Origin of the sequence: Pyxidicoccus trucidator (genome assembly GCF_010894435.1) — a bacterium.
GTDB lineage: Bacteria > Myxococcota > Myxococcia > Myxococcales > Myxococcaceae > Myxococcus > Myxococcus trucidator.
Genome location: NZ_JAAIXZ010000031.1, coordinates 1 through 57,671, shown reverse-complemented (window position 1 = coordinate 57,671; position 57,671 = coordinate 1). Strand labels below are relative to the sequence as shown.

Sequence of the window (57,671 nt, the reverse complement as noted above, 5' to 3'; positions counted from 1 at the left end):
AGCAGGTGGACCCAGTAGCCCTCCGTCGAGCCCGCGGTCATCCCCAGCGCCCACAACACCAGCAGGATCATTCCCATCGTCCAGTACACGCCACACCTCCACGCCTCACACCCCTGGCGCGGGCAAAGCTAGGAACGGGTACCGGGTGGGTCAACCCAGTCCTTTTCACAGCCTCACGTTGGGAACCGCACTGCCCCATCCGGGCATTTTTTCCGACCCGCGGGGCCATCCTCCGCGCCTTGCGTGGAGATCTCTTAAGGAGAGCAGGGAGGAAAAGGGGCATGGCACGCCGCCTGCTTTGCCGCCATCGCGTTGGAGTTGGGTTGGAGTTGCAGGTTCAGCGGGCGCGGAAGCGTGGGCGCCGGGGAGGGCGGGATGCGGGGCTGGACGGTGGCGATGACGACGGCGGCGATGCTGGTGGGCTCGGGGGCCTTTGCGTTTCCGGTGCAGGTGCCGGAGGGGCCGCAGGGCGAGGCGCCGGAAGTGATGGAGCTGCGCGCACAGCTGTCCGCGCGTGAGGCCGAGCTGAAGTCGGCCCTGGCGAAGCTGCAGGCGTACGAGGACGAGGCGGACTACGGCGAGGCGGAGCGGCTGGGCGTGGCCGAGCTGGTGAAGGCCTCCGGCCTGCCGGAGCGTCAGCAGCGCCGGCTGGCGGTGACCATCGTCCGCGAGGCGCGGCGCAACAACGTGGACCCGCTGCTGGTGGTGGCGGTCATCAAGTGCGAGAGCAGCTTCAACAACTACGCGGTCTCCGGGGTGGGGGCCATGGGGCTGATGCAGGTGATGCCGGACACCGGCAAGTACCTGGCGGACAAGTCCGGCTACCGGCTGGGTCGCTCCAGCAACCTCTTCGACTCCGAGACGAACGTCATGCTGGGCACCGCGTACCTGGCGGACCTCATCCAGCGCTTCGGCACCGTGGAGAAGGCGCTCGTCGCGTACAACGCCGGCCCCGGGCTGGCCAGGCGCATCCTCGCCAAGCCCGAGGTCCGCAAGAAGTTCATGGCCGGCTATCCGACGAAGGTCGTGAAGGAGTTCCGGAAGCTGAAGGCCCACCAGGAGCGCCAGCTGACCCTTCTCGATCAGCAGACGACGGTTGATCGCAAGGGATGATGACCAGGCAACAGGCAGTAGGCCTGTTGCCTGACAGTCGCGTGAAAGTTGCCCAAGGGGGGGATGACCTTCCAGGGCGGCAGGTGCAGTGTGTGCGCCCGGTTGAGAGCACTCCACGGGTTGTCTGACGCGTGGAACCACCGGGCCACGGGGTGGCCCGGGGCGTGCTCTCAGCCCCAGTGCCCAGCTCAACGGCACATCGTGCACACAGCATCTATTTGGGAGAGCACAGCGATGGCGGGGCTACAGATCCACCGTGAGGAAGTCGCAGGTTGTGTCACCCTTCGTCTGGAAGGCATCCTGGACGGCAGGACGGCGCAGGAAGTGCGTACCTCCCTGGAAGGGCTGAGCGGTCGCGAGGTCGTGCTGGACTTCACGCACCTGCGGGAGTTCAAGGACAGCGCGGTCGGCGTGTTGACGAGGAACCTGGTGGAGCGGCCCGTGCAGCTGCGCGGACTCGCCACGCACCATGAGCGGATGTTCCGGTACTTCGGCGTGGGCGCGGCTCCGTCCCAGCGTCGCGCGTACTACACGCCCGAGGACATCCTCTCGGCGTGAGCAGTCCTCCCACCCGGTGGGCAGGCAGGCGTCCCCGGCGGGACGCCCGGCGATCGGGTGTGCCGGCCCCGGAGGGACTCGGCTAGAGTGGCGGCAGATGAATCAGCCTGCCCGCGTCCTGTCCCCCGTCCCCTCTCCTGCCTCCGCGCGCTCGGCGATGGAACGGATCGCCACCCAGCTGGGTCGCGCGGTCCAGGGCAAGGAGGCCCAGGCCCAGCTCGTCGTGACGTGCGTGGTTGCCGGAGGGCACCTCCTCCTGGAGGACGTGCCAGGTGTGGGCAAGACGACACTCGCCGAGGCCCTGGCCCGGGCCTGTGGCTTGAGCTTCTCGCGCGTCCAGTTCACCGCGGACCTGATGCCCGCCGACATCCTCGGCGCCCAGGTCTTCCACGCGCAGTCCGCCACCTTCCAGTTCCGCCCCGGTCCCCTCTTCCGTCAGCTGGTGCTGGCGGATGAGCTGAACCGCGCCCCGCCGCGCACCCAGTCCGCGCTGCTGGAGGCCATGGCCCAGGGCCAGGTGTCGCTGGACGGCGCGACGTACCCCCTGCCCCCGCCCTTCACGGTGGTGGCCACGCAGAACCCGGTGGACTTCTCCGGCACCTACCCGCTGCCGGACTCGCAGCTGGACCGCTTCATGGTGCGCATGTCGCTGGGCCACCCCGCCCCCGAGGTGGAGGCGCGCCTGCTGGCCACGCGCGGCGGCGCCCCGGCCCTGGACGCGGTGGAGGGGGTATCCGGCCCCGAGGAGGTCGCCTCCCTGCGCGCCCTGGCCGCGGAGCTGAAGCTGGACGCGGCGGTGGCGGAGTTCGTGGTGCGGCTGGCCACGGCCACCCGCCAGCACGGCGACATCGAGCGTGGCGCGTCCACCCGCGCGGTGCTGGCGCTGGGCGCCGCGGCGCGGGCGCAGGCGCTGTGGGAGGCCCGGGACTTCGTGACGCCGGGCGACGTGCGCGCGGTGCTGGTGCCCTGCTGGGCGCACCGCGTGCTGCTGCGCAGCGCCGTGCAGGGCGTGACGGCGCGGGACGAGGCGGCGCATCTTCTGGAGGAGATCGCCCGAAAGGTCCCGGCGCCCCGGTGAAGCTCCGCCGCAAGCCGTGGTGGGCCTGGCTCCGCGCCCGGCTCCGGCCACCGCGCACCCTCAAGGTGACGCGCATCGGCCGCACGTACCTGGTGGTGACGTTCGGCGTGGGCCTGGGCGCCCTCAACACCGGCAACAACCTGCTCTACCTGCTGCTGGGCCTGCTGCTCAGCATGGTGGTGGTGTCGGGCGTGCTGTCCGAGCGCTGCATCCGCGACTTGTCCGTGCGGCGCGTGGGCACCGACGCGGCCTTCGCGGCGGAGCCCTTCGCCTTCCGCTGGGCCCTCTCGAAGAAGCGGGGCCATGGCTTCGCCCTCACGCTGGCGGAGGCGGACTCGCCGCTGACGGGCGAGGGCGGCGTGGGCTACCTGCGCGCGGGCGTGGACCACGTGGTGCGGGCGGACCTCACCGCGCCCCAGCGGGGCCCGGTGCTGCTGACGGGCGTGCGCGTGACGACGACGTGGCCGCTGGGCCTGTTCGCCAAGACGCGCGTCTTCCCGCTGGAGGGCACGCTGCTCGTGTACCCGCGGCGCGGCTATGCCTGCCAGGACCCGGGCGAGGCGGAGCGCGGCCCGGTGGGTGACGCCGGCAACCCGCGCCGCAACGACGGCACCGGCGACGTGTCCGGCCTGCGCGAGCTGATGCAGGGCGAGGACGCGCGCCGCATCCACTGGAAGAAGAGCGCCGCCCTGGGGAAGCTGCTGCGCGTGGAGCGCGAGCGCGAGGAGCGGCGCACCTGGGTGCTGGCGGTGGCGGCCGGGCTCGAGGGCGACGCGCTGGAGCGCCGCTGCGAGGAGGTGGCCGCGCTGGCCCACCGCCTCATCGAGGAGGGCCACGAGGTGGGGCTGGACACGGCGGACGGCCGTCTGCGTCCGGCCGCGGGCAGCGCGCAGGAGCGCCGCGTCCTCCGGACCCTGGCGTGGCTGGGCCACGAGGGGCCCCGAGGCGAAGAGGAGGCGGCATGAGGCAGGGCTCGCGGCTGCGGCTGGTGCTGAGGGACCTGGGCTCCGGCGCCGCCTTCGCCTCCATGGCGGTGTCCGGGCAGTTGCCGGCGTGGACGCTCGCGCTGTACGGGCTGGCGCTGGTATGCGCGCTCGCCGGGTGGCGGCTGTTCGCGAGGAGGGCGAAGCTCACCGCGCTGCTGCTGCTGGTGGCGGCGGTGGTGCTGGGCATGAACGTCCTGGCCGGCGCGCTCAACCTCGTGGTGGCGGCGTGCGGCTTCGCGGGGCTCATCTCCGCGCACCGCCTGCTGTCCGCGCCCGAGCCGGCCACCGACGGACAGGTGCACCTGTCCGGGCTGCTGATGGTGGCGGGCGGCGCGGCCCTGTCCGGCGAGCTCGTCTACGGCTTCTTCCTGGTGGCCTTCAGCGTGCTGTCCAGCCTGTCGCTGGCGCTGGGCGTGGTGGAGGCGGCGGTGCCGGAGGGCGAGCCCATGCCGGTGCGCGAGGTGATGCGCCCGCTGGCGAAGGGGCTGCTCTTCGCGGTGGCCGGCGCGGTGGCCTTCTTCATCCTCTTCCCGCGTCTCAACTGGAACATGATGGGCCCCCGCACCTCGCCGGGCCTGGGCGCTGCCACCACCGGCTTCTCCGACACCGTGCGGCTGGGCGGCGCGGGCACCATCAAGGGCAACCCCCGCATCGTCCTGCGCTCCACCCTCTCCCCGGACCCCGGGAAGGAGTACCTGGACGCGTACTGGCTGGGCCGCACCTACGACATCTTCGATGGTCAGGAGTGGACGAGCGTGGGCCGCCCGCCTCGCGGAAGGCTCTTCATGGTGACGCTGCGCCCCGGCGCCGAGGGCCTCGTCCACCAGCGCATGGAGCTGCTGCCCGCCTACGGAGCCCGGACGGCGGTGGCGCTGGAGTCGCCCGCAAGGCTGGGCAACGCGGCGGCCCATACACAGACGGGAAGCCGGCGCATCACCCTGCAGGAGATGGGCGGCGGCGAGGTGCGCTTCCTGGACCCCGCCACCTCGTACACCTACGAGGCCTACAGCCTGCCGCCCGGCGGCAGCGGCGACAAGTTCGAGGACCTCCCTGCCGATGAGCAGGACGCGCTGCTGACGCTGCCGGAGGCGATAGATGCCCGCGTCGGGCAGACGGCCGCACGGGTGCTGAACGGCGAGCGCGAGCCGCTGGCCGCCGCGCGGAAGCTGGCCGACTGGCTGCAACGGGAGCACGCATACACGCTGGAGCTGAGCGGGGACGTGGAAGACCCGCTCGCCGACTTCCTCTTCGAGCGCAAGGCGGGGCACTGCGAGCACTTCGCCACCGCCCTCACGCTGATGCTGCGCACGCAGGGCATCCGCGCGCGGCTGGCCACCGGCTTCTTCGGCGGCGAGCGCGTGGCGGGTGGCTACATCGTCCGCGCGGGCGACGCGCATGCCTGGACGCACGTACTGGTGCCGGGGCGCGGCTTCGTCACCGTGGATGCGACTCCGCCCTCCCACCGCGCCAGCCAGTCCTCCGTCGTCCTCCAGCGGTTGCTTGCCCTCTACGAGGCGATGGAGGCGGGCTGGCGCAGCGCCGTCGTCGACTACTCCTTCCGGGACCAGATGGACGTGGCGCGGGCACTCGTCCGCCCGCCGCGCTCCCGGACCGGAGAGGAGAAGCCGAGCCGCCTGCCCCCGCTGCGCGCCTGGGCCGCCGCGCTGGTCGCCGGCATGGTGGCCTATGCGGCCTGGCGAGTGCTCGCCCGCTTCCTCGACCGCGAGCGCCCGCATGAGGCCACGCGCTTCGTGGACGCCGTGGAGGCCCAGCTCGCCTCCGCACGCCTCGAGCGCCCCGAGGGCGAGACGCTGGAGGACCTGGATGCGCGGCTCACGCGCGAGGGCCATCCGCTCTCCCCTGCCCTGAGCCCCATCACCCGCCGCTATCTGGAGGCCCGCTTCGGCGGCCGCCCCCTGCGGCAGGGCGAGGCGGCCGTGCTCCTCGCGACACTCAAGCGCGCCGTCGCCGACGAGGCCCGTCGCGCCGCCGACGAGAGCCGCACGCCGCGCGCACGCCGCGCCTCCTGAGTACCGAGGCCCCTCGGCCTCCTGCTCCCTCCCCGGGCGTCCCGTCGCGTTTTTCAAAACGCGCCTGTCATTGGCAGGCAGCGTCGTTACGCCTTTTCCGTCGCCCGGGCAGACAGGGCCGGGCCACACGCGGGAGGCCTCTTGCGGATTGCTCTGAACTTCCTACCGCTCGGTTTTCGAGGGCTCCCACCAGGGGAGATGTAACGGTTACAGCTTTCCCGCCTTGTACACGCGGTCAGGCATCGCCAACCCCCCGCAGACATTGGGGAAGACGGAAAACAGCCAGTTGGCACCGCCGTTGCTCAAGGCCCTTCTCGTCAAGTTGTCAGGCGGTCCGAACACTTTTTTCCAGGCCTCCCCAGAGTGAGGCCCCCGTCGGGAGACACCATCCATGCAGGCTTCCACCGAGCAGTCGTCCAACTCCGGCTCTCTCGCGATGTACCTCTCGGAGATCAACCACTACTCCCTCCTCACGGTGGAGGAGGAGCAGGAGCTGGCGCGGCGCTTCATCAAGGGGGACCTGGCCGCGGGCCACCGCCTGGTGACGTCCAACCTGCGCTTCGTCGTGAAGGTGGCGTACGAGTACCGCTCCTACGGCATCAAGATGTCCGACCTCATCCAGGAGGGGAACATCGGCCTGATGAAGGCCGTGCAGAAGTTCGACCCGGACAAGGGCATCCGCCTCATCTCCTACGCGGTGTGGTGGATTCGCGCGTACATCCAGAACTACATCCTCAAGAGCTGGAGCCTGGTGAAGCTCGGGACCACGCAGGCGCAGCGCAAGCTGTTCTTCAGCCTGGCCCGCACGCGCCGCGAGCTGGAGAAGTTCGGCAGCGGCGACGCCATCGTCAACGTGGATGACATCGCCCGCCGCCTGCACGTGAAGCCCGGCGAGGTGCGTGAGATGGAGCAGCGCATGGGCGGGCGTGACCTGTCCCTGGACGCGCCCATGGGCGAGGACGGCGGCAACAGCCACGTGGACTTCGTGGTGAGCGCCGCCGCGCCGCAGGACGACGAGTTCGCGGACAAGGAGGAGGCGGGCCTCATCAACGCCCGCGTCCGCACCGCGCTGATGCGGTTGGATCCTCGCGAGCGCTTCATCATCGAGCAGCGGGTCATGAACGAGCGGCCGATGACGCTCAAGGAGCTGGGTGAGCACTTCGGCTTCTCCCGCGAGCGCGCCCGCCAGCTGGAGATTCGCGCCAAGGACAAGCTCAAGTCCGAGCTGGCCGCGCTGATGGCCGAGGTGGACCCCGAGGCCGCCGCCGCCATGCAGCAGTAGGCCGCGCCTGACGCGGCGGGTCGGCAGCCCGGTCTTCCGGCCCCTTCTCCAGCGCCTCCGCCCCACCCGGGCGGAGGCGCTTGTCATTTGAGCGCGCTGTTTCACGAGGGCTCGGCTCCCTGCTAGAAGGGCGCCGTTCCCATCGTGAAGGAGCCGCACGCTTGGCCCACGGAAACCCGCCGGTCGTCGACGACCGCGTCCCTGTCGCGGAGACGCACTCCGCCCACACCCATCGCCCGTACATCCCCGCGGACAAGTCGCCCCTGGAGATGACCCTTCGCGGGCTGCTGCTCGGCTCGGTCCTGGGCATCGTGTTCGCGGCGTCTTCCGTGTACCTGGCCATCAAGGTCGGCCTCACGGTGTCCGCGTCCATTCCGGTGGCGGTGCTCTCCATCGCCTTCTTCCGGGCGCTGGGCAGCTCCAACATCCTGGAGAACACCATCGTCCAGACGACGGGCTCGGCCGGCGAGTCCCTCGCGTTCGGCGTGGCGGCGGCGCTCCCCGCGCTGCTCCTGCTGGGCTACGACATCAGCCTCACCCACGCCTTCCTCACGGCGGCGCTGGGCGGCGTGCTCGGCGTGCTGATGATGATTCCGCTGCGCCAGGGCCTCATCGTCCAGGAGCACGGCAGGCTCCCCTACCCGGAGGGCACCGCCAGCGCGGACGTGCTCATCGTCGGCGAGCAGGGCGGCACCAACGCGCGCACGGTCATCATCGGCTTCCTGGTGGGCGGCATCTACAAGTTCGCCTACTCGGGCATGAAGCTGTTCCGCGAGGTGCTGAGCACGCCCCTCAAGGGCCTGAAGAGCGCCACGCTGTCCACCGAGGTGAGCCCGGAGCTGCTGGGCGTGGGCTACATCATCGGCCCGCGCGTGGCGTCCATCACCTTCGCCGGTGGCGTGCTGAGCTACCTCATCCTCATCCCCGCCATCTCCTTCTTCGGCAGCGGGCTGGACACGCCGTTGCTGGTGCACAACGGGCAGCTCATCCGGGACATGTCGCCGGACCAGATTCGCAACGCGTACGTGCTCTACATCGGCGCGGGCGCGGTGGCCACGGGCGGCCTCATCAGCCTCATCCGCTCCATGCCCACCATCATCGGCGCCTTCCAGCGCAGCGTGGCGACGCTCCGGGCCTCGCGCAACCAGGGCGCCGCGCTGGTGCAGCTGCGCACCGAGCAGGACCTGCCCATCACCGTGGTGCTCGTGGGCAGCCTGCTGCTGGTGCTGGCCATCTGGCTGGCGCCGCCGCTGGAGGTCAACTTCATCTCCGCCATCCTCATCATCATCTTCGGCTTCTTCTTCGTGACGGTGAGCGCGCGAATCACGGGTGAGATTGGCAGCTCGTCCAACCCCATCTCCGGCATGGTGGTGGCCACGCTGCTCGTCACCTGCCTCGTGTACCTGCTGCTGGGGTGGACGTCCTCCGAGGACCGCTTCATGGCGCTCACCACGGCGGCCATCGTCGGCATCGCCGCGTCCAACGGCGGCACCACCGCGCAGGACCTCAAGACGGCCTTCCTCGTGGGCGGCACGCCCCGCAAGCAGCAGGTGGCCCTGTTCGTCGGCGTGCTGACCAGCGCCATGTTCATCGGCCTGGTGCTGGTGACGCTCAACCGCGGCGCCACCGTCACCATCCCCGAGCCGCACCCGGGCGTGCAGCTCTCCGAGATGACGCAGGAGACGCGCTCCCAGTACACCTTCCCCTGGCAGGTGTCCCGCGAGGCGCTGGCGTCGCGCGGCCTGGACGCGGCGGCGCTGCGCAAGGCCGTCTGGGCACAGGGCTACGAGCTGAACACGCAGCCGGACGGCGCGCTGGAGCTGCGCAGCTGGCGCGAGGTGACGGCGCAGGACGTGGCCGGCGTGACGCTGAGCCCGCAGAGCGGGGCGCAGGTGAAGGTGGCGGACCTGGGCGCCGTCACGGCGGGCCCCCAGCGCACGTACAAGGAAGGCTTCGTGCGCGGCGCGGACACGCCGGTGCCCGCGGGCAAGTACCTCGTCGACGAGGCCGGCACGATTCAATACGTGGTGGACCCGGGCATCGGCGGCCGCGTCAGCGTGTACGAGGGCCAGGCCCTCACCCGCTACTCCGCCCCCAAGGCGCAGCTCTTCGCGCTCATCATCGACGGCATCCTCACCCAGCGGCTGCCGTGGGACCTGGTGCTCCTGGGCGTCTTCATCGCGCTGATGCTGGAGCTGTGCGGCGTGTCCGCCCTGCCCTTCGCCGTCGGCGTGTACCTGCCCATCAGCAGCAGCGCCCCGCTCTTCGTGGGCGGCATGGTGCGCTACCTGGTGGACCGCGTGCGCGGCGGCTCGGCGGCCGAGTCCGAGTTCTCCCCGGGCACCCTGCTGTCCTCCGGCTACATCGCCGGTGGCTCCATCGCCGGCGTGCTCATCGCCTTCCTGGAGATTGCCACCGACGGCGCCGGCACCCGCGCCCTCAACCTGCCGGCCGCGCTGGGCCACCAGGGCGCCCTGGGCGGCTTCCTCAACACGGTGGGCGAGAGCGAGCTGGCACACCCCCTCTGGTCCAACCTCTGGGGCCTGCTCTTCTTCGGCGGCCTCACCTTCTTCCTGCTGCGCTCCGCCCTCCGGGGGCAGAGCGCCGCGGTGGCTCTGCCTCCGCAGAAGGGCGCCTGACGCCCGCCCCGGCGGCGGTGCCCGTCAGGCACCGCCACCCGGTGGCATGCGCATGAAGTGACTTCGAGGCGGCGTGGGAGCCCTCCCCGCCGCCTCGTCCTTTTTCACGGCGCCCGGCGGCTCAGAGCGGCGGATGGGACGGCGGCACGTCCCCGGCGGGCGTCTCCTCGGAGTACGGGGCCGCGCCGCCGCGGCCCTCCGCGCACACGTACTCGGCGCGCAGCGGCGCGACGATGCCGAAGGTGAAGAAGTACACGACGGGGCCCCAGACGGGCCAGTACACGTCCACCCGGGACAGGCCATTCGGGCACTCCGCCGCCGCCACGTTGGTCGTCGTCAGGCCGTACGCCAGGCTCACGCCGGTCTGCTCCTCCACGCCGCCCGCGCGCGGCGCGCCGGAGCGCACGCTCATCCGGAAACATCCCGTCAGTGACAGCAGCATCGCCCCGCAGGCCATCATCCGCTTCATGCCCAACGGCCCTCCTCGGTGCCTCTCGCGGCTCGTAACACACCCGGAAATCCCGGTCATCCTGGGCGGTGTTACGCAGCTGTCACCCCAAGTCCTTGAACTTCCACCGGGTGCCTTGCTGGGTGCCGGCAAGAAATCAGGGTAGGCTTGGGATACCGCCCGAGCGGAGAGTTGCAGACGCATCGCCATGGCCCAGCCCCAGAAAGCCGCACAGGAAGCAAGCGCCGAGCTCACCCCCGAGGCGCGGGAGAAGGTGGAGTTGGCGAAGACGTTCGCCTTCCACCTGCTCAAGGGCATCAAGCAGATTGGCATGTACCGCCACAACGAGTCGCGCTTCCCGGAGTTCCTGGCGAAGGCCGTCGAATCCATCAGCAGCTACAACGAGAAGTACGGCCCGCTGTCGCTGAAGGTGGAGCAGCAGAACCTGATGCTGCATGGAGAGTCGCTGTTCTCCGAGGACACGCCGCTTCCCTACAAGTTCTTCCGGGACGGCATCCGCCAGCTCATCTTCCGCCCGGGCCTGCTGGTGGAGGAGCTGGTCACCTTCACGCTCATCGCCCTGTCCGAGCCGGAGCGCGGCGCGGACGACGTGCTGGCGCAGCTGTGGCGCGCGAGCATGGAGCACGTCGAGTACGTGGTGGTGGAAGGCTTCTCCATGGAGAACGCCAACGAGGAGGAGGTCCAGGTCGAGGTGGACAAGGTCGTGGGCTACCTCTACTCGCGGCTGCAGACCAACTCGGATGACTACCTGCGCTTCGCGCGCGTGTCCGCGGAGGACCTGGACTCCAAGCTGGAGGGCGTGGAGCAGATTCGCGGCCTCGTGGTGGGCGGCCGGCACGCGACGGACGAGCTGAAGGCGAAGCTGCAGCGCGAGGTGATGGAGGAGGAGAGCGCGCGGCTGTTCCCCAAGCTGGTGAGCGCCGTGTTCCAGGTGGTGGAGGGCGGCGTGGAGGACGCCGCGCTGCTGGAGGAAATCTTCGTCCAGCTGCTGGACATGCTCCTCCTCCAGGACGACTTCGCCACGGTGAATCAAATCGTCCTCAAGCTGCGCGCGCTGGCCCAGCGGGAAGGGGGCGAGGCGCTGGGGCGGATGCTGGAGGGCTTCCTGCACAAGATGGGCGAGGAGCAGCGCCTGTCTCAGCTGGGCGAGTCACTCAAGTCGACGCGCGCGAAGCACCCGGCGGACGTGACGCGCTACATGCAGGCGCTCGGCCGGGACTCCATCGTCCCGCTGCTCAACGTGCTGGAGACCATCGAAGTGCCGGAGAACCGCGCGCTGCTGTGCGACGTGCTGGCGGGCTTCGCGCGCGAGCTGCCGGACCCCTTCGTCGTCCGCCTGATGTCGGACCGTCCGCAGACGGTGCGCGACATGGTCTACATCCTGGAGAAGAGCAACCACCCGGAGCGGGTGAAGATGTTCTCCCAGGTACTCAAGAGCCCCAACCTGGTGGTGAAGCTGGAGGTCCTCAACATCATCGGCCGCGGTCGCACCGGCGAGGCGCGGCGCATGGTGGCCGACGCGCTGAAGGACCCCATCTCCCAGGTGCGAATGCTGGCGGCGAAGCTCCTGCCGGAGTTCGACCGCGACGCGGCCTACGCGGACCTGATGCGGGTGGTGCGCGACGCCACCTTCGAGAAGAAGGTGCCGGAGGAGCGCGTGGCCATCTACACGGCCATCGGCGCCACCGGCACCCCCGGAGCGCTGTCGCTGTTCCAGCAGATGCTGGCGGTGAAGCCCTCGCTGCTCAACAAGAAGCGGGTGATGGAGGACAAGTTCCTGGCCATCCACGGGCTGGCCGGCGCGTGCTCCATCCAGGCGTACAAGATGTTGCAGGCGGTGGTCGAGGACAAGAGCCAGCCCCTCGAGGTGCTCACCGCCGCCCGCAAGGCGATGTACCAGACACGCAAGACGCTGTTCGGGGACTCGGCGCTCCCGGAGGAGGCATAGACCCATGGCCGACAATCTCAAGATCAGTCAGGCCCAGGAGGAGAACCTCAACGAGTACGGCCGCGAGCACAACGAGAAGCTCCAGTCGCTCGCGCGCTCCATGGTCGCCGGCCTCTACATGCTGGTGCGCTCGGTGAAGATGTATGACCCGGAGAACGCGGTCTTCCAGAAGCCGCTGCACCAGCTCCAGGACATCATCAACCAGATCATCGGCAAGGAAGGCCGGCTGGAGCTGAACGGCGTCAAGGAGTCCTTCTACCTCAACGGCATGCTCGTGAAGGTGGACCTCAACTCCATTGAAAACCAGCGCTACCTGCTGGCGGAGCTGCGCTCCAAGGACGTGGGCGGCTTCACGCTCACCAAGCCGGTGACGGTGCCGGACCTGAAGAACTTCATCTGGATCTTCGCCAAGGAGCAGTCGACCTCGGCGGAGGAGGACGGACTGGCGGGCCGCAAGCTGCTCAACATGCGCGTCGCCAAGTTCTCCAAGCTGAAGGAGAAGCTCAACAAGGACATGGACAACCCGGGCGACCTGAAGGTCGATCGCAAGAAGTACGCGATGACCATCTACGCCCGCGCGGTGTTCTTCCTGTCGAAGTACCTGGAGTCGGTGCGCGCCGGGAAGCCCATCAACGCGTCCAAGGCGCTGCGGCTGGTGCAGGACTTCGTGGACATCTCCTACGAGCAGCGCACCCACTTCCTGGGCATGACGACCATGCGGCGCGAGGACGACTACCTCGTGTACCACCAGGTCAACGTGTGCCTGATGTGCGTCGTCTTCGGCGCGGAGCTGGGGCTGACGAAGCCGCAGCTGCGCGATCTGGGCTACATCGCCCTCTTCCACGACGCGGGCATGGCGACGCTGTCGGAGGAGCTGTCCACCAAGCGCGGCGCGCTGACGCCCGAGGAGCGGGTGACGGTGCAGAAGGCGCCGCTCATCTCCGTGCGCAACATCCTGATGGAGAAGGGCTTCAGCCGCTCCACCCTGCTGCGCGTGGTGACGACGTTCGAGCACAAGACGGACTTCGGCACCGCGGTGCGCGACTCGCGCGGCAACATCCAGATGATCATCCCGAAGACGAACCTCGGGGTGTACGCGAAGATCATCGCCATCTGCGACGCGTACGACGCGCTCACGTCCAAGCGCCCGTACCGGGACGCCTACGGCCCGGAGGTGGCGCTGATGCTGATGTGGACGGAGATGCGCAACAAGTTCGACCCCGAGCTGCTCGAGGTCTTCATGCGCGTCATGGCGATTCAGCCGGTGAAGGTGCTGACGAAGCGCCAGCAGTCGCTCAGCGTGTCCGGCCTGTAGTCCGCTTCGCCGCCGGCTTCCTCGCGGCGGCCTTCTTCCGGGCCGCCCCGGGCTGCTTCGCCTCGTCGGGCGCCGCCGTGGGGCGCCCCTTCCCCACTGGCGTGCCTCGCAGCAGCGCCAGCGCGGCGGCGAGGTCCTCGGGGATGGGAGCCTCCAGCTTCAGCGCCTTGCCCGTGCGCGGGTGGGCGAAGGCCAGGCGCCAGGCATGGAGCGCCTGGCGGCCGAGCCGCTCCTGGGCCTCCCCCGCGGGCCCCTTCGCCGTCTTGCGGCCGGCGCCGTAGAGGGAGTCACAGAGCAGCGGATGGCCGGCCTCGGCCAGGTGCACGCGAATCTGGTGCGTGCGGCCGGTGAGCAGGTCCACCTCCACCAGCGCGGCGCCATCGAAGGACTCCAGGACGCGGAACAGGGTGATGGCCTGCTTGCCCTCCCTCACCTTGCCGGTGAACTTCTGGCGGTGGATGGGGTGGCGGCCGTAGAGCGTCTCGATGCGGCCTTCCGCGGGCGGCACGCCGTGGACGAGCGCGAGGTACGTCTTCTCCACCGCGCGCGTCTTGAAGGCCTTCTGCAGCGCCACGAGCGCCTGCTCGTTCTTCGCCACCACGAGACAGCCGGTGGTGTCCTTGTCCAGGCGGTGGACGATGCCGGGGCGCAGCTCGCCGCCCACGCCGGACAGGTCCTTCACGCGGTGGAGCAGCGCGTTGACCAGCGTGCCGGTGGCGTGCCCCGCGCCGGGATGCACCACCATGCCCGCGGCCTTGTCCACCACCACGAGGTCCTTGTCCTCGTGCAGCACGGCGACGGGCAGCTCCTCCGCCAGCGGGACGGCGGCCACGGGCGCGGGGATGTGGAGGACGAGCAGCTCTCCGCCCCGCAGGCGCTTGGCGGGCTTGGCGGGCTGGCCGTTGGCGAGCACGTGCCCGGCCTCGATGAGGCCGTGAATGCGCGAGCGGGTGAGGTCCGGGAAGGCCCGGGCGAGGTACTGGTCCACGCGCTCTCCGCGAGCTTCGGGCGGGGCGCGGTGCTCTCGCGTGTCGGGCGCTACCACGTGGGGAGGGGCTACCAGATCTTCGACTTCACGTGCGCCTTCGAGCGCAGGACGATGTCGTTGATGGCGCGTTCGAAGAAGTTCATCTTCGTGAAGATCTCCTGGCTGACGCGGCTCTTGTAGAGCTCGCGGCCCTCTTCCAGTTCCTCCTTGAGGACCTCGAAGAGGTTGTCCTGCTCGATGCCCTTGATGATCTTCTGCTCGTTGTAGAGCGAGATATCCGAGGCAATCGCACGGGCGAGCCGCATCGCCTTGACCTTTTCCTCGTCCGTCATCGTCCTACCTACTTAGGCACCGACATGGGGCGAGTCAACTTTCATCGCGCCCCTGGAGCGGTTGTCCGCACTCCAGGACGAAGTCACTTCTTCCCCGACTTCTCAGAAGCCAGGGCCAGATAGCTCCTGGAAACCCGGAGCGGGTCCAGGCCGAGCTCCCGGGCGAGGTTCATGAGGATTCCGCGCAGGTACACCGCGGGAGGGAGGGCGCCGTAGCGGTCCGCCTCCACGTTTTCCAGGTGACTTCGGGTGATGCGGGTGCGGTCGGCCACCTGCTGGAGGGACTGTCCCCGGGCCTCGCGCACCCGGCGGAGCAGCTCGCCGTTGAACTCCGCGTCCGCCGGGATGTCGGGGGTACGGGGGCGCGCCTGCGGCTCTCGCACCCGGGCCGCCACCTGCGCCAGCGCCGCCTCGGCGGTGGCAATGGCGGAGTCCTGGGAGAGGACCTGGGCGTCCCCGAGCTGACGCCCGGGCCCCGGACGCGGCGCCTGCTGGGACGGCTCGGTGGACACGGGCAACGGAGGCGGCTGGGCGCGGGACGCGGGGGCGGGCGCACTGGGAGCGACGGGCGGAGCGCTCGGAGCGGGCTCGGCTGGGAGGCTCGCGGCGGCTGGCCCCGGGGGGCTGGAGGCAGGCTCCGAGGCCACACCCACGGCGGCGGGCACGCTGGACGTGCTCACGGCGGCGGTGCTGGACGTGCTCGGGGGGCTGGCGGGAACCTCGGGCCCGGAAGCCGGGCTCGCGATGGACTCGGCCGGGGCCACGGAGACCGTCTCCGTGCGCGGGCTCGCGGAGGACGGGCCCGAAGCGGTCGCCACGTCGTTCGCCGGGAGTGGACGCGGCTCCGCGCTGGACGGAGACGACGGCACGTAGACAGCGCTGCCCAGCAGCTGCGTGTCCTGCAACGAGCTGGACACGTATGCGAAGGAGAACCCCCGGAAGAACGTGGCGCGGAAGTCCCCCGCCGGGCCCGTCGCGGGCTCTTCGGGCGGAGTCGTCGACGTCACGGCCGGTGCCGGCTTCGACTCCTCGCGCGCGGTGGCCACGGGAGCCTCCGTGGCACTCGCGGAAGCCGGGCCCGGGGCCACAGCCGCCTCGCTCGTGCTGACCGACGCCCTGCCCGTCTCCGACCCGCTGGCGGCCGCGGAGCTCGCAAGCGCCTCGGCGGCACGGGCCACCGTGCCCGTCCCGGGGGTGACCTCGCTCGAGGGCTTCCCCCCGGCCGCGACGGCTTCCACCATCCGCTGGGCGGGCAGGCCCAGGTCCTTGTCGTACTCGGCGCGCAGGTCCGAGTCGGTGAGGATCTCCATCGCCTCGGTCATCCGGGCGCGGAGGCCGTCCACCTGCTCCGGGTCGACCAGCGCGTACACGGCGATGGAGTCCGGCGCATACAGCTCCATCAGCCGCGAGTACGCCGCGCGGATGTCATCCACCGGGGCGGAGACGGGGACCTCCAGGAGCTCGTAATAGGTCTGCTGCTCGAAAGGCTTCATGGCGAAGACGGGTCGGGGGTGCTGTCGATTGCAAGAAGACGCGTGGCGATGCGTTGGATGGCCGTGGATGCCGGGGAATCGGGCCGTTCGATGAGGACGGGCCGGCGCTTGCGCACCGAGCGCCAGGCCTCATCGTCGTACCGGATGGCGCCCAGGTCATCCATCTCGATTCCGAAGAACTTCTTCCACGCGGAGGCCACGGCGGTCCCCACGTTGAGGTCCGCGTCCGTGCGCGCCTGGTTCACCACCAGCCGGATGCGGAAGGCGGCCAGCTCGCGCTCCAGCCGATCCGCGGCCGCCGGGTCCTTGCGCCGCGCCTGGGCGAGCACGTCGTGCAGGGTGCGCAGCGAGCCCTCGCGGGTGGTGAGCGCGCTCTCCACGATGTCCTCGATGCCGTACTGCGCCTCCACCTGCTGGAGCCGCCGGAAGAAGGCCGCCTTCGCGAAGCGGTACGCGTTCTCCACCGAGGTGGGCTCGGGCAGCACCACCAGCAGGCCGTGGTCCGCCATGATGAAGAAGTCGATGGTGTTGAAGCTGGTGCCCGCGCCCAGGTCCAGGATGAGGTAGTCCGCCGACGCCCCCATCAGCGTCTTCAGCAGCTTCTGCTTCTGCGCGTACTTGAGGTTCGCCGCGTCCAGCGCGTCCTGCGCGCCGGCGATCAGCGACAGGCGCGGCACGCCCGTGGGGATGATGACCTCATCGAGCTGCGCCTTGTTCTTCCGCAGGAAGTCGGACAGCGTCGCCGTGGGCTGTCCCACGCCCAGGCACGTGTGCAGGTTGGCGCCGCCGAGGTCCGCGTCCACCAGCAGCACGTTGAGCCCGGCCTGCGCGAGCGCGACGCCGAGGTTGGCGGACACCATGGACTTGCCGATGCCCCCCTTGCCACCGCCCACGGCGATGATGCGCCGGGGGCGGGGACGACGGGACAGCCCCGGCGGACCGGTGACCACCGGACCCGGTTCCGTGGGGCCCATGAGCCGGGCTTCGGCCAGGGGAGCTCGCGAGGGTTCGGACATGGAGGGAAGAGGGACGGGCTTCAATGGGACTCCCATCAAAGCCCGTCCTACTGCCCGAGTCGACTCCCCGCCAGTAAGCGTCCGTCAGTTGCTGGTTACCGGATGATGACGGCGCAGGTGCAGGGCTGGGTGCCGTCGCAGGCGCCGCCCATGGACGTCTCACAGGCCAGCCCGAAGCAGCACGGGCCGGTGGGTGAGCACGCCTGGCCGGCCGCCGAGCAGGTAGCCCCTGGCTCGCACGTACCGACGCTGCTCCCACCCGGGATGCGGCAGCCCAGACCGGCGCAGCAGTCGGACGCCGAGGTGCAGGCGCTGCTCTGCGGCTGGCAGGCCTGCGGCGCCTGGCACGTGCCCCCGGTGCAGATGCCCGAGCAGCACCCCGCTCCGCTGGAGCACGTCTGCCCGTTGGCCGTGCAGATCGGGCCCCCATCCACACCGCCAGTGCCGGCGTCCATCCCACCGGTGCCGCCATCCGTGCCACCCCCGGGCGAGGTGCCCGTCGGGCGGCACACATACGTCAGCTCGTCGACGGCCCGGCACGCCGTCCCCGCGCAGCAGCCCGAGCTGGCCGGGTCGCACACCGTGCCCACCGGATCACATGTGGGGGCCGGCTGGCAGGAGAAGGCGCCGTCCGCGCCCGGCAGGCAGCGGTTGCCGTTGCAGCACTGGTCGCTGAACTGGCAGGTGCTGCCCTGGGAGATGCAGCAGCCCTCCTCGCCGGTGTAGCCCGTGGGGCACGCGGCGGGGCACTGGCCGCTGGTGCAGCCACCGAAGCAGCGCGGCACGCCGGACGAGTCCACCTTGCACACGGCCTTCTGCCCGTCGCAGCAGGCCTCGCGCGCATTCACGTCGATGATGCCGCCGTCCGGGAGCATGCCGGAGCCGCAGATGTTGCCCACCGGGTTGCAGCCGTTGGGCTTGTCGCAGCGGTTCTCGCGGCAGTCCACCGCGTTGGAGACCTTCTCGCCGCCGCAGCACACGCCGTCCGCGGCGCAGTAGTTGCCCGTGGGGCGGCAGCCGTTCACCGGCTGGCACACCGTGGCGCCGTAGCCCAGGTCCACACAGGTGCGCGAGCAGCAGGTGCTGCCGCCGGTGCACGGGTTGCCGTCCTGGACGCAGTTGCCGCCACCCGCGCCGCCCACCGCCACGCAGCGGCCCGGCGTGCCGGTGTCGTTCTGCGAGCACACGCCGCCGCAGCAGTCCTCGTTCTTCAGGCAGAGGTCGTCATTGGCCTGGCACGAGTACGCCGGCTTGCAGATGCCGCCCTGACAGTTGGTGGAGCAGCAGTCGGCGTTCCCGCCACACGCCTGGCCCGGCACCTTGCAGGACGTGGTGCCCGCGGGCAGCGCCGCGCACTTGCCGTCACCGCCGCAGATCTTCGTGCAGCACTCCTCCGCGCGGGTACAGGTCCCGCCGACGTCCAGGCACTGCTGGGTGGAGCAGGTGCCCCCCAGGCAGCTCTGGGTGCAGCACTCGATGCCGCTGGTGCAGGCGTCGCCGGCCGGGGTGCACTGCTCGCTGGGGGCCGGACACGTGCCGTCCTCGGAGCAGATGCCCGTACAGCACGCGGCGCCCGTCTCGCGGCTGCACGCCGCGCCCACGTCGATGCACTCCGAGCCCGGGCCGCCGTCCGGCAGGACGTCGCCCCCATCCGAGCCAGCGTCCTCACCGGAGCCCGCATCCGTGTTGCCAGGAGGGGGCACGGGTGGTTCGTCGTCGGGACACCCGGAAACACCCAGAGCCAGGGCCAGTCCGAACAGGACCAGCCAGCGGTTCGCCTTCATGTGGAGACTCCCCTGCCGCACCGGTGCTCCGCGGCGGGGGCGCGGTCCAAGCCGGGCATGAATGCGCGCGGAAGCCCCGCGCGTGCAGGGTTGGACCCGGCACACCCTGGCAACGGCCACGGGAAATCGTCAGGGAGTCGTCAGCCGCGGACGGCGGTTCCGCTACTCATCCAGAAGTTCGACGTTCCAGTACGAGACATCCGCCAGGTGCAGGAAGGGCAGCCACTCCCGGTACGTCACCTTGCGCGTGGCGCCCCGGAACAGGGGTGTCCAGCGGGGGCGCACCGGCTTCTTGAGCAGCCTCATTTCCGCCTGCTCCGGGGTGCGCCCGCCCTTCTTCAGGTTGCAGGGGACGCAGGAGCAGACGACGTTCTCCCACGTCGTCTTTCCGCCCTGCGAGCGCGGCATGACATGGTCCAGGTTCAAGTCACAGCGAGGCAGGTTCTTGCCGCAGTACTGGCAGGTGTCGTTGTCGCGCGCGTAGATGTTGAGTCGTGAGAAGCGCACACGACCGCGGGGCAGGTGGTCATACGCGCTGAGCACCAGGACGCGGGGGACACGAATGGTGCGGTTGATGGTGGTGATGCAGTCCTGGGTGGCGCTCAAGGCGGCCCAGTCGTCGAACTCGTAGAGCCGGTACTGAGCGTCAATGGCCTTGGCCACGCCCTGATACAGCAGCGAGAACGCCCGTTTCACCGAGGTGACATGAACCGGTTGGTAGTACCGGTTGAGAACGAGGACGGCGCTGTTGATCATGGCGGGTTCCCTGGGCGGGCGGTCGCGACGGCGTCGGCAACCACCGAAAGCTCCTCCTCCGCGAGACAACGAACGTCGAGGACCCCCTCGCCATCCGTGATCCTGCCAATAACCGGCACATCCCCGCTGCGCAGGCAGTCCAGGAATGTTTCCGGCCTCCCTAGGGTGAGGATGCAGGCGAAGGAAGGCAACCGGGCCAGCGGCATGGCACCCCCTCCCACCTGTCCCACCACTCCCTCCACCCGGGCGACCACGCCTCGCTCCGCCAGCAGGGCCTGGAGCCGCAGCGCGCGGGCGCGCAGCTCCTCCGGCCGCTGGGCAAGCAACCTGAACGTGGGGACGGCGCTTGCCTGCCCATCCCGGTACAGCTCCAGGGTGGCCTCCAGCGCGGCCACCGTCATCTTGTCCACGCGCAGCGCCCGGGTGAGCGGGTGCGCCTTGATGCGCGCCAGCAGCGCCGAGCGTCCCACGACGATTCCCGCCTGCGGCCCACCCAACAGCTTGTCGCCCGAGAAGGCGATGACGTCCGCCCCCGCGGCCACCGCCTGGGGCACCGTGGGCTCCTGCGTGAGCCCCTCCCCTTCCAGCGGCACCAGCGCGCCCGAGCCCAGGTCCTGGAACACCGTCACCCCGCGCTCCCGGCCCAGCTTCGCCAATTCCGCGACGTCCACCTCTTCGGTGAAGCCCACCAGCGCGAAGTTGGAGCGGTGCACCTTCACCAGCAGCCCCGTGTCCGGGCCCACCGCGGAGGCGTAGTCCGACAGGCGCGTGCGGTTGGTGGTGCCCACCTCCACCAGCTTCGCGCCGGACTGGCGCATGACGTCCGGCACCCGGAAGCCGCCGCCAATCTCCACCAGTTCGCCCCGGGACACGACGCACTCGCGGCCGGACGCGAGCGCCGCCAGCACCAGCAGCGCCGCGCCCGCGCAATTGTTGACGACGAGCGCGTCCTCCGCGCCGGTGAGCGAGCGCAGCAGGTCGATGACGGGCGCGTAGCGGCTGCCCCGCTCGCCCTCGTCCAGGTCGTACTCGAGGTTGGAGTAGCCGCGAGCCACGGCCGCCACGCGGGCCACCGCCTCCGGGGCCAGCGGCGCGCGGCCCAGGTTGGTGTGCAGCACCACGCCGGTGGCGTTGAGGACGGGCCGCAGATTGGGCGTGGCCAGGGTGCCCAGCGCGTCGCGGACGTCGGCGTCGTCGAAGGGGCGCGCCTCGCCCCGGAGCAGCCGGGCCCTCACGCGGTCGACCGCCAGCCGGAGCGCGGCCACGGCGCGGGCCCGGGGGGCGCCGGCCAGCAGCGGCTCCAGCGACGGGCGGCGCAGGAGCTGTTCGATGGAGGGGAGCCCGCGCAGGAGCGCGTTCTTTCCATCTCCGTTGTTCGACGGTGCGCCCACACCCGGAGTCTAGGGGAGCCGGCGGACAGGCGCCAGGAGACGGGGCTGGCCCGCAAAAGGAAAAGGCCCAGCCTCCCTTCAGGAGACTGAGCCTTTGTGCAGAACGCGTCTGGCGCGTTCAGCTTGGCATCAGATCGGGCGAACGTTCTGCGCCTGGAGCCCCTTGGGGCCACGGGCCACATCGAACTCCACCTTCTGGCCTTCCTGCAGGGAGCGGAAGCCCTGGGTCTGGATCGCAGTGTGGTGGCAGAACAGATCCTCGCCACCGCCGTCCTGCGTGATGAACCCAAAGCCCTTCGCGTCGTTGAACCACTTCACGGTACCAGTCGCCATTACTCTTCTCTTCTTCTTTCTCTTCCAGCTTCATGAATTGAGCTGGATGCCACGCCTGGTTCAGGTGCGGCCCCCGCCGTGTGACACGTTTTCACCCGGCTGCATAGGGGGATACACCACCCAAGGTGCCCTTTTTTGTCAGGACCCGGACATAACACCCGGCTCCGGAACCTGATTCCGTCCGATTTTCACCACCCCGCGGGCCCCCTGCCCCAGGACTGGGAGTATGGGCCGGCGCGGGGACAGCGGCTCGTACGGCGCCTCACTACTTCGCGGCGCTCTTGAGCACGGGCAGCTTGGGCGCCCGGCCATAGAGGAGCTGGTACGTATTGAAGGAGCGGAGCACGCGCTTGATGTAGCCGCGCGTCTCGGAGATGGGGATCTCCTCCACCCACGCATCCAGCGGCAGGTCCGGCTTCTCCGAGCGCCAGCGGTTCACCGCGCCGGGGCCGGCGTTGTAGCTGCCCACCGCGTACGGCGTGTGCCCCTTGAACTTCTTCAGCAGCCCGCCGAGGTAGTGCGCCCCCAGGCGGATGTTGAGGTCCGGCTGCAGCAGGCTGTCCACGGAGAAGCGCTTGAGCTTCAGCTCGCGCGCCACGTTCTTCGCGGTGGACGGCATCAACTGCGTGAGCCCCAGCGCGCCCGCCCAGGACAGGGCCTTGGGGTCCAGCGCGCTCTCCTCGCGCATCAGCGCCTGGAGCAGATCCGGCTCCACGCCCGCATCCGAGGTGTGCTTCTCGATGAGCTCGCGGAAGGCGTTGGGATAGGCCACCTCCCACACCACCCGCGTCTGCGGGGTGATGCGCCCGCTCAGGTCCTTGCGCAGCGCCAGCCGCGCCACCGCGTGCGCGGAGCGCTCGTCGCCGGCCTCGTGCAGCACCAGCACCAGCAGGCGGATGGCCTCCGCGGGCTGGTTGGAGCGATTCACGGCGAGCATCTCCGACGCCACCGCCTCATTGAAGCCCAGGCGGTACAGCTCCACGCCCGCCTTGAAGTGCGGGTCCTCGCCCATGGGGCCTGCGAACAGCGGCCACGGGCTGGCCGCCTCGGGCACCTTGAAGATTTCGGGCGACACGCGCTCCAGCCGCGCCGGGTCCACCGTGGCCAGCTGCGAGCGGGCCATCAGCCCGTAGTACGTGGCCGGGTGGTCCACCGCGAGCTTCTCGAACAGCTCCGCCGCGCCCTGGATGTTGCCCTTCTCCTGCATCGTCCGGGCCCGCCAGTACCGCGCGCGCTCCACGTCGTAGCTCTCGTCCGCCTGGGCGAACTGCGCTTCGATGCGGTCCAGGAAGGACAGGCCCGAGTCCTCCACGCCGGAGGTGCGGGCAATCCAGAACGCCTTGAAGAGCGCCTCGCCGAGGAAGTCCCCCTGCGGGTAGAGCCGCGCCAGCTCGTCCAGGCGCGCCATGGCCTCCTTGGGACGCCCCGTCTTCACGTACAGGTCCGCCGCGTAGAAGAGCCCGTCGTCCGCGAAGGAGTGGTCCGGGAACTCCCGCGCCAGCCGCTCGTACGTCTCCGTGCCTCGCGACTGGTCGACGATGGAGCGCGACGAGCCGAGCACGTACAGCACGCGGGCCAGCAAGTCCCGGTCCTGGCACTTCTCCGCCACCGGCGTCAGCACCTGGATGGCGCGCGTGTGCTGGCGCTCCTTGCGCTGGCCCTTGCCGTAGGCGAAGTGCGCGCGGCAGGCGAGCGCGTCCGGAAGCTGGAGCTGTCCGATCAGCGGCTCCAGCACCGCCAGGCCCTGCTTGTTGCGGTGCAGCTCCACCAGCGCCTCACCCCGCCCCACCTTCGCGTCCGTCGGCGGCGTCTGCCCCTTGAGGCGCTTCTCCGCCTGCTTCGCCAGCGGAGACAGCGGATGCGCGGCCCACAGGCGCCACAGCGCAGCGCGCTCGGCGGCCTTGTCCTTCTTCTCCGCGGCGATGTCGGCGATGGCCATCAGCGCCTCGGCGCCCACGTTGCGACCCCAGCTGGGCGCGGCGCGGCCGGTGAGCGGCTCCAGCGCGGCCATGGCACCGGCGGCGTCCTTCTTCTTGCGCAGCACGCGGGACAGCGCCAGGCGCGCGTCCACGTACAGCCGCGACTCCGGGGGCACCTGGGACAGCTGCGCCGCCGCCTCGTCGTAGCGGCGCAGTCCTTCCAGCGCCACGCCGCCGTGGGTGAGGCACCTGTCTCTCAGCGCGGGGTAGTCCGGCGCCAGCGCGGCGAACTCCTTCGCGGCGGCCTCGTCGTCCCCGGCACGCACGGCGGCCAGGGCGCGCAGGTAGCGCACGGGGGCGCTGTCACCCTCGGCCTTCAGCAGCTCGCGGGCGCGGGTGTACTGGCCACGGTCGAAGGCCTCGCGGGCCTCCTTCTTCTTGCCCTCCGCGAAGTACGGGGACAGGTCCTCCAGGCCATAGCGGCGGCCGCGGTGCACCACCGGCGTCGGGGGCGCGGCGTTGGGGAACGCGGGGTTGAGCACCTCCACGTACCCTGGCGGCAGCGGGGCCTTCTCCGAGTCGGGAGGGGGAGACAGCTGGGCTTCCGAGGGCGCGCTTTCCGGGCGCTGGGCGGGGGCCTCGGAGGCCTCCGACACGGGCGACTCGGGCGCGGGGGCCTGGGGAGCGGGAGCCTGCGCGGAGAGCAGCAGCGCGGAGGCGACGAGGGCGAGCTTGGGAAGGTAGGGCTTCATACGCGGGGGCTGACCCTGGGAGATGCGCGCGGGCTCGACCCAGGACAACCGGGAGTGCATGGAAAATTTCCGGACGTGGACACAGGTTAGACTGTCCGCCTGCACATGGACATCCGAACCCAGAGCGCTCTGCTGGCATCCATCATCGGGCTCGCGCTCGGCGTGTCCATGTTGCTGCGGCCCGGCCGGCCGCGGGTCCTGACGCTCTACTCCGTCTTCGCCCTGACAGTCGCCGGGTATTACCTCTCCCTCTTCTTCCACAGCATCTTCCCGGCCGTGGACTACCCCTGGGCGTCCCGCATCTCCCTGGGAACCACCGTCCTGCTGGCCTCCCTGGTGCCAGGCGCAGCAGTGGCCTTCTTCCTGGAGTTCCTGGGCGTCAGCAAGGGAACACATCTGGTCGGCCGGCGGCTCGCCCTCCTCTCCGCCGTGCTGGGCCTCACCGTGGCCGTCACCCCCCTGGCCGACAAGGGGTGGGCCCGGGTGGCCATGGGCATCTGGGTGGGGGGCGCCCTCCTCACCTCCGGTTCGTTGCTGGTCCACCGGGTTCGGACCACCGAGTCCCGCATCGAGCAGCTCCGGCTGGCGTACCTCGCCATCGGCGCCGGGGCGGCGATTCTCTTCTCCGCGCTCGACTTCGTGAGTCGCTACGGGATTCCGTTCCCGACGCTCGGGTCGGTCTTCTCCACCCTCTATCTCTACTTCCTCGCACAGACGCTGCTGCGGCTGCGGCTGATGGACCTGCACGAGCTGCTGGGGAAGATTGCCTCGCAGACGGTGCTGGCCGTCATCCTCGCGTCCGTCTTCACCGTGCTCACCGCGTGGGTGGACGAGGACACGGGGCTGTTCGTCTTCAACACCGTGGTGGCCGCGTTCGTCATCCTCATCCTGTTGGATCCGCTGCGCACCAAGGTGGAGGAGATGGTGGTGCGCATCTTCTTCCGCGAGCGCTTCGCCCTGCTGGACTCGCTGGGCACGCTGCGGGCGCGCATGGTGAACGTCATCGAGATTTCGGAGCTGGCGCGGCTGGTGCTGGACACGCTCCACGAGACGGGCCGCGTCACGCACGCGTCGGTGTACCTGCTGGCGGAGGACCGGCCCGGGTACCGGCTGCTGGACTCGCGGGGTCCGCTGCCGGTGGCCTTCCTGGACACCGCGGTGGCGCGCGGCCTGCTGTTCGCGGCGGCCAGCGGGCAGAAGGCGGTGCTGCGGGAGAACGTGGAGCGGCGCATCGCCACCATGCGGCTTCAGGCGGTGGAGGGAAAGCGCTACCGCGACGAGCTGAAGCGCCTGAACGACACGCGGTCGGCGCTGGTGCAGGTGAAGGCCGGCATCACCGTGCCGCTGATGGGCAATGACCGGGTCATCGGCTTCCTCAACCTGTGGGACGAGCGGGTGCCGGAGGCGTACGCGTCCGACGAAATCGCCCTCATCCTGGAAGTGGCGGAGCGGCTGGCGACGGTGCTGGAGAACTCGAAGCTGTACGAGAAGATCCGCGAGAGGGATCGCCTGGCCGCGCTGGGTGAGATGGCGGCGGGCCTGGCGCATGAAATCCGCAACCCGCTGGGGGCCATCAAGGGCGCGGCGCAGTGCCTGGACCCGAAGCAACTGCCGGGCGAGGACGGCGAGTTCCTGGACGTCATCGTCGAGGAGGTCAACCGGCTCAACGGCGTGGTGACGGCGTTCCTCGACTACGCGCGCCCGATGAAGCAGAGCTTCGGGCCCACGGACCTCAACGAGGTGGTGACGCGCACCATGCGCCTCATCCAGAACGACGTGCCCTCGAACATCTCCCTGGCGGTGGAGCTGGACCTGCTCCTGTCCCGGGTGGACGGGGACGCGGAGCAGCTCAAGCAGGTGCTCATCAACCTGGTGCAGAACGCGGTGCAGGCGCTGGGCACGCGCGAGGGCCGCATCACCGTGCGCACGGACAAGCCGGAGCGCTTCGGCGAGATTCGCAACGCCGGAGGCGAGCTCGTGGAGGTGCTGGTGTCCGACACCGGCCCGGGAATCCCCTCCGACCAGCAGCAGCACATCTTCGTTCCCTTCTACACGACGAAGCAGAAGGGCACGGGCCTGGGCCTCGCCATCTGCCAGCGCATCGTGAAGAACCACGGCGGCAGCATCTCCGTGCTGAGCAAGATGAGCGAGGGAACCACCTTCGTCATCCGCCTGCCGGCACTGCCTCCGGAGCAGCCCGCGGACGGCGCGCCCGTGGACGGCACTCCCGCCCCCGCGACGCGGCCTTCCCTCTCGCTCCCCATGCCGGATGAGCTGCGGGACCTGCCCAAGCCGACGCCTCCCGAGCCGGGCCGCAAGCGCGAGCGGCGGCGTCGCGCGAGCTGAGTGAAACAGTCTCGTATCATGAGGGAATGACACGAGATTCCTGCAAGCGGGGACATTTCCGCCCTTCGTGGACAGCTGGCAAATAGATGTGTTAGCAAACCTGCGCTAGCCATCTGGATGAGGCGTTGACGAGCCGTGGGAGCAGCAATCCACGGCGCCCATGCAATCAGGGTGAAACACGCAATCCCTGACCAGTGGCGGGCTGAGTCGGTCGCTCGCGAGGTCACGCATGGAGCCAGCCAGTCTGCCGCGAGTGTGTCAGGAGCGGTCGGCCACGCCCTGTCGCCTCGGAGCCGCGCGGCTCCGTGCGGGACGGCGCGCTCCAGTCCGGCGCTCCAGCACACCGAGGCTCCTTGAGCCCACGGTCACCTGCTTGCCCACCTCGCGAGCGTCGTTCCGCTGTACCGGAGAACGCGCGCCCGAGTTGGTACGACGTTCAAGCTAGGCACCCCCTGCCTCCCTTTTTCCCCGCCGGGCCTGATCCCCTCAGGCACCGAGGCCTTCGGAGTTTCGAGCCATGAGCGGCACCACCCGGAATCTAGACAAGCTCACCCCGAAGCAGCGAGCGCTGTACGAGCTGCTCCTGAAGGAGAAGAAGGGCCAGCTCCAGGCGGCCTCCTCCCAGTCGCGCTCTCGCACCATTCCGCGCCGCGATGGCACGGGGCCGGCGCCGGCATCCTTCCCGCAGCAGCGGCTGTGGGTGGTGGACCAGCTCGAGGGCGGCCGCGCCTTCGCCTACAACGTCCACATCACCGTGCAGTTCACCGGCGTGCTGGACATCGCCCTGCTGGAGCGGTGTGTGAACGGCGTGGTGGCGCGCCACGAGTCGCTGCGCACCGTCTTCGCCGCCCGCGACGACGGCATGCCCGTGCAGGTGGTGCTGCCGGACTTGCGCCTGCACATCCCCGTCGAGGACGTCTCGCACCTGCCGAAGGAGGCACAGGACGCCGAGGTGGAGCGCCTCACCAGCGAGGAGTCGCGGCGCACCTTCGACCTGGCGCGCGGGCCGCTGCTGCGCGGCAAGGTGCTGCGGCTGGGGCCGGACAACCACGTGGCCCTCGTCACCATGCACCACCTGGTGACGGACCGCTGGTCGCTGGGCGTCTTCGTGCGCGAGCTGATGGCGCTGTACGCGGCGGAAGTCGCGGGCCAGCCGGCGGAGCTGCCCGAGCTGTCCATCCAGTACTCGGACTTCGCGGTGTGGCAGCGCGAGCGCATGCAGGGCGAGCGGCTGCGCACGGAGCTGGACTTCTGGAAGCAGCACCTGCGCACGCTCCCCGCGCCGCTGGAGCTACCCACCGACAGGCCCCGCCCGCCGGAGCAGACGTACCGGGGCTCGCGTCAGTTCGTCACGCTGCCAGTGGCGCTGACGCGTGCGTTGAAGGAAGTCAGCCAGCAGGAGGGCGCCACCCTCTTCATGACGCTGCTGGGCACCTTCCAGACGCTGCTGCACCGGCACTCGCGGCAGACGGACATCACGGTGGGCTCGCCCATCGCGGGCCGCAACGTGCCCGAGCTCGAGTCCCTCATCGGCTTCTTCGTCAACACACTGGTGCTGCGCGGGGACCTGGAGGGCAACCCGACGTTCCGCGAGCTGCTGCGCCGCACACGCGACGTGTGCATGGCGGCGTACGCGCACCAGGAGCTGCCGTTCGAGAAGCTGGTGGAGGAGCTGCAGCCGCCGCGAGACTTGAGCCGTCACCCGCTGTTCCAGGTGATGTTCAGCTTCCAGAACACCCCGCGCCAGGACCTGTCCATGCCGGGGTTGCAGTCCACCTACCTCTTGGTGGACCCGGGCTCCGCCAAGTTCGACCTGCTGCTGGAGCTGCGTGAGGACCGGCCGGACGAGATTTTCGGCTGGCTCGAATACAACACGGACCTCTTCGACACCGCCACGATTCAGCGGCTGCGCGGGCACTTCTACACGCTGCTGGGCGCCATCGCGGCCAACCCGGACAGGCGCGTGTCCGCGCTGCCGCTGCTGACGAGCGAGGAGCCGCGCCAGCTCCTGGTGGACTTCCGCGGACCCGACGAGGCGTACCCGCGTGACGTGAGCCTGCACTCGCTCATCGAGGCGCAGGTGGAGCGCACGCCCGAGGCCGAAGCCGTGCGCTTCGAGGACTCGGCGCTCACCTACGCGCAGCTCGACGCGCGGGCCAACCAACTGGCTCACCACCTGCGCTCGCTGGGCGTGGGGCCCGAGTCCCGCGTCGGCGTCTGCCTGGAGCGCTCGCTGGAGCTGGTGGTGGCGCTGCTGGGCGTGCTGAAGGCCGGCGGAGCCTACGTGCCGTTGGACCCGGCGTACCCGCGCGAGCGACTCGCGTGGATGCTGGAGGACGCCTCCGCGCCCGTGCTGCTCACTCAGGAGCGGCTGCTCGAAGTGCTGCCCTCGCACTCCACCCATGTCGTGTGCCTGGACCGCGACGGGGAGACGGTGGCCCGCCAGCCCGTCACGCGCCCCGTGCCGCTGGCTGGCCCCGACGCCCTCGCCTACGTCATCTTCACCTCGGGCAGCACCGGCCGTCCCAAGGGGGCGATGAATGCCCACTCGGGCATCGTCAACCGCCTGCTGTGGATGCAACAGGAGTACGGGCTGACGGCAGCCGACACGGTGCTGCAGAAGACGCCCTTCAGCTTCGACGTCTCCGTCTGGGAGTTCTTCTGGCCGCTGATGACGGGCGCGCGCCTCGTCCTGGCCCGGCCCGGTGGGCATCAGGACCCCGCCTACCTCGCCGGACTCATCGCCGCTCAGCGCGTGAGCACCCTGCACTTCGTGCCCTCCATGCTCCAGGCGTTCCTCCAGGAGCCCGGGCTGGAGCAGGCGTGCGCCTCCGTGCGCCGCATCATCTGCAGCGGTGAGGCGCTGCCCGCGGAGCTGGCGCGGCAGTGCCTGGAGCGACTGCCGGGCTCGGGCCTGCACAACCTCTACGGCCCCACCGAGGCGGCCGTAGACGTCACCTACTGGGCCTGCCGCGCGGGCGATGAGCGCGCCTCCGTGCCCATCGGCCGCCCCGTGGCCAACACGCAGCTCTACGTGCTGGATGGGACGCGGTCCCCGGTGCCCGTGGGAGTCTCCGGCGAGCTGTACATCGCTGGCGTGCAGGTGGGCCGGGGCTACCTCCAGCGGCCGGAGCTGACGGCCGAGCGCTTCGTGCCGGACCCGTTCTCCGCGACGGCTGGCGCGCGCATGTACCGCACGGGGGACCTGGCGCGCTGGCTGCCGGATGGCACCCTCGACTACCAGGGCCGGCTCGACTTCCAGGTGAAGGTGCGCGGCCTGCGCATCGAGCTGGGTGAAATCGAGGCCGCGCTGGCGGCGCAGCCCTCCGTGCGTCACGCGGTGGTGCTGGCCCGGGTGGACGCGCCGGGCCACCAGCGGCTGGTGGCGTACGTGGTGCCGCGCGAGGGCGGCGCGGTGGACACCACCTCGCTGCGGGAAGCGCTGGCGAAGCGCCTGCCGGACTACATGGTGCCGTCGGTCTTCGTGGCGCTGAAGTCCCTGCCGCTCTCACCCAACGGCAAGCTGGACCGCAAGGCGCTGCCGGCTCCGGATGCCGCCAGCCTGGAGCGCAAGGCGTACGTGGCTCCGCGCGGTCCCACCGAGACGCTGCTGGCGCAGTCCTTCACCCAGGTGCTGGGTGTGGAGCGCGTGGGCGCGCACGACGGCTTCTTCGAGCTGGGCGGCCACTCGCTGATGGCCACGCAGCTGGTCTCCCGGCTGCGCAAGGCCTTCAGTGTGGAGCTGCCCCTGCGCGCGCTGTTCGAAGCGCCCACGGTGGCCGGCCTTGCCGCGCACGTGGACTCGCTGGTGCGTGCCTCGGGCGGAGTCACGCTCGCGCCGCCGCTGGTTCCCGGCCAGCGCACGGGCGCGGTGCCGCTCTCCTTCGCCCAGCAGCGGCTGTGGTTCCTGGACCGGCTGGAGCCGGGCAGCCCGAACTACAACATCCCCGTCGTCCTCCGCCTGGAGGGCACGCTGGAGGTCTCATCCCTGGAGCGCGCCTTCACGGAGCTGGTGCGCCGCCACGAGTCGTTGCGCACCACCTTCGCCGAAGAGGGCCAGGGCGCCGTCCAGCGCGTGCACCCGCCTGGCGACCTCTCCCTGCCCGTGGTGGACCTGGCAACCCTGGCGCCGGAAGCCCGCGAGGCGGAAGCACGCCGGCTGATGCGCGAGGAGGCCCGTCGGCCCTTCAACCTCGTCACCGGCCCGCTGCTGCGCACCTGCCTGCTGAAGCTCACTGACACTCAGCACGTGCTGTTGATGACGATGCACCACATCGTCTCCGACGGCTGGTCCATGGGCGTGCTGGTGCGTGAGATGAGCGCGCTGTACCAGGCGCACTGCTCGGGCCAGCCCTCGCCCCTGGCGGAGCTGCGTCTCCAGTACGCGGACTACGCGGCCTGGCAGCGAGGCTGGCTGAAGGACGACGCACTGGAAGCGCAGCTGTCCTGGTGGCGCGAACACCTCGCCGGTGCCCCGCCGGTGCTGGAGCTGCCCACCGACTTCCCCCGTCCCGCCGTCCAGGGCTTCCAGGGCGCCCTCCTCTCGCGTGTGCTGCCACGAGAGCTGACGGAAGCCCTCCAGGCCCTCTGCCGCCGCGAGGGCACCACCCTCTTCATGACCTTGCTGGCGGGCTTCGAGGTCGTCCTCGCCCGCTACTCCGGTCAGAACGACTTCGTCGTCGGCACCGACATCGCCAATCGGCACCAGGCGGAGACCGAAGGGCTCATCGGCTACTTCATCAACCAGCTCGCCCTGCGCGCGCGGCTGGACGGTGACCCCACCTTCCGCGAGCTGCTGGACCGCGTCCGACAGACCACGCTCGGTGCCTACGCCCACCAGGACCTGCCCTTCGAAGAGCTGGTCAAGGCCGTCAATCCTGAGCGCAGCCGCGGGCACAACCCGCTCTTCCAGGTGAAGCTGGTCCTCCAGAACCAGCCCGCCACCGAGCTGGAGGTGCCCGGCCTCACCCTGCGCAGCGAGGGCGTGGAGACCGGCACGTCGCGCCTGGACCTCACCCTCTCCATCATGGAGACGGCGCGGGGTCTGGAGTGCGCGTGCGAGTACCGCACCGACCTCTTCGAGGCGGCGACGATTGACCGCATGTTGCAGCACCTGGGCGCCGTGCTTCAGGCCGCCGCCGTTCGGCCCGAGGCGCGCCTGTCCACACTGGAACTGCTCTCCAAGGACGAGCAGCGCCAGCTGATGGTGGAGTGGAACGCCACCGAGCGCGACTTCCCCCGCGACGCCTGCGCCCATCAGCTCTTCGAGGCCCAGGCCGCGCTGAGCCCGGACGCCGTCGCCGTGCGCTTCGAGGGCCAGTCGCTCACCTATTCGCAGCTCGACTCTCGCGCCAACCAACTGGCGCACCACCTGCGCACCCTCGGCATCCGCCCCGAGGTGCCCGTGGCGCTCTGCCTGGAGCGCTCCCTGGACACCGTCGTCGGCATCCTCGGCATCCTCAAGGCCGGCGGCGCCTGGGTGCCCATGGACGCCAGCTATCCCGTCGAGCGGCTGACGTACATGCTGCGCGACTGCGCTGCTCCCGTCCTCGTCACCACCGAGGCCATCGCCGACACCCTGCCGTCTGGCGGTGAGCAGCTCGTGCTGCTGGATGCGGACGCGGTGCTGCTCTCCTCCCAGCCCGACTCCGCGCCGGACGCCGACGTCAGCGCGCAGAGCCTCGCGTACATCATCTACACGTCGGGCAGCACCGGGCGGCCCAAGGGCACGCTGTTGCAGCACCGCGGCCTGTGCAACACGGCACTGACGGCCGCGCGCACTCACGGCTTCGGGAACGACAGCCGCGTGCTCCAGTACGCCGCCTTCGGCTTCGATGCCTCGGTGGCCGAGGTCTTCGGAGCCCTGCTGGCGGGCGCCACCCTGGTGCTCGCGCCTCGCGAGCGCCTCATGCCCGGCGCGCCCCTGCGCACCCTGCTGCGCGAGGAGGCCATCACCGCCGTCACCCTGACGCCCTCCGTGCTCGCACAGATGGAGCCCGAGGACTTCCCGTCCCTTCAGACGCTCATCTCCGCCGGTGAGTCCTGCACGCCGGAGCTGGTGGAGCGCTGGGGCAATCGGGTGCGGCTGCTCAACGCCTACGGCCCCACCGAAGTCACCGTGTGCGCCACGCTGTCCGAGCCCATGAAGCCCGGGCAGCGGGTGAGCATCGGCCGGCCCTGGACCAACGTGCGCGTCTACGTGCTGGATGCCTCGCTGCGTCCGGTGCCGGTGGGCGTGCCCGGTGAGCTGTGCGTGGACAGCGTGGGCCTGGCCCGTGGCTATCGCCATCAGCCCGAGCTCACCGCCGAGCGGTTCGTCCCCAATCCCTTCTCTCCGCTGCCCGGAGCCCGGCTGTACCGCACCGGCGACCGCGTCCGCTGGTTGGCCGACGGCACGCTGGAGTACCTGAGCCGGCTCGACTTCCAGGTGAAGGTGCGCGGCTTCCGCGTGGAGCTGGGCGAGGTGGAGTCCGTCCTCGCGCAGCAGCCCTCCGTGCGCGAGGCCGTGGTCGTCGTCCGTGAGGACGCCCCTGGCGACAAGCGCCTGGTGGCCTACGTCGTGCCGGACGAAGGCGACTCTCTGGACGCCGTCATGCTGCGCACCACGCTCAAGCAGCGGCTACCCGAGCACATGGTTCCCTCCAGCATCGTCCTGCTGGACACGCTGCCGCTGACTCCCAACGGCAAGGTAGACCGCGCCGCACTGCCCTCTCCGGACAGCGCGCTGGCCGCCCAGGGCCGCGAGTACGTGGCCCCTCGCAACCAGTTGGAGGAGCAGCTCGCCGCCATGTGGGCCGGGCTACTGCACGTCGAGCGCGTCGGTATCCACGACGACTTCTTCGAGCTGGGCGGCCACTCGCTCATGGCCACGCAACTGGTGGCGCGCCTCCAGGCCGCCTTCGGCGTCGAGCTGCCGCTGCGCGAGCTCTTCGATGCCCCCACTATCGAGCGCCTAGCACCGCGCCTGGAGTCCCTCACCCGGCAGAGCCAGGTCCACTCGCTCCCGGCCCTGAAGCCCACTCCCCGCGACAGCTCGCTGCCGCTGTCCTTCGCCCAGCAGCGCCTGTGGTTCATCGACCAGCTCGAGCCCGGCAGCGCGGCCTACAACACCCCCACCGCCCTGCGCATCGAAGGCTCGCTGCGTGTGGACGCGCTCCAGCAGGCCTTCTCCGCGCTCCTGTCCCGGCACGAATCCCTGCGCACGACTTTCGCCTCGCAAGAGGGGCAGCCGGTGCAGGTCATCCATCCGGCGTCCGGCTTCCTGCTCGCCCTCGAGGACCTGAGCGCCCTGCCCGAAGCGGAGCGCGAGGAGGCAGCCCGCCGCCGGGCCGAACAGGAGGCGCTGCGGCCGTTCCACCTGGAGTCCGGACCGCTGCTGCGCGCCAACCTCCTGCGGCTGACGCCCGACGCGCATGTGCTGCTGCTGACGATGCACCACATCGTCTCCGACGGCTGGTCCATGGGCGTGCTCATCCGCGAGATTGCCGCGGTGTACTCGGCGCTCGTGTCGGGCCAGGAGCCCGCGCTTGCACCCCTGCCCATCCAGTACGCCGACTACGCGGTCTGGCAGCGAGACTGGCTGCGCGGAGAGGTGCTCGAAGCCTGGCTTGGCTATTGGAAGCAGCAGCTCGCCGGGGCACCGCATGCCCTGGAGCTGCCCACCGACAGGCCGCGTCCCGCCGTCCAGACCTTCCACGGCGCGGCGCACTCCTTCACCCTCTCGCCCGCGCTGTCCGAGCAGCTCGAAGCGCTCGCACGCGAGCACCACGCCACCCTCTTCATGGTGCTGCTGGCGGGCTTCCAGACGCTGCTGCACCGGTACTCGGGACAGGACGACCTCGTCGTCGGCTCGCCCATCGCCGGTCGCAATCGCGCGGAGACCGAGGGCCTCATCGGCTTCTTCGTCAACACCCTCGCCCTGCGAGCCCGCTTCTCCGACCAGGACACCTTCGTGTCGCTCCTGGACCGCGTGCGCGAGACGACGCTGGGCGCCTATGCCCACCAGGAAGTGCCCTTCGAGAAGCTGGTGGAGGTCCTCCAACCCGCGCGTGACCTGAGCCGCCCGCCGCTCTTCCAGGTCATGTTCGCGCTGCAGAACCTGCCGGACTCGAAGCTGCACCTGCCCGGTCTGGAGCTATCCACGGTGGAGGCCTCGAACAGCACCGCCAAGTTCGAGCTGCTGCTGGGGATGACCGCCACCGCCCAGGGGCTGTCCGGCAGGCTGGAGTACAACACCGGCCTGTTCGAGGCCTCCACCGTGGCCCGCCTCGCCGAGCACCTGCGCGCGCTGCTGGGTGCCATCGCGGCCAGCCCGCGCCAGCGCCTCTCCTCGCTGCCGCTGATGGACGATGCCGAGCGCCGGCAGGTGCTGGTGGAGTGGAGCACCACCGCCTCCGACTACCCGCGCGAGGCCACGCTGCCCGGCGTCTTCGCCCAGGTGGTGGCCCGCTTCCCCGACCACGTCGCCGTCGAGTTCGGCGCCTCGCGTCTCACCTACCGCCAGCTCGATGAGCGCTCCAGCCAGCTCGCCTGGCACCTGCGCCGTCTGGGCGTGGGTACCGACGGCCGCGTCGCGCTCGCCGTCGAGCGCTCCCTGGAGCTGATTGTCTCCCTGGTCGCCATTCTCAAGGCCGGCGCGGCCTACGTGCCCCTCGACCCGACCTACCCGCGCGAGCGCCTCGCCGGCATGGTGGAGGACACCCGCCCCCAGGCCCTCGTCACCACGCGCGCCTTCCTCTCCCGCCTGCCTGCAGACGGCCTCGCCGCCGTCGTATTGGATGAGGCTCCGCTCACCTCAGAGCCCTCGCACCCGCCACCGGCTTCCGCCCTCCCCGACTCGCTGGCCTACGTCGACTTCACCTCGGGCTCCACTGGCAGGCCCAAGGGCGTCGGCACCACGCACCGCAACGTCCTGCGCACCCTCCTCGGCGTCGACTTCGCCCACTTCGGGCCGGACGAGACGCTGCTCCAGCTCGCCCCCATCTCCTTCGACGCTTCCACGCTCGAAGTCTGGGGCGCGCTGCTGCACGGCGGTCGCCTCGTGGTCATGCCGCCCCAGCCTCCCTCCCTGGAGGAGCTGGGTCAGGTGCTCCGCGACGCCCGGGTGACGACGCTCTGGCTCACCGCCGGCCTCTTCAGCCAGCTGGTGGATGGGAACCTGGAAGCGCTGCGCCCCGTGAAGCAGCTGCTCGCCGGAGGCGATGTCCTGTCGGCGCCGCATGTGCGCCGCGTGCTGGAAGCGCTGCACATCCCCGTCACCAACGGCTACGGCCCCACCGAGAGCACCGTCTTCGCCGCCTGCTTCCGCATGACGGCCCCTGCCCGGACTGACGCCGCCGTGCCCATCGGCCGGCCCATTGGAAGCACGCGGCTGCACATCCTGGACGCGCACGGCCAGCCCGTGCCCGTGGGTGTCCCCGGAGAGCTGTTCATCGGCGGCGACGGCCTGGCCCGCGGCTATGTCGGCCAGCCCGCCCTCACCGCCGAGCGCTTCATCCCCGACGCCTTCAGCCCCGAGCCGGGAGCCCGCCTCTACCGCACCGGCGACCTGGTGCGCTGGCTCGGTGACGGCACCCTCGACTTCCTCGGCCGAGTGGACTCGCAGGTGAAGCTGCGCGGCTTCCGCATCGAGCCGGGCGAGGTGCAGGCGGTCCTGAACCGCCACCCCGAGGTGCGGGAGTCCGTCGTCCTCGTCCACGAGGACAGGCCCGGCGACAAGCGCCTGGTCGGCTATGTCGCGGCATCCGAGTCCCTGGAAATGGCCGCCCTGCGCTCCTTCCTCCAGCAGCGGCTGCCCGACTACATGGTGCCGTCCGCCCTGGTGCGCCTGGACACCCTGCCCCTCACCGCCAACGGCAAGGTGGACCGGAGGGCCCTGCCCGCTCCGGACCTGGCGGAAGCCACGGAGTACGTCGCACCGCGTACGCCCATGGAGCAGCAGCTCGCCTCCATCTGGTCCGAGGTGCTGCACCTGGAGCGCGTGAGCGTCGAGGCCGACTTCTTCGCTCTTGGCGGCCACTCGCTGCTGGCCACGCAGGTGGTCTCGCGCGTGCGCAAGGCGTTCGGGGTGGAGCTGCCGCTGCGCGCCCTCTTCGAGGCCTCCACCGTCGCCGGGCTCGCCCCGCGCGTCGAGGCCGCGCAACGGAATCCTGGAAGCGCTCAGCTGCCCCCACTGGTGCCGGTGCCACGCACGGGGCCGCTGCCGCTGTCCTTCGCGCAGCAGCGCCTGTGGTTCCTGGACCGGCTCCAGGCAGGCAGCGCCTTCTACAACATCCCCTCCGCGCTGGAGCTGGACGGGCCACTGGACGTGAAGGCCCTGGAGCTGAGCCTCCAGGAGCTCGTCCGCCGTCACGAGGCGCTGCGCACCTCCTTCCACGCCCAGGAGGAGGGAGAGCCTGTCCAGCACCTGCACGCGGAGGCTTCGCTGCCGCTGACAGTGGTGGACCTGAGCCACGTGCCCGAGTCCGAGCACGAGTCCGAGACGAGGCGGCGCGCCATCGCTGAAGCGCGGCAGCCCTTCGACCTGACCCGCGCGCCGCTGCTGCGCGCCACCCTGCTGGGCCTGTCCGAGCGGCGCCATGTCCTGCTCGTCACCGTCCACCACATCGTGTCGGACGGCTGGTCGAACGGCATCCTCGCGCACGAGGTGGGCGCGCTCTACGCGGCGTTCTCGCGCGGGCTTGCGTCTCCGCTGGCCCCGCTGGCGATCCAGTACGCGGACTACGCCGTCTGGCAGCGCGGCTGGCTGCAAGGCGCGGCGCTGGACAGGCAGGTGGCGTGGTGGAAGCAGCAGCTCGCAAGCGCGCCGCAGACGCTGGAGCTGCCCACGGACCGGCCTCGCCCGCCCGTGCAGACGGACCACGGCGCCACCGTACCGGTGCCCCTGGGCGCGGACCTGTCGTCGGCACTGCTCGCCCTGTGCCAGCGCGAGGGTGTCACCCCGTTCATGGCGATGCTGTCCGCCTTCAGCGTGCTGCTCTCCCGCTACTCGGGCCAGGACGACCTCGTGGTGGGCTCGCCCATCGCGAACCGTCAGCGTGCCGAGCTGGAAGACCTTGTCGGCTTCTTCGCCAACACCCTGGCGCTCCGTGCCCGGCTGAGCCCTCGCATGACGTTCCGCGAGTTGCTGGCCCAGGTGCGCGAGACGACGCTCGGAGCCCAGGCCCACCAGGATGTGCCCTTCGAGAAGCTGGTCGACGAGCTGCGTCCCGAACGAGACTTGAGCCGCTCGCCCCTGTTCCAGGTGCTGCTGGCCCTGCAGAACGCTCCGAGGCAGCAGGCCGCCGGGGAGACGGGCACTGGCGACCTGACGCTGCGACCGCTGGAAGTGGACAACCGCACCGCCAAGTTCGACCTGTCCCTGATGCTCGCGGACTTCGGCGGCGAGCTGTCCGGTGTGTTCGAGTACAACACCGACCTCTTCGATGAGGCGACGGTGCAGCGCATGTCCGCGCACCTGGTGCGGCTGCTGAAGTCGGCCGTGGCCGAGGCGGGCCAGCCCCTCTGGAGCCTGCCGCTGCTCGGAGTCGAGGAGCGGAACCAGCTCCTCGTGGGCTTCAATGACACCGCGCGCGGGCCGCACTCGCCCGTGCCGGTGCACCGTCCCGTGGAAGCCCAGGCCGCGCGCACGCCGCACGCCGTGGCCGTCACGGATGGCACGCTCTCGCTCACCTACGCGGAGCTGGACTCGCGCGCCAACCGGCTCGCGAACCACCTGGTGCAGCTGGGCGTGCCCGTGGGTGGCACCGTGGCCCTCTGCCTCGACAAGAGCCTCGACATGGCCGTCGCCGTGCTCGCCACGCTCAAGGCTGGCGCCGCCTACTTGCCGCTGGACCCGTCCTATCCCGCCGAGCGTCTGGCCTTCATGCTGGAGGACACCGGCGCTCCGGTGGTCCTCACCCAGTCGCACCTGGCCTCCGTACTGCCCTCGGAGATGCGCGCCCGGCGTGTGTCCGTGGACACCGAGGCCGACGCCATTGCCCGTCAGCCGACCCACGCGCCCTCCCGGGACGTGTCTCCCGAGGCCACCTGCTACCTCATCTACACCTCGGGTAGCACCGGCCGCCCCAAGGGTGTCGCGCTTCCTCACCGCGCCCTGAGTCATCTGCTGGCGTGGCAGTTGGGCCAGTCCGTCAAGCCCGACGCCACCACCCTTCAGTTCGCCGCCCTCAGCTTCGACGTCTCCTTCCAGGAACTCTTCTCCACCTGGTGGGCCGGCGGCACCCTCGTGTTGCCCACCGGCGGCCTGCGTCAGGACATGCCCGCCCTGCTGGGCTTCATGGCGCGCACCGGCGTGGAACGACTGTTCCTTCCCTTTGTTGCCCTCCAGGCCCTGGCTGACGCCGCTGCCCATGGCGCCACCCTGCCCACGTCCCTGCGCGAGGTGGTGACGGCCGGAGAGCAGCTCCAGGTGACGCCCTCGCTGGTCGCCTTCTTCGAGAAGCTGCCCGGCTGCGTGCTGGAGAACCAGTACGGCCCCTCCGAGACGCACGTCGTCTCCGCCCTCCGCCTGCAAGGCGCTCCGGCCTCCTGGCCCCACCTGCCCTCCATCGGCTCGCCCGTACCGCACACGCAGCTCTACGTGCTGGACGCGCACGGCCAGCCCTGCCCGGTGGGCGTGCCCGGCGAGCTGTTCATCGGCGGCACCCACCTGGCGCACGGCTACTCCGGCCGCCCGGAGCTGACGGCCGAGAAGTTCCTCCCGCACCCCTTCAGCGACGTGCCCGGTGCGCGGCTGTACCGCACCGGAGACTCGGCGCGCTGGAAGGCCGACGGCACGGTAGAGTTCCTCGGCCGCCTCGACGGCCAGGTGAAGCTGCGCGGCTTCCGCGTGGAATTGGGTGAAGTGGAAGCCGCCCTGCGCGCCTTCCCAGGCGTGCGCGACGCCGCCGCCGTCGTGCGTGAGGACGTGCCCGGCGACAAGCGCCTCGTCGCCTATGTCGTGCCCACGCTGCTTCCCTCGGCGGATGCCAACGCCAGCGCCTCAGCGCCGGTGGACATCGAGGCACTCCGTGCCGTCCTGAAGCAGCGGCTGCCCGAGTACATGGTGCCCTCCGCGTTCGTCACGCTGGAGGCGCTGCCCCTCACGCCCAGCGGCAAGCTGGCCCGCCGCCAGCTTCCCGCGCCGGACGCCCAGAGCCTCCGTGGCGAGGCTGCTTTCATCGCCCCGCGCACTCCGCTGGAAGTGTCCCTCGCGGAGCTGTTCTGCTCCGTCCTGCGGCTGCCCCAGGCAAGCGTCACCGACAACTTCTTCGCGCTCGGTGGCCACTCCCTTCTGGCCACGCAGCTCATCTCTCGCGTGCGCTCCAAGCTCAGCGTGGAGCTGCCGCTGCGCGCCCTCTTCGAGGCGCCCACCATCGGAGAGCTCGCCGCGCGCGTCGAGGCCGCCCGCAAGTCCGCGCCCCAGCGTCAGGCTCCCGCCATCGTTCCCGTGCCCCGCACGGGCCCGCTGCCTCTGTCGTTCGCCCAGCAGCGGCTGTGGTTCATCGACCAGTTCAGCCAGGGCAACGCCGCCTACAACATGCCAGCCCTCGAGTGGCTGGCGGGCCCCGTCGACCCGGAGGCCCTGCGGCGCAGCCTCGAAGCGCTGGTGCAGCGTCACGAGGCCCTGCGCACCACCTTCGTCCAGCACGAGGGCCAGCCCGTCCAGGTCATCGCGCCCCGCGCCGAGCTGCCACTCCACCGGGTGGACCTGAGCGGCCTCTCGCCGGAGTCCGCGCGGCGGCAGCTCCAGCGCCAGGTCGAAGCGGAGTCCCTGCGTCCCTTCAACCTCGCCACCGGCCCCCTGGTGCGGGCGACGCTGTGGACGCTGGGCCCGGACGCGCACGTGCTGCTGCTCAACATGCACCACATCGTCTCCGACGGCTGGTCCATGGGTGTGCTGGTGCGCGAGGTGACCGCGCTCTACGAAGCCTTCTCCCAGGGCAGGCCCTCGCCCCTGCCTCCGCTGCCGCTTCAGTACGCCGATTACGCCGTCTGGCAGCGCGGCTGGCTGCAAGGCGCGGTGCTCGAAGAGCAACTGGGGTGGTGGCGCCAGCAACTGGCGGGCCTCACGCCCCTGGCCCTCCCCACCGACAAGCCGCGTCCGTCCGTGCAGACCTTCGGGGGTGCGCAGGTGCTCGCCGGCCTGCCGCCCGCGACCTCCGACGCGATCAATGCACTGTGCCAGCAGGAAGGCGCCACGCCCTTCATGGCCCTGCTCGCCGCCTTCCAGTTGCTGCTGGCGCGGTACTCCGGCCAGCGAGACATCCCCGTCGGCACCTCCATCGCGGGGCGCCAGCACGGTGAGCTGGAAGGCCTCATCGGCTTCTTCGTCAACACCCTGGTGCTGCGCGCCCGGGTGGAGGACTCCCTCTCCTTCCGCGGCCTGCTGCGGCAGGTGAAGGAGACGGCACTGGGCGCGTACGCGCACCAGGATGTGCCCTTCGAGCGGCTGGTGGAGGAGCTCCAGCCCACGCGCGACCTGGGCCGTAGCCCCCTCTTCCAGGTGTTCTTCGTCCTGCAGAACACGCCCGACCTCGCGCCCACGAAGCAGGGCGTGGAGTCCGCACGGCGGGAGCTGGAGCCCCAAGCCTCCACGGCGAAGTTCGAGCTGCAGCTGAGCCTGGTGGACTCGCCAGACGGCTACGCCGGAACGCTGGTCTACAACACGGACCTGTTCGAGGCGGACACCGCCCAGCGCATGGCGGAGCACTTCCGGACGCTGGTGGCCGCCGTGGTCTCCCGGCCCGACGTGCCCCTGGCCTCCGTGCCCATGCTGGCGGAGACCGAGCGCAAGCAACTGCTCGTGGACTGGAACGCCACCGCCGCCGAGTACCCGCGCGCCTCCACCCTTCCCGAGGTCTTCTCGCAGGTGGTGGCCCGGCATCCCGACAAGGTTGCCGTCGAGTTCGCCAGTCAGCTCGAAGGCCCGCGCCTCACCTACCGTCAGCTCGACGCGCGCGCCAACCAGCTCGCGCACCATCTGCGCGCCCTGGGCGTGTCCACCGACTCGCGCGTCGCCCTCGCCGTCGAGCGCTCGCTAGAGCTCGTCGTCTCGCTGGTGGCCATCCTCAAGGCGGGTGGCGCCTACGTGCCGCTCGACCCGGGCTACCCGCGGGAGCGGCTCGCCGGGATGGTGGAGGACTCGCGCCCCCGCGTGCTCATCACCACCCGGGCCCTGCTGCCGAAGCTGCCCGCCGAGGGACTGTCCACCGTGGTGCTGGAGGACGCCCCCCTCTCCGCGCTTCCCACCACCCCGCCGACGCTGGCCGCGCTGCCCGACAGCCTCGCGTACATCGACTTCACCTCCGGCTCCACCGGCCGACCCAAGGGCGTCGGCACGCCCCACCGTGCCGTGCTGCGCACCGTCTTCGGTGTCGACTTCGCACGCTTCGGACCTGACGAGACGTGGCTGCTCAACGCCCCCATCTCCTTCGATGCCTCCACCCTGGAGCTCTGGGGCGCGCTGCTGCACGGCTCGCGACTGGTGGTGATGCCGCCCCAGGCCACCTCGCTCGAAGAGCTGGGCGAGCTGCTCCAGCGCACCGGAGTCACCTCCCTGTGGCTCACCTCCGGACTCTTCACCCAGCTGGTGGATGGAAACCTGGAAGCGCTGCGCACGGTGAAGCAGGTGCTCACCGGAGGCGATGTCGTGAGCGCGCCGCATGTCCGCCGCGTGCTGGACACCGTGGGCGTGCCCGTCACCAACGGCTACGGCCCCACGGAGACTACCGTCTTCGCCACCTGCTTCCGGCTGACCCACGCCTCGCAGGCAGGCAGCGCGGTGCCCATCGGCGGCCCCATCGGCAACACCCGGGTGTACGTGCTGGACGCCTCCGGCCAGCCCTTGCCCGTGGGTGTCCCGGGTGAGGTCTTCATCGGTGGCGACGGACTGGCGCGCGGCTACCTGGAGCAGCCGGCCCTGACCGCCGAGCGCTTCGTGCCCGACGCCTTCACGGACGTCCCCGGCGCCCGCCTCTACCGCACGGGAGACCTCGCCCGCTGGCGCAAGGATGGCGTGCTGGACTTCCTCGGCCGTGCCGACGCCCAGGTGAAGCTGCGCGGCTTCCGCATCGAGCTGGCTGAGGTCGAAGCCGCCCTGGCATGGCACCCCTCCGTGCGCGAAGCCGTGGCCGTCGTCCGTGAGGACGCCCCCGGAGACAAGCGCCTGGTGGCCTACGTCGTGGCCGCCGAAGGCGAGACGCTGGACACCGCCACGCTGCGCACCACGCTCAAGCAGCGGCTGCCCGAGTACATGGTTCCCGCGGCCATCGTCGTGCTGGAGGCGGTGCCGCTGACGGCCAATGGCAAGGTGGACCGCGCCGCACTGCCCTCTCCAGACAGCGCCCTGGCTGCCCAGGCCCATGAGTACGTGGCGCCCCGCAGCCCGGTGGAGGAGCAGCTCGCCGCCATCTGGGCGGACGTGCTGCATATCGAGCGCGTCGGCATCCACGATGACTTCTTCGAGCTGGGCGGCCACTCGCTGCTGGCCACGCAGCTCGTCTCGCGAATCCAGGCCACCCTGGGCGTGAAGGTGCCGCTGCGAGAGCTCTTCGACGCGCCCTCCATCGAGCGCCTCGCGCCGCGTCTGGAAGCCCTCACCCGGCAGGACGAGGCCAGCCCACTCCCGGCCCTGAAGCCCCTTCCCCGCACCGGCGCGGTGCCACTGTCGTTCGCGCAGCAGCGGCTGTGGTTCCTCGACCGGCTGGAGCCAGGCAGCCCGAACTACAACATTCCCCTCGCGCTGCGGCTGGAGGGCACGCTGGAGGTGGCTTCCCTGGAGCGCGCCTTCACGGAGCTGGTGCGCCGTCACGAGTCGCTGCGCACCACCTTCGCCGAAGAGGCCCAGGGCGCCGTCCAGCACGTCCATGAGCCCAAGCCCCTGGCACTGGCCGTGGTGGAGCTGACGGCACTGGAGCCGGAGGCGAGAGAGGCTGAAGCACACCGGCTCACGCGCGAGGAGGCGCGCCGACCCTTCAACCTCGCCACCGGTCCGCTGCTGCGCACCCGCCTGCTGAAGCTCTCCGAGACCCAGCACGTGCTGCTGCTGACCATGCACCACATCGTCTCTGACGGCTGGTCCATGGGTGTGCTCGTGCGCGAGATGAGCGCGCTGTACCAGGCGTTCCGCGCGGGCCAGCCCTCGCCCCTGGCGGAGCTGCGCCTCCAGTACACGGATTATGCGGACTGGCAGCGTGGCTGGTTGAGGGACGCCGCGCTGGATGCGCAGGTGTCCTGGTGGCGCGAGCACCTCGCCGGTGCGGCGCCCGTGCTGGAGCTGCCCACCGACTTCCCGCGTCCCGCCGTTCAGGGATTCAAGGGCTCGCGGGTGGGGCGGCTGCTGCCCCGGGAGCTGGCCGAGTCCCTCCACACGCTCTGCCGCCGCGAAGGCACCACCCTCTTCATGACCCTGCTGGCGGGCTTCGAGGTCGTCCTCGCCCGCTACTCCGGTCAGAACGACTTCGTCGTCGGCACCGACATCGCCAACCGGCACCACGGTGAAACCGAAGGCCTCATCGGCTACTTCATCAACCAGCTCGCCCTGCGCGCGCGGTTGGACGGTGACCCCACCTTCCGTGAGCTGCTGGGCCGGGTCCGTCAGACCACCCTGGGCGCCTACGCCCACCAGGACCTGCCCTTCGAGGAGCTGGTCAAGGCCGTCAATCCCGAGCGCAGCCGGGGTCACAACCCCCTCTTCCAGGTGAAGCTGGTCCTCCAGAACCAGCCCGCCTCCGCGTTGGAAGTGCCGGGGCTCACCCTGCGCACCGAGGATGTGGAGACCGGCACGTCGCGCCTGGACCTCACGCTCTCCATCATGGAGACGGCGCAGGGCCTGGAGTGTGGCTGCGAGTACCGCACCGACCTCTTCGAGGCGGCGACGATTGACCGCATGTTGCAGCACCTGGGCACGGTGCTGCGGGCGGCGGCGGCCCGGCCGGAAGCGCGACTCTCCGCGCTGCCCCTCATGGCCGAGGCGGAGCAGGAGCAGGTGCTGGTGGAGTGGAACGCCACCGAGCGCACCTTCCCGCGCGACGCCTGCGCCCATCATCTCTTCGAGGCCCAGGCCGCGCTGAGCCCGGACGCCGTCGCCGTACGCTTCGAGGGCCAGTCGATCACCTATTCGCAGCTCGACTCGCGCGCCAACCGACTGGCGCACCACCTGCGCACCCTCGGCATCCGTCCCGAGGTGCCCGTGGCGCTCTGCGTGGAGCGCTCCCTGGACACCGTCGTCGGCATCCTCGGCATCCTCAAGGCCGGCGGCGCCTGGGTGCCCATGGATGCCAGCTACCCGGTGGAGCGCCTCACGTACATGCTGCGTGACTGCGCCGCTCCTGTCCTCGTCACCACCGAGGCCATCGCCGACGAGCTGCCCGCTGGCAGCGAGCAGCTCGTCCTGCTCGATGCGGACGCCGCCCTCATCGCCGCTCAGCCTGAAGTCGCCTTCGAGAGCGGAGCTGGCGCGGACAACCTCGCGTACATCATCTACACCTCGGGCAGCACGGGGCGGCCCAAGGGCACGCTGTTGCAGCATCGCGGCCTGTGCAACACGGCACTGACGGCCGCATGCGAGCATGGCTTCACGCCCGACAGCCGCGTGCTCCAGTACGCCGCCTTTGGCTTCGACGCCTCGGTGGCTGAAATCTTCGGTGCCCTGCTAGCGGGCGCCACCCTGGTGCTCGCGCCTCGCGAGCGCCTCATGCCCGGCGCGCCCCTGCGCACCCTGCTGCGCGACGAGGCCATCACCGCTGTCACCCTGACGCCCTCCGTGCTGGCGCAGATGGAGCCCGAGGACTTCCCCGCGCTTCAGACGCTCATCTCCGCCGGTGAGTCCTGCACGCCGGAGCTGGTGGAGCGCTGGGGCAACCGCGTGCGGCTACTCAACGCCTACGGCCCCACTGAAGTCACCGTGTGCGCGACCCTCGCGGGACCGCTCACTCCGGGACAGCGCCTGACCATTGGCCGGCCCTGGGCCAACGTGCGCGTCTACGTGCTGGACGCTTCACTGCGGCCGGTGCCGGTGGGCGTGCCGGGCGAGCTGTGCGTGGACAGCGTGGGCCTGGCTCGCGGCTACCTCGGCCAGCCTGGACTGAGTGCGGAACGCTTCGTCTCCAACCCCTTCTCCACCACTCCTGGCGCGCGCCTGTACCGCACCGGAGACAAGGTGCGGTGGCTGGCTGACGGCACGCTGGAGTACCTGGGCCGCATCGACCAGCAGGTGAAGCTGCGCGGCTTCCGCATCGAGCTGGGTGAAGTGGAGTCCCTCCTGGCGCAGCAGCCCTCCGTGCGCGAGGCCGTCGCAGTGGTGCGCGAGGACGCTCCCGGCGACAAGCGCCTGGTCGCCTACGTCGTGGCCGAGGATGGCGACACGCTGGACGCCGCCGTCCTCCGTACGGCCCTCAAGCAGCGCCTGCCCGAGCACATGGTGCCCGCGGTCATCTCCGTGGTGGACGCACTGCCGCTGACGCCCAACGGCAAGGTGGACCGCGCCGCCCTGCCCTCTCCCGACACGGCACTGGCCTCGCAGGCCCGTGAGTACGCGGCCCCTCGCAACCCACTGGAGGGACAGCTCGCGGCCATGTGGGCGGAGCTGCTGCATGTCGAGCGCGTCGGCGTCCACGACGACTTCTTCGAGCTGGGCGGTCACTCACTTCTGGCCACGCAGGTCGTTGCCCGACTGGAAGCCACCTTCGGCGTGGAAGTCCCGCTGCGAGATCTCTTCGACGCCCCCTCCATCGCGCAGCTCGCGCCGCGCCTGGAGTCCCTCACCCAGCAGCAACAGGTCAGCCCGGTCCCACGGGTCCACCCCGCCGACCGCACCGGCAGACTGCCGTTGTCCTTCGCGCAGCAGCGCCTGTGGTTCCTCGATCGGCTGGAGCCGGGCAGCCCGAGCTACAACGTCCCGCTCGCACTACAGCTGGAGGGTTCACTCGACGTAGGCTCCCTGGAGCGAGCCTTCTCGGAGCTGGTGCGCCGCCACGAGTCGCTGCGCACCACCTTCGCCGAGGACTCGCAGGGCGCGGTCCAGCTCATCCATGAGGCCGGGGTGCTTCCCCTGCCGGTGGTGGAACTCGGGACCCTGACGCCGGAGGACCGCGAGGCAGAGGTGCTGCGTCTGGTGCACGAGGAGGCCCGCCGGCCCTTCAACCTCGCCACCGGCCCGCTGCTGCGCACCTGCCTGCTGCGGCTCACCGACACCCAGCATGTGCTGATGATGACGATGCACCACATCGTCTCCGACGGCTGGTCCATGAGCGTGCTGGTGCGCGAGATGAGCGCGCTGTACCAGGCCTGCTGCGCGGGCCAGGCCTCGCCGCTCAGCGAGCCCTCGCTCCAGTACGCCGACTACGCCCTGTGGCAGCGCGGCTGGCTCAAGGATGAGGCCCTGGAGGCCCAGCTCTCCTACTGGCGCAACAAGCTCCAGGGAGCCCAGACGCTGGAGCTGTCCACCGACAAGCCTCGCCCGGCCATCCAGTCCTTCCGGGGCGCCCGCGAGTCCTTCCAGCTCTCCCCGGCGCTGACTCGCGCGCTTCACGCGCTGGCCCAGCAAGAGGGGTCCACCCTCTTCATGACGATGCTGGCCGCGCTCCAGACGCTGCTGGCCCGCTACTCCGGTCAGCAGGACATCGTCGTCGGCTCTCCCATCGCCGGCCGAGGTCGCGCCGAGCTGGAGGGGCTGGTGGGGGTCTTCCTCAACAACCTCGTGCTGCGCTCGCAGGTGCGGGGGCAGGACTCCTTCCGCCAGCTGCTGGCCCAGGTGAAGCGCACCACCCTGGACGCCTACGCCCACCAGGACGTGCCCTTCGAGAAGCTCGTCGAGTCGCTCCAGCCCCAGCGTGACCTCAGCCGCTCACCGCTGTTCCAGGTCATGCTCTCGCTGGACAACATCGGGGTGAACGAGCTGGCGGTGCCGGGACTCGTCTTCAAGACGCTTCCCTCGGACACGGCCGTGGCCAAGTTCGACCTCACCCTCTGGGTCACAGAGGCCGAGGGGGTCCTGAAGGGCGCGCTGGAATACAACGTCGACCTGTTCGACGCGGCCTCCATGCTTCGCATGCTGGAGCACCTGCGCTCCCTGCTCGACTCCGCGGTCTCCGCTCCGGACTCGCGCCTCGACTCCCTGGTCCTCTTCACTTCCGAGGAGCGGCAGGCGTTGCTGGTCGACTGGGCAGGCCCCACCGTGGCCCGCTCCGAGGCCACCGTCGTTCAGCTCTTCGAGGCCCAGGCGGAGCTGACGCCGGACGCACCGGCGCTCTGCTTCGAGGACACGTCCCTGTCCTTCTCCGAGCTCAATGGCCGCGCCAACCAGCTCGCTCACTTCCTGCGCCAGCGCTACGTCGGCCCCGAGGTGCGCGTCGCCCTCTGCGTCGAGCGCTCCCTTGAGCTGGTCGTCGCCATGCTCGGCATCCTCAAGGCCGGCGGCGCCTTCGTCCCGCTCGACCCGAGCTACCCCGCCGAGCGCCTGGCCTACATGCTGGAGGATTGTGGAGCGCCGCTGCTGCTGACGCAGGACTCCATCGCCGACTCGCTCGACGCCCATGGCCGGCTGGTCGTCCGGCTGGACTCGGACTGGGACTCCATCGAGCGCCTGTCCGAGGACAATCCCGTCCCCCAGGTCACCGAGGACAGCCTCGCCTACAGCATCTACACGTCCGGCAGCACCGGACAGCCCAAGGGCACGCTGCTGGCCCACCGGGGCCTGGCCAACACCGCCCTCGCCGCGGTGAAGGCCCACGGCTTCCACCCCGCCAGCCGCGTCCTCCAGTACGCCGCCTCCAGCTTCGACGCCGCCGTCTGCGAGGTCTTCTCCTCCCTGCTGGCCGGTGCCTGCCTCGTCCTCGCACCCAAGGACCGGCTGCTGCCCGATGAGCCGCTGCGGACGTTGCTGGACGAGCAGCGCATCACGGCCGTCACCCTGACGCCTTCGGTGCTCACGCACCTCAAGCCCGAGGGCCTGCCGCACCTGCGCACCATCATCTCCGCCGGCGAGGCACTGCCCGCCGAGCTGGCCCGGCGCTGGGGCGAGGGCCGCACGCTGCTCAATGCCTACGGCCCCACCGAGACCACCGTCTGCGCCACAATCACGACCGGGCCCGTCAACCCGGAGCGGCTGACCATCGGCCGTCCCTGGGACAACGTGCAGGTGTACGTGCTCGACTCGGCCCTGCAGCCAGTGCCCGTCGGCGTGCCCGGCGAGCTCTTCGTCGCGAGCCCCGGCCTGGCGCGTGGCTACCACGGCAGGCCGGAGCTGACGGCGGAGCGCTTCGTCCCGCATCCCTTCTCCTCCACGCCAGGCGCTCGCCTCTACCGCACGGGCGACAAGGTGCGTTGGCTGGGCCATGGAGAGGTGGAATACCTGGGCCGCATCGACGAGCAGGTGAAGCTGCGCGGCTTCCGCATCGAGCTGGGTGAAGTCGAAGCGGCGCTGCTGCGTCACCCCTCGGTGGCTGGTGCCGTGGTCGCGCTGCGCGAGGACGCGCCGGGCGACAAGCGGCTGGTGGCCTACGTCGTCGCCCAGGACGGTGAAGCGCCGGAGTCCTCCGTGCTGCGGGCCTTCCTCAAGGACTCGCTGCCCGAGCACATGGTGCCCGCGGTCATCTCCGTGCTGGACGCGCTGCCGCTGACGCCCAACGGCAAGGTGGACCGCGCCGCCCTGCCCTCTCCGGACACGACACGGGCGTCCCAGACCCGTGAGTACGAGGCCCCTCGCAACCCGGTGGAGCAGAAGCTCGCCGCCATGTGGTCGGAGCTGTTGCACGTCGAGCGCGTCGACCTCCGCGACAACTTCTTCGAGCTGGGCGGTCACTCGCTACTCGCCACGCAGCTGGTGGCTCGGGTGCGCACGGCTTTCGGCGTGGAGCTGCCCCTGCGCAGCCTGTTCGGAGCCGGCTCGCTTCAGGGCCTGGCTCGCGAAGTCGACGCCGCCATGAAGTCCGGCCCGGGCACGGCGCCTCCTCCTCCCGTGGCCGTGCCGCGCACCGGAGAGCCGCTGCCGCTCTCCTTCGCGCAGCAGCGCCTGTGGTTCCTCGACCAGCTCCAGCCCGGAACGGCGCACTACAACATGCCCTCCGCGCTGCGCCTGGAGGGCCCGCTCGACGCCGGCTCCCTGGAGCACGCGTTCACGGAGCTGGTGCGTCGCCACGAGCCCCTGCGCACCGTCTTCCGCGACGAAGGCGGCACGCCCGTCCAGGTCATCCAGCCTCCGGCGCCGTTCGTCCTTCCCCTCGTCGACCTGACCGGTCGCGAGGACCGTGAGGCCGAGGTCACGCGCCGGGCCACCGAAGAGCTGTCTCGCCCCTTCAACCTGTCCACCGGCCCGCTGCTCCGCGCCACGCTCCTGAAGCTCACGGGGACCCAGCACGTGCTGCTGCTGACCATGCACCACATCGTCTCCGACGGTTGGTCCATGGGCGTGCTCGTGCGTGAGATGGATGCGCTCTACCGGGCCTTCTCGACGGGACGCCCCTCACCCCTGCCGGAGCTGCCGCTTCAGTACGCGGACGTGGCCCTGTGGCAGCGAGGCTGGCTGAAGGACGAGGCACTGGAGGCACAGCTCTCCTGGTGGCGCGAGCATCTCCGCGGAGCACCCCAGTCCCTGGAGCTGCCTACCGACTTCGCTCGGCCCCCGGTGCAGACCTTCCACGGCTCATCCGTGCCCCTGCACTTCTCCCGCTCGCTGTCCGAGTCCCTGCGCGCGTTCTGCCTGAAGGAGGGCGTGACTCCCTTCATGGCCCTGCTGGGCGCCTTCCAGGCCCTGCTGTCGCGCTACTCCGGCCAGGACGATGTCGTCGTGGGCTCGCCCATCGCCGGCCGTCGCTTCGCCGAGATGGACGGCATCATCGGCTTCTTCGTCAACATGCTCGCCCTGCGCTCGCGGCTGGATGACCAGCCGTCGCTGACGCAGCTGGCGGCCCGGGTGCGTGAGACCACGCTGGGGGCCCAGTCACACCAGGACATCCCCTTCGAGAAGCTCGTCGAGTCGCTCGCGCCGGCACGTGCGATGGACCGGTCCCCGCTCTTCCAGGCCTACTTCTCGCTCCAGAGCGAGCCGCTCCCGTCCCTGGAGGACACCGAGCTTCGCATCTCTCCCGTCGAGACGCAGGGCACCCTTTCCCGGTTCGACCTCGAGCTGGCGGTAGGCGAGTCGCCCGAGGGCTTCGCGGGTACGCTCCACTACAACACCCGCCTCTTCCTGCCTCGCACCGCCGAGCGGCTCTCCGCGCACCTGTCCACGCTGCTCGAAGGCGCGCTGGCACAACCGCTCCTGCCTCTGTCCGCCATTCCGCTGCTGGAGACCGATGAGCGCGAGCAATTGCTCGTCGGGTGGAATGACACCGCCCGGGCCTTCGAGGCCACGCCGCTGCACCTCCAGTTCGAAGCGCAGGCGGCTCGCACTCCGGACGCACTCGCCCTGTCCTCCGGTGAGGAGCAGCTCACCTATCGACAGCTCCTCCAGCGTGTCCGAAACCTGTCCCGCCGCCTCCAGGCGCTGGGCGTTCGCCCCGACATGCCCGTGGGCCTGTGCGCCGTGCGCTCCTGCGACATGGTGGCTGGACTCCTCGCCATCCTCCACGCGGGCGGCGCCTACCTCCCACTGGACCCGAGCTACCCCGCCGACCGACTCGCGTACATGCTCCGCGACTCCGGTGCCTCCGTCCTGCTGACGCACCAGGCACTCCTTGGCACCGTGCCTGGCGAGGGCCTGTCGGTGCTGCGCTTCGAGGACTCCACCGGGGATGCCGAGGCCACGGTGGCGCCGGGGGCCTCTCAGTCGGAGCACCTGGCGTACGTCATCTACACCTCGGGCAGCACCGGCCTGCCCAAGGGCGTCATGGTGCCCCACCGCACCGCCGCCAACTTCCTCGCCTCCATGGATGGGCTGCTGGAGGCCGCCTCCGCCGGCACGTGGCTGGCCGTCACCTCCATCTCCTTCGACATCCATGTCCTGGAGCTGCTGTGGACGCTGAGCCGCGGCTTGCACGTCGTCCTGCATGACGAGCAGGCCGCCTCGCGTGGCGGGAAGGCGCCTTCGCTGCCAGAGGTGCTGCGCCGCCACGCCGTCACGCACCTCCAGTGCACGCCCTCCTTCGCACGCACCCTGGTGCTGGCTCCCGAGTCCGTCTCCGCGCTGGCTTCGCTGCGTCACCTGCTCGTCGGCGGCGAAGCCCTGCCCGGTGCCCTGGCCCGCTCGCTTCGCGCCGTCCTTCCTCACACGGCCCTCACCAACATGTACGGCCCGACGGAGACCACCGTCTGGTCCTCCACCCACCGGGTGAAGGACTCCGACGCGACGGCTACCGTCTCCCTCGGCACTCCCATCGCCAACACCCGCCTGTACGTGCTGGATGGACGTGGCCAGCCGGTGCCCGTCGGTGTGCCTGGAGAGCTGTTCATCTCCGGCGAGGGCGTCGTGCGTGGCTACCTGCGCCGACCGGACCTCACCGCCGAGCGCTTCATTCCGGACCCGTTCTCCTCCACGCCCGGCGGCCGCATGTACCGCACCGGAGACCTGGCGCGCTGGCGGCATGACGGCACCCTGGACTTCCTCGGCCGCGCCGACTTCCAGGTGAAGGTGCGTGGCTTCCGCATCGAGCTGGGAGAAGTCGAAGCCGCACTCTCCAGCCACCCCGAGGTCCTCCAGGCCGTGGCCGGCGTGCACCGTGACAGCAACGGCGACGGACGGCTGGTGGCGTGGCTGGTGCCCCAGTCCGGCCGCACCCTCGACGCGAGCGCCCTGCGCGACTGGGCCCGTCACCAGCTGCCCGAGCACCTGGTGCCCTCGCTCTTCGTCTCGCTGGACGCCTTCCCCCTCACGCCCAATGGCAAGGTGGACCGCAAGGCGCTGCCCGCCCCCACGCAGGCGCTGCTCTCCTCCGGCCCCTCCTACGTCGAGCCTCGCACTCCACTGGAGCAGCAGCTCGCCGAGCTGTACGCCTCCGTGCTGGGCGTCCCCCGGGTGGGAGCGCTGGACGACTTCTTCGCCCTGGGCGGCCACTCCCTGCTGGCCACCCAGGCCGTGTCTCGCATCCGCTCCGTCTTCGGTGTGGACGTGCCCCTGCGTGCCCTCTTCGAAGCTCCCACTGTCGCCGCGCTGGCCGCGCACATCCAGGCCGCGCCTCGCACCGCTGACGGGCTCGCACTGCCTCCGCTGCGGCCTGCCTCCCGCGACTCCGCACCGCCGCTGTCCTTCGCCCAGCAGCGCCTGTGGTTCCTGGATCAGTTCCAGCCGGGCCTGTCCACCTACAACCTCCCGCTCGCGCTGTGGCTCGAGGGTGCGCTGAACGCCCCGGCCCTGACGCACGCCTTCACGGAGCTGCTCCGCCGCCACGAATCGCTCCGGACCACGTTCCGTGACGAGGGTGGCACGCCCGTCCAGGTCCTCCACCCGCCGGTGGATTTCCCGCTCGCCCTCGTGGACCTCACGGGCATCGAGAACTCCGAGGGCGAGGCCCGCCGACTGCTCACCGAGGAGGTCGCGCGTCCCTTCAACCTGACCACCGGTCCGCTGCTGCGGGCCACGCTGCTGAAGCTCGCGGACACGCGGCACGCGCTGCTGCTGACGATGCACCACATCGTCTCCGACGCCTGGTCCATGAACGTGCTCGTGGGCGAGATGGATGCGCTCTACCGGGCCTTCTCCGCCGGCCAGCCGTCGCCGCTTCCCGAGCCTCGGCTCCAGTACGCGGACTACGCGGTCTGGCAGCGCGGCTGGCTGAAGGACGAGGCGCTGGACTCGCAGCTCACGTACTGGAAGCAGCACCTCGCCGGAGCGCCCCAGGCCCTGGAGCTGCCCACGGACTTCGCCCGTCCGGCGACGCCGTCGTTCCGCGGCGCCGCCTTCCACTTCCAGCTCCCCACCGCGCTCTCGCGCCAGCTCCAGGCCTTCTGCCAGAAGGAGGGCGTCACCCTCTTCATGGCCCTGCTCGGCGCCTTCCAGGCCGTGCTGTCGCGCTACTCCGGCCAGGACGACATCGTCGTCGGCTCCCCCATCGCCGGCCGCCGCTTCGCCGAGCTGGAGGGGCTCGTCGGCTTCTTCGTCAACACCCTGGCCCTCCGCTCGCGCTTCGAGGACCGTCCCTCGCTGACCCAGCTCGTGGCCCAGGTCCGCGAGGCCACGCTGGGCGCCTACTCCCACCAGGATGTTCCCTTCGAGAAGCTCGTCAACGAGCTGCAGCCGAACCGCGACACCCGCCGCGCGCCGCTCTTCCAGGTGATGTTCAACTTGCAGAACGCGGCGGAGAAGGCCTCGATGCCCCCGGCCGGTGACCTCGTGCTGAGGCCGCTGGACTCGGAGCTGGCCACCTCGCGCTTCGACCTCACCCTCTCCATGGCCGACACGCCCGACGGGCTCTCCGGCCAGGCCGAGTTCAGCACCGACCTCTTCCGCGAGGAGACCGTCCGCCGCCTCGTCGCCCACTTCCAGGTCCTCCTCGAAGGCGCCCTCGCCGAGCCCCAGCGTCCGCTCGCGCACCTGCCCCTGCTCACCGCCGAGGAGCGCGAGCAGGTCCTCACTCACTGGAACGACTCGCGGCGCGAGGAGCTGGCGCGCGAGTCGCTCATCCACCTCCTCTTCCAGGAGCAGGTGGCCCGCGCTCCCGACGCGCCCGCCCTCACCGACGGCGCCACGCACCTCACCTACCGGCAGCTCCACGAGCACTCCAACCAGCTGGCCCGGCGCCTCGTCGCCGCTGGCGCGGGCCCGGGCATCCCCGTGGCGCTGTGCCTGGAACGCTCCCCTGAGTCCGTCACCGCGTTGCTCGCCATCCTCAAGTCCGGGAGCGCGTGGCTGCCGCTGGAGCCCACGTACCCGTCCGAGCGACTGGCCTTCATGCTCGAGGACTCGGGCGCCACCCTGCTGGTGACACGCGCGGCGATGGCGGAGCGCTTCTCCTCCGCCTCCGTGCGCATCCTCACCGTGGAGGCCGAGGCGCCCCTCGCCGCCCAGGAGCCCGTGGACGCCTTGCCCCCGCGCTGCCTCCCGGACGACCTGGCCTACATCATCTACACGTCCGGCAGCACCGGCCGTCCCAAGGGCACGCTGTTGACGCACCGGGGCCTGTGCGCCAGCGCCTCGGCCGCCGCCATCGCCCACCGCTTCCACCCGGGCAGCCGCGTCCTCCAGTACGCCGCCGCCAGCTTCGATGCCTCCGTCATGGAGGTCTTCGCCACGCTGCTGGCCGGTGCCACCCTCGTGCTCGCGCCCCGCGAGCGGCTGCTGCCCGACGAGCCCCTGCGCTCGCTGCTGGTGGAGCAGCGCATCACCGCCATCACCCTCACGCCGTCGGTGCTCGCCCAGCTCCAGCCCGAGGGCCTGCCCCTGCTGGAGACGGTCATCTCCGCCGGTGAGGCCCTGTCGCCCGAGGTGGCCCGCCGCTGGAGCACGGGCCGCACGCTGCTCAATGCCTACGGCCCCACCGAGGCCACCATCTGCGCGGCCATCACCCGTGGCTCCGTCAACGCCGAGCGCCCCACCCTGGGCCAGCCCTGGGCCAACACGCGGCTGTACGTGCTCGACGACACGCTGCGGCCCGTGCCCGTGGGCGTGCCCGGCGAGCTGTTCATCTCCGGCGTGGGGCTCGCGCGAGGCTACGTGCGCCGCGCGGACCTCACCGCCGAGCGCTTCCTGCCCGACCCCTTCTCCACCACCCCTGGCATGCGCATGTACCGCTCGGGCGACCGGGCACGCTGGCTGGGCTCCGGGGAGCTGGAGTACCTGGGCCGGCTCGATGCCCAGGTGAAGCTGCGCGGCTTCCGCATCGAGCTCGGCGAAGTCGAGGCGACGTTGCGCGCCTTCACCGGCGTGCACGAGGCGGTGGTCCTGGTGCGCGAGGATGCGCCGGGCGACCAGCGCCTGGCCGGCTACGTCACCGCGGACGCGTCGCTGGACCTGGGCGCACTGCGCACGCACCTCCTGCAGCGGCTGCCGGACTTCATGGTGCCCTCCGCGCTGGTGCGCCTGGATGCCCTCCCGCTCACCCCCAACGGGAAGCTGGACCGCGGCGCCCTGCCGGCACCGGAAGCGCGTGCGTCGCTGCGCCCGTACGTGGCACCGCGCGACGAGCTGGAGCAGCAGGTCGCGGACATCTGGGCCGAGGTGCTCCGCGTGGAGCGCGTGGGCATCCATGACAGCTTCTTCGAGCTGGGCGGCCACTCGCTGCTCGCCACCCAGCTCATCGCCCGCGTGCGCTCGACATTCGAAGTGGAGCTGCCGCTGCGCGGGCTCTTCGAGCAACCCACCGTGGAGGGCATGACGAACCTCGTCCTGGAAGCCCTCGCGGAGAAGGTAGACGCCTCCGAGTTGGACGAAATGGTGGAAGCCCTATGAACCTGCTGCTCATCCTGCTGCGCAAGTCGACCCGGCTGGCCGTCCTCACCCTGGTGCTGGGGGTGCTGTCCGGCATCAGCAGCGCGTCGCTGCTCGGCCTCATCCACCACGCCCTCGCCGCGAGCACGCAGTCCTCCGTGAGCGACATCGCCATGACCTTCGTGGCCGTGGCGGTGGCGGCCCTGCTGACGCGCATGGGCTCCGGGCTCATGATCAACCGGCTCCAGCAGAAGATCCTCCTGGACCTGCGCCTGTGGCTCAGCCGTCACCTGCTCTCCACGTCGCTGCGGACGATGGAGGAGGCGGGGGCCCACCGCATGCTGTCCTCCCTCATGCAGGACATCGCCACCCTGACCACCGGCGTCGTCATGCTGCCGGAGGTCTTCATCAGCAGCTCCCTCATCCTGGGCGGCCTCGGCTACCTGGGCTGGCTGTCGTGGCCCCTGTGCCTGTTGGGCCTTTCCTTCATGGTCGTGGGGCAGCTGACGTTCGCCCTCCCGTCGCGCCTGGGCCAGCGCTACCAGGAGCAGGCGCGCGAGGAGAGCACCCTGCTGCTGCGGCGCTTCTTCTCCCTGGCCGAGGCCGCCAAGGAGTTCCGGCTCAACCGCCAGCGCCGCCGCGACTTCTACGACAACGACCTGGGCCCGCTCGCCCGCACCGTGGGGAAGCTGTACCTGCGCACGGATGACACCTTCTCCATCGCGGGAAGCTGGGGCATGTCCGTGTACACCCTCACCATCGGCATCATGCTGCTGGTGGTGCCCCGCTACACCTCCATCTCCCCCGCGGAGGTGATGGGCGCGGTGCTCGTGGTGCTGTACCTCCAGCAGCCCCTCAACGCCGTGGTGAACTGCGCCCACAGCCTGCGCCGGGCGGAGGTGGCCATGGCGCACATCGAGAAGCTCGGCCTCAAGCTGACGCCCGAGTTCTCCGTCGAGGCCGCGCTCACCCAGGCCGTCCGTGAGCCACCGCGAGACTTCGAGCGCATCGACCTGGCCGGTGTCACCCACACCTATCGCAACGAGCGGGACGGCGAGAAGTTCACCCTGGGCCCCATCACCACGACCTTGCACCGCGGGGAATTGCTGTTCCTCGTTGGCGGCAACGGCAGCGGCAAGACGACCCTGGCGAAGCTGCTCACCGGCCTCTACACGCCCGAGAGCGGCGAGCTGCGCGTGGACGGCCGCCCCGTCACGACGCCCGAGGCCGTGGACGACTACCGCCAGCTCTTCTCCGCCGTCTTCTTCGACTTCTTCCTCTTCGACAAGCTGCTGGGCATCTCCTCGCCCGAGCTGCTCCAGCAGGCCAACCGCTACCTGGAGCACCTGCACCTGGACAAGAAGGTGACCATCGAAGCGGACGGCAAGCTGTCGACGCTGACGCTCTCCCAGGGACAGCGCAAGCGGCTCGCGCTGCTGACGGCCTACCTGGAGGACCGCCCCGTCTACCTCTTCGATGAGTGGGCCGCCGACCAGGACCCGACGTTCAAGGACGTGTTCTACAAGCAGATCCTCCTCGACCTGAAGGGACGCGGGAAGGCCGTGGTCGTCATCAGCCATGACGACCGGTACTTCCATCTCGCGGACCGGGTCATCCACCTCGAGTCCGGCCAGCTCGTCTCCGACAAGGCGACGGGCGGCAAGGAAGCCCCGGGCGCCCTGAGCGCCTGACACGAGGTCGGAGTTCGTAGCGCGCAGTGCCGCATCCAGCACGGACGAGCCATTCAACATGAGCGACATCAAGAAGAAGCTTGCAGCGCTGACCCCCGAGAAGCGCGCCCAGCTGGCGAAGCAGCTCCAGCAGAAGGCGTCGCGCAACTCGCTGCCCGCGCTTGCCCGCCG

General features: G+C 70.6%; 23 protein-coding genes (1 of these 23 running past the window's edge). 12 read left to right on the top strand and 11 right to left on the bottom strand.

Annotation, left to right across the window (positions count from 1 at the left end; genetic code table 11):
- Positions 1–89 carry the 5' portion of a lmo0937 family membrane protein gene (locus tag G4D85_RS46280; protein WP_164021137.1) on the bottom strand. The gene continues 70 nt to the left of window position 1, outside the view, so 89 of the gene's 159 nt are visible here — the first part of the coding sequence; the start codon lies at positions 87–89; its stop codon lies beyond the left edge, outside the window.
- A 286-nt stretch (positions 90–375) separates the two neighbouring features.
- On the opposite strand from G4D85_RS46280, the gene G4D85_RS46275 reads away from it, so the two are divergent.
- From G4D85_RS46275 to G4D85_RS46245, 7 genes are all read left to right on the top strand, one after another.
- The gene (locus G4D85_RS46275; RefSeq protein ID WP_164021135.1) at positions 376–1,113 is read left to right on the top strand and encodes a lytic transglycosylase domain-containing protein; all 738 of its coding nucleotides are present in this window, start codon (positions 376–378) and stop codon (positions 1,111–1,113) included.
- Between the two features lie 234 nt (positions 1,114–1,347).
- The gene (locus G4D85_RS46270; RefSeq protein WP_164021133.1) at positions 1,348–1,671 is read left to right on the top strand and encodes an STAS domain-containing protein; all 324 of its coding nucleotides are present in this window, start codon (positions 1,348–1,350) and stop codon (positions 1,669–1,671) included.
- A 97-nt stretch (positions 1,672–1,768) separates the two neighbouring features.
- Complete coding sequence (locus G4D85_RS46265; RefSeq protein WP_164021131.1) at positions 1,769–2,749, top strand: AAA family ATPase; 981 nt, start codon at positions 1,769–1,771, stop codon at positions 2,747–2,749.
- Complete coding sequence (locus G4D85_RS46260) at positions 2,746–3,714, top strand: DUF58 domain-containing protein (RefSeq protein ID WP_164021130.1); 969 nt, start codon at positions 2,746–2,748, stop codon at positions 3,712–3,714. Before G4D85_RS46265 ends, G4D85_RS46260 begins: the two co-directional genes overlap by 4 nt.
- Positions 3,711–5,765 carry a transglutaminase TgpA family protein gene (locus G4D85_RS46255; protein ID WP_205526009.1) on the top strand — a complete coding sequence of 685 codons (2,055 nt, stop codon included), beginning with the start codon at positions 3,711–3,713 and terminating at the stop codon, positions 5,763–5,765. The genes G4D85_RS46260 and G4D85_RS46255 overlap by 4 nt, the downstream gene beginning before the upstream one ends.
- 391 nt (positions 5,766–6,156) lie before the next feature.
- The gene (locus G4D85_RS46250) at positions 6,157–7,047 is read left to right on the top strand and encodes an RNA polymerase factor sigma-32 (protein WP_164021126.1); all 891 of its coding nucleotides are present in this window, start codon (positions 6,157–6,159) and stop codon (positions 7,045–7,047) included.
- 161 nt (positions 7,048–7,208) lie between these two features.
- A complete protein-coding gene (locus G4D85_RS46245; protein ID WP_164021124.1) occupies positions 7,209–9,686 on the top strand; it encodes an OPT family oligopeptide transporter in 2,478 nt (825 codons plus the stop codon).
- Between the two features lie 121 nt (positions 9,687–9,807).
- On the opposite strand, the gene G4D85_RS46240 is transcribed toward G4D85_RS46245, so the two are convergent.
- A complete protein-coding gene (locus tag G4D85_RS46240; protein WP_240359918.1) occupies positions 9,808–10,155 on the bottom strand; it encodes a hypothetical protein in 348 nt (115 codons plus the stop codon).
- Between the two features lie 187 nt (positions 10,156–10,342).
- Between G4D85_RS46240 and G4D85_RS46235 the strand changes: the two genes are divergently transcribed.
- Together G4D85_RS46235 and G4D85_RS46230 are read left to right on the top strand one after the other, a co-directional pair.
- Positions 10,343–12,103: a HEAT repeat domain-containing protein gene (locus tag G4D85_RS46235; RefSeq protein ID WP_164021122.1), complete on the top strand. Its 1,761-nt coding sequence runs from the start codon at positions 10,343–10,345 to the stop codon at positions 12,101–12,103.
- A gap of 4 nt (positions 12,104–12,107) precedes the next feature.
- Complete coding sequence (locus tag G4D85_RS46230; RefSeq protein ID WP_164021120.1) at positions 12,108–13,418, top strand: HD-GYP domain-containing protein; 1,311 nt, start codon at positions 12,108–12,110, stop codon at positions 13,416–13,418.
- Here G4D85_RS46230 and G4D85_RS46225 read toward each other — a convergent pair.
- The 9 genes from G4D85_RS46225 to G4D85_RS46185 form a co-directional block, all read right to left on the bottom strand.
- Positions 13,399–14,463 (bottom strand): RluA family pseudouridine synthase, encoded by a 1,065-nt coding sequence (locus G4D85_RS46225; RefSeq protein WP_164021117.1) that lies wholly within the window; start codon positions 14,461–14,463, stop codon positions 13,399–13,401. The two genes, G4D85_RS46230 and G4D85_RS46225, sit on opposite strands and share 20 nt — an antisense overlap.
- A gap of 11 nt (positions 14,464–14,474) precedes the next feature.
- Complete coding sequence (locus G4D85_RS46220; RefSeq protein ID WP_011553384.1) at positions 14,475–14,738, bottom strand: hypothetical protein; 264 nt, start codon at positions 14,736–14,738, stop codon at positions 14,475–14,477.
- A gap of 83 nt (positions 14,739–14,821) precedes the next feature.
- Complete coding sequence (locus G4D85_RS46215; protein ID WP_164021115.1) at positions 14,822–16,231, bottom strand: helix-turn-helix domain-containing protein; 1,410 nt, start codon at positions 16,229–16,231, stop codon at positions 14,822–14,824.
- Positions 16,228–17,181: a MinD/ParA family ATP-binding protein gene (locus G4D85_RS46210; RefSeq protein ID WP_164021208.1), complete on the bottom strand. Its 954-nt coding sequence runs from the start codon at positions 17,179–17,181 to the stop codon at positions 16,228–16,230. Before G4D85_RS46210 ends, G4D85_RS46215 begins: the two co-directional genes overlap by 4 nt.
- A gap of 161 nt (positions 17,182–17,342) precedes the next feature.
- Complete coding sequence (locus tag G4D85_RS46205) at positions 17,343–19,031, bottom strand: hypothetical protein (RefSeq protein ID WP_164021113.1); 1,689 nt, start codon at positions 19,029–19,031, stop codon at positions 17,343–17,345.
- 162 nt (positions 19,032–19,193) lie between these two features.
- A complete protein-coding gene (locus G4D85_RS46200; protein WP_164021111.1) occupies positions 19,194–19,787 on the bottom strand; it encodes an HNH endonuclease in 594 nt (197 codons plus the stop codon).
- Entirely contained in the window at positions 19,784–21,178 is a 1,395-nt protein-coding gene (gene selA / locus G4D85_RS46195; protein ID WP_164021108.1) for an L-seryl-tRNA(Sec) selenium transferase, read from the bottom strand. Before selA ends, G4D85_RS46200 begins: the two co-directional genes overlap by 4 nt.
- Before the next feature lie 129 nt (positions 21,179–21,307).
- Positions 21,308–21,511: a cold-shock protein gene (locus G4D85_RS46190; RefSeq protein WP_075007921.1), complete on the bottom strand. Its 204-nt coding sequence runs from the start codon at positions 21,509–21,511 to the stop codon at positions 21,308–21,310.
- Between the two features lie 265 nt (positions 21,512–21,776).
- Positions 21,777–24,182 (bottom strand): transglycosylase SLT domain-containing protein, encoded by a 2,406-nt coding sequence (locus G4D85_RS46185; RefSeq protein ID WP_164021106.1) that lies wholly within the window; start codon positions 24,180–24,182, stop codon positions 21,777–21,779.
- A 105-nt stretch (positions 24,183–24,287) separates the two neighbouring features.
- On the opposite strand from G4D85_RS46185, the gene G4D85_RS46180 reads away from it, so the two are divergent.
- The 3 genes from G4D85_RS46180 to G4D85_RS46170 all read left to right on the top strand — a co-directional run bounded on the left by G4D85_RS46180 (position 24,288) and on the right by G4D85_RS46170 (position 57,500).
- Positions 24,288–26,528, top strand: a complete 2,241-nt coding sequence (locus G4D85_RS46180) for an ATP-binding protein (RefSeq protein WP_164021104.1) — start codon at positions 24,288–24,290, stop codon at positions 26,526–26,528.
- A gap of 517 nt (positions 26,529–27,045) precedes the next feature.
- Positions 27,046–55,830 carry a non-ribosomal peptide synthase/polyketide synthase gene (locus G4D85_RS46175; RefSeq protein ID WP_164021102.1) on the top strand — a complete coding sequence of 9,595 codons (28,785 nt, stop codon included), beginning with the start codon at positions 27,046–27,048 and terminating at the stop codon, positions 55,828–55,830.
- A complete protein-coding gene (locus tag G4D85_RS46170) occupies positions 55,827–57,500 on the top strand; it encodes a cyclic peptide export ABC transporter (protein WP_164021100.1) in 1,674 nt (557 codons plus the stop codon). The genes G4D85_RS46175 and G4D85_RS46170 overlap by 4 nt, the downstream gene beginning before the upstream one ends.
- Positions 57,501–57,671: the final 171 nt, after the last annotated feature.

What these genes read in the sequence shown, in the direction of transcription:
- G4D85_RS46275 (WP_164021135.1), top strand. Translation starts at nt 376, where the DNA reads ATGCGGGGCTGGACGGTGGCGATGACGACGGCGGCGATGCTGGTGGGC.
- G4D85_RS46270 (WP_164021133.1), top strand. Translation starts at nt 1,348, where the DNA reads ATGGCGGGGCTACAGATCCACCGTGAGGAAGTCGCAGGTTGTGTCACC.
- G4D85_RS46265 (WP_164021131.1), top strand. Translation starts at nt 1,769, where the DNA reads ATGAATCAGCCTGCCCGCGTCCTGTCCCCCGTCCCCTCTCCTGCCTCC.
- G4D85_RS46255 (WP_205526009.1), top strand. Translation starts at nt 3,711, where the DNA reads ATGAGGCAGGGCTCGCGGCTGCGGCTGGTGCTGAGGGACCTGGGCTCC.
- G4D85_RS46250 (WP_164021126.1), top strand. Translation starts at nt 6,157, where the DNA reads ATGCAGGCTTCCACCGAGCAGTCGTCCAACTCCGGCTCTCTCGCGATG.
- G4D85_RS46240 (WP_240359918.1), bottom strand. Translation starts at nt 10,155, where the DNA reads ATGAAGCGGATGATGGCCTGCGGGGCGATGCTGCTGTCACTGACGGGA.
- G4D85_RS46235 (WP_164021122.1), top strand. Translation starts at nt 10,343, where the DNA reads ATGGCCCAGCCCCAGAAAGCCGCACAGGAAGCAAGCGCCGAGCTCACC.
- G4D85_RS46230 (WP_164021120.1), top strand. Translation starts at nt 12,108, where the DNA reads ATGGCCGACAATCTCAAGATCAGTCAGGCCCAGGAGGAGAACCTCAAC.
- G4D85_RS46220 (WP_011553384.1), bottom strand. Translation starts at nt 14,738, where the DNA reads ATGACGGACGAGGAAAAGGTCAAGGCGATGCGGCTCGCCCGTGCGATT.
- G4D85_RS46215 (WP_164021115.1), bottom strand. Translation starts at nt 16,231, where the DNA reads ATGAAGCCTTTCGAGCAGCAGACCTATTACGAGCTCCTGGAGGTCCCC.
- G4D85_RS46205 (WP_164021113.1), bottom strand. Translation starts at nt 19,031, where the DNA reads ATGAAGGCGAACCGCTGGCTGGTCCTGTTCGGACTGGCCCTGGCTCTG.
- G4D85_RS46200 (WP_164021111.1), bottom strand. Translation starts at nt 19,787, where the DNA reads ATGATCAACAGCGCCGTCCTCGTTCTCAACCGGTACTACCAACCGGTT.
- G4D85_RS46190 (WP_075007921.1), bottom strand. Translation starts at nt 21,511, where the DNA reads ATGGCGACTGGTACCGTGAAGTGGTTCAACGACGCGAAGGGCTTTGGG.
- G4D85_RS46185 (WP_164021106.1), bottom strand. Translation starts at nt 24,182, where the DNA reads ATGAAGCCCTACCTTCCCAAGCTCGCCCTCGTCGCCTCCGCGCTGCTG.
- G4D85_RS46180 (WP_164021104.1), top strand. Translation starts at nt 24,288, where the DNA reads ATGGACATCCGAACCCAGAGCGCTCTGCTGGCATCCATCATCGGGCTC.
- G4D85_RS46175 (WP_164021102.1), top strand. Translation starts at nt 27,046, where the DNA reads ATGAGCGGCACCACCCGGAATCTAGACAAGCTCACCCCGAAGCAGCGA.
- G4D85_RS46170 (WP_164021100.1), top strand. Translation starts at nt 55,827, where the DNA reads ATGAACCTGCTGCTCATCCTGCTGCGCAAGTCGACCCGGCTGGCCGTC.